This is a genomic window from Nonomuraea composti (genome assembly GCF_012034275.1).
GTDB lineage: Bacteria > Actinomycetota > Actinomycetes > Streptosporangiales > Streptosporangiaceae > Nonomuraea > Nonomuraea composti.
Window position 1 is genome coordinate 1 of sequence record NZ_JAATEP010000056.1, and the last position, 57671, is coordinate 57671.

General features: G+C 70.9%; 49 protein-coding genes and 2 tRNA genes (1 of these 51 running past the window's edge). 20 read left to right on the plus strand and 31 right to left on the minus strand.

Annotated elements, in window-relative coordinates; translation table 11 throughout:
• Positions 1–393: 393 nt before the first annotated feature.
• Both HCN51_RS46860 and HCN51_RS46865 read left to right on the plus strand, forming a co-directional pair.
• Positions 394–792 (plus strand): hypothetical protein, encoded by a 399-nt coding sequence (locus tag HCN51_RS46860; protein ID WP_168018399.1) that lies wholly within the window; start codon positions 394–396, stop codon positions 790–792.
• Between the two features lie 150 nt (positions 793–942).
• Positions 943–1116 carry a hypothetical protein gene (locus tag HCN51_RS46865; RefSeq protein ID WP_240973980.1) on the plus strand — a complete coding sequence of 58 codons (174 nt, stop codon included), beginning with the start codon at positions 943–945 and terminating at the stop codon, positions 1114–1116.
• Positions 1117–1126: 10 nt separating this feature from the next.
• On the opposite strand, the gene HCN51_RS46870 is transcribed toward HCN51_RS46865, so the two are convergent.
• The 9 genes from HCN51_RS46870 to HCN51_RS46910 form a co-directional block, all read right to left on the minus strand.
• The gene (locus HCN51_RS46870; RefSeq protein ID WP_168018401.1) at positions 1127–1795 is read right to left on the minus strand and encodes a response regulator; all 669 of its coding nucleotides are present in this window, start codon (positions 1793–1795) and stop codon (positions 1127–1129) included.
• On the minus strand, positions 1792–4377 hold the full coding sequence (locus HCN51_RS46875; protein WP_168018402.1) for a sensor histidine kinase: 2586 nt from the start codon (positions 4375–4377) through the stop codon (positions 1792–1794). The genes HCN51_RS46870 and HCN51_RS46875 overlap by 4 nt, the downstream gene beginning before the upstream one ends.
• A gap of 9 nt (positions 4378–4386) precedes the next feature.
• Positions 4387–4854 (minus strand): group II truncated hemoglobin, encoded by a 468-nt coding sequence (locus HCN51_RS46880; protein ID WP_168018403.1) that lies wholly within the window; start codon positions 4852–4854, stop codon positions 4387–4389.
• A 97-nt stretch (positions 4855–4951) separates the two neighbouring features.
• Positions 4952–5028 (minus strand) — tRNA-Met (locus HCN51_RS46885).
• A gap of 110 nt (positions 5029–5138) precedes the next feature.
• Positions 5139–5215: transfer RNA gene (locus HCN51_RS46890), tRNA-Met, on the minus strand.
• Between the two features lie 56 nt (positions 5216–5271).
• On the minus strand, positions 5272–8217 hold the full coding sequence (locus HCN51_RS46895) for a UPF0182 family membrane protein (RefSeq protein ID WP_168018404.1): 2946 nt from the start codon (positions 8215–8217) through the stop codon (positions 5272–5274).
• A 128-nt stretch (positions 8218–8345) separates the two neighbouring features.
• On the minus strand, positions 8346–9392 hold the full coding sequence (locus HCN51_RS46900) for a YlbL family protein (protein WP_168018405.1): 1047 nt from the start codon (positions 9390–9392) through the stop codon (positions 8346–8348).
• 10 nt (positions 9393–9402) lie between these two features.
• On the minus strand, positions 9403–9828 hold the full coding sequence (locus tag HCN51_RS46905; RefSeq protein ID WP_080045308.1) for a molybdenum cofactor biosynthesis protein MoaE: 426 nt from the start codon (positions 9826–9828) through the stop codon (positions 9403–9405).
• 18 nt (positions 9829–9846) lie between these two features.
• A complete protein-coding gene (locus HCN51_RS46910) occupies positions 9847–10920 on the minus strand; it encodes an NAD-dependent epimerase/dehydratase family protein (protein ID WP_168018447.1) in 1074 nt (357 codons plus the stop codon).
• A 133-nt stretch (positions 10921–11053) separates the two neighbouring features.
• Between HCN51_RS46910 and HCN51_RS46915 the strand changes: the two genes are divergently transcribed.
• The 3 genes from HCN51_RS46915 to HCN51_RS46925 are packed head-to-tail and all read left to right on the plus strand — an operon-like array spanning position 11054 to position 13837.
• Positions 11054–12259 (plus strand): zinc-dependent metalloprotease, encoded by a 1206-nt coding sequence (locus HCN51_RS46915; protein WP_080045307.1) that lies wholly within the window; start codon positions 11054–11056, stop codon positions 12257–12259.
• A complete protein-coding gene (locus tag HCN51_RS46920) occupies positions 12256–12819 on the plus strand; it encodes an NUDIX hydrolase (RefSeq protein WP_428981578.1) in 564 nt (187 codons plus the stop codon). Before HCN51_RS46915 ends, HCN51_RS46920 begins: the two co-directional genes overlap by 4 nt.
• Positions 12820–12850: 31 nt before the next feature.
• Positions 12851–13837: an endonuclease/exonuclease/phosphatase family protein gene (locus tag HCN51_RS46925; protein WP_168018407.1), complete on the plus strand. Its 987-nt coding sequence runs from the start codon at positions 12851–12853 to the stop codon at positions 13835–13837.
• A gap of 49 nt (positions 13838–13886) precedes the next feature.
• Here the strand turns inward: HCN51_RS46925 and HCN51_RS46930 are convergent, their stop codons facing one another.
• The 3 genes from HCN51_RS46930 to HCN51_RS62710 form a co-directional block, all read right to left on the minus strand.
• Positions 13887–14471 carry a glycosyltransferase family protein gene (locus HCN51_RS46930; RefSeq protein ID WP_168018408.1) on the minus strand — a complete coding sequence of 195 codons (585 nt, stop codon included), beginning with the start codon at positions 14469–14471 and terminating at the stop codon, positions 13887–13889.
• Entirely contained in the window at positions 14468–14983 is a 516-nt protein-coding gene (locus HCN51_RS46935) for a M48 metallopeptidase family protein (protein ID WP_222107624.1), read from the minus strand. Before HCN51_RS46935 ends, HCN51_RS46930 begins: the two co-directional genes overlap by 4 nt.
• Before the next feature lie 67 nt (positions 14984–15050).
• Positions 15051–16730 (minus strand): enoyl-CoA hydratase/isomerase family protein, encoded by a 1680-nt coding sequence (locus HCN51_RS62710; RefSeq protein WP_346434042.1) that lies wholly within the window; start codon positions 16728–16730, stop codon positions 15051–15053.
• Here HCN51_RS62710 and HCN51_RS60575 point away from each other — a divergent pair.
• Together HCN51_RS60575 and HCN51_RS46955 are read left to right on the plus strand one after the other, a co-directional pair.
• On the plus strand, positions 16623–18254 hold the full coding sequence (locus tag HCN51_RS60575; protein WP_240973984.1) for a ThiF family adenylyltransferase: 1632 nt from the start codon (positions 16623–16625) through the stop codon (positions 18252–18254). The genes HCN51_RS62710 and HCN51_RS60575 overlap by 108 nt on opposite strands.
• Positions 18255–18332: 78 nt before the next feature.
• Positions 18333–19667, plus strand: coding sequence for an AarF/UbiB family protein (locus tag HCN51_RS46955; protein ID WP_168018410.1), 1335 nt, complete (start codon positions 18333–18335; stop codon positions 19665–19667).
• A gap of 466 nt (positions 19668–20133) precedes the next feature.
• Here HCN51_RS46955 and HCN51_RS46960 read toward each other — a convergent pair whose 3' ends face one another.
• A complete protein-coding gene (locus HCN51_RS46960) occupies positions 20134–20763 on the minus strand; it encodes a WHG domain-containing protein (RefSeq protein WP_206068697.1) in 630 nt (209 codons plus the stop codon).
• Between the two features lie 495 nt (positions 20764–21258).
• On the opposite strand from HCN51_RS46960, the gene HCN51_RS46965 reads away from it, so the two are divergent.
• Positions 21259–21852: a hypothetical protein gene (locus HCN51_RS46965; protein WP_168018411.1), complete on the plus strand. Its 594-nt coding sequence runs from the start codon at positions 21259–21261 to the stop codon at positions 21850–21852.
• A gap of 698 nt (positions 21853–22550) precedes the next feature.
• Here the strand turns inward: HCN51_RS46965 and HCN51_RS46970 are convergent.
• The 4 genes from HCN51_RS46970 to HCN51_RS46985 all read right to left on the minus strand — a co-directional run bounded on the left by HCN51_RS46970 (position 22551) and on the right by HCN51_RS46985 (position 26356).
• Positions 22551–22820: a WhiB family transcriptional regulator gene (locus tag HCN51_RS46970; RefSeq protein WP_080045300.1), complete on the minus strand. Its 270-nt coding sequence runs from the start codon at positions 22818–22820 to the stop codon at positions 22551–22553.
• A gap of 130 nt (positions 22821–22950) precedes the next feature.
• The gene (locus tag HCN51_RS46975) at positions 22951–23217 is read right to left on the minus strand and encodes a hypothetical protein (protein WP_168018412.1); all 267 of its coding nucleotides are present in this window, start codon (positions 23215–23217) and stop codon (positions 22951–22953) included.
• A 114-nt stretch (positions 23218–23331) separates the two neighbouring features.
• Positions 23332–24201 (minus strand): acyl-CoA thioesterase II, encoded by an 870-nt coding sequence (gene tesB / locus HCN51_RS46980; protein WP_346434043.1) that lies wholly within the window; start codon positions 24199–24201, stop codon positions 23332–23334.
• Between the two features lie 106 nt (positions 24202–24307).
• Positions 24308–26356 (minus strand): UvrD-helicase domain-containing protein, encoded by a 2049-nt coding sequence (locus HCN51_RS46985; RefSeq protein ID WP_168018414.1) that lies wholly within the window; start codon positions 26354–26356, stop codon positions 24308–24310.
• Between the two features lie 153 nt (positions 26357–26509).
• On the opposite strand from HCN51_RS46985, the gene HCN51_RS46990 reads away from it, so the two are divergent.
• Positions 26510–27412 (plus strand): alpha/beta hydrolase, encoded by a 903-nt coding sequence (locus HCN51_RS46990; RefSeq protein WP_346434044.1) that lies wholly within the window; start codon positions 26510–26512, stop codon positions 27410–27412.
• 73 nt (positions 27413–27485) lie between these two features.
• Positions 27486–27734 (plus strand): glutaredoxin family protein, encoded by a 249-nt coding sequence (locus HCN51_RS46995; RefSeq protein ID WP_168018415.1) that lies wholly within the window; start codon positions 27486–27488, stop codon positions 27732–27734.
• A gap of 6 nt (positions 27735–27740) precedes the next feature.
• On the opposite strand, the gene nudC is transcribed toward HCN51_RS46995, so the two are convergent.
• Positions 27741–28712 carry an NAD(+) diphosphatase gene (nudC, locus tag HCN51_RS47000; RefSeq protein WP_346434045.1) on the minus strand — a complete coding sequence of 324 codons (972 nt, stop codon included), beginning with the start codon at positions 28710–28712 and terminating at the stop codon, positions 27741–27743.
• A 149-nt stretch (positions 28713–28861) separates the two neighbouring features.
• On the opposite strand from nudC, the gene HCN51_RS47005 reads away from it, so the two are divergent.
• The 4 genes from HCN51_RS47005 to HCN51_RS47020 all read left to right on the plus strand — a co-directional run bounded on the left by HCN51_RS47005 (position 28862) and on the right by HCN51_RS47020 (position 34223).
• A complete protein-coding gene (locus tag HCN51_RS47005; protein WP_168018416.1) occupies positions 28862–30001 on the plus strand; it encodes an ATP-grasp domain-containing protein in 1140 nt (379 codons plus the stop codon).
• The gene (locus HCN51_RS47010; RefSeq protein WP_168018417.1) at positions 29998–31473 is read left to right on the plus strand and encodes an IucA/IucC family protein; all 1476 of its coding nucleotides are present in this window, start codon (positions 29998–30000) and stop codon (positions 31471–31473) included. The genes HCN51_RS47005 and HCN51_RS47010 overlap by 4 nt, the downstream gene beginning before the upstream one ends.
• Before the next feature lie 2 nt (positions 31474–31475).
• Complete coding sequence (locus HCN51_RS47015) at positions 31476–33002, plus strand: IucA/IucC family protein (protein WP_168018418.1); 1527 nt, start codon at positions 31476–31478, stop codon at positions 33000–33002.
• Positions 33003–33155: 153 nt separating this feature from the next.
• Complete coding sequence (locus tag HCN51_RS47020; RefSeq protein WP_168018419.1) at positions 33156–34223, plus strand: type III PLP-dependent enzyme domain-containing protein; 1068 nt, start codon at positions 33156–33158, stop codon at positions 34221–34223.
• Here HCN51_RS47020 and HCN51_RS47025 read toward each other — a convergent pair.
• Complete coding sequence (locus tag HCN51_RS47025; RefSeq protein ID WP_168018420.1) at positions 34183–37464, minus strand: UvrD-helicase domain-containing protein; 3282 nt, start codon at positions 37462–37464, stop codon at positions 34183–34185. The genes HCN51_RS47020 and HCN51_RS47025 overlap by 41 nt on opposite strands.
• On the minus strand, positions 37458–40718 hold the full coding sequence (locus HCN51_RS47030; RefSeq protein WP_346434046.1) for an ATP-dependent helicase: 3261 nt from the start codon (positions 40716–40718) through the stop codon (positions 37458–37460). Before HCN51_RS47030 ends, HCN51_RS47025 begins: the two co-directional genes overlap by 7 nt.
• A gap of 249 nt (positions 40719–40967) precedes the next feature.
• Here HCN51_RS47030 and HCN51_RS47035 point away from each other — a divergent pair, with 249 nt between their 5' ends.
• A complete protein-coding gene (locus tag HCN51_RS47035; RefSeq protein ID WP_168018422.1) occupies positions 40968–41630 on the plus strand; it encodes a class I SAM-dependent methyltransferase in 663 nt (220 codons plus the stop codon).
• 78 nt (positions 41631–41708) lie between these two features.
• Positions 41709–42335 (plus strand): NUDIX domain-containing protein, encoded by a 627-nt coding sequence (locus HCN51_RS47040; RefSeq protein WP_168018423.1) that lies wholly within the window; start codon positions 41709–41711, stop codon positions 42333–42335.
• Between the two features lie 13 nt (positions 42336–42348).
• On the opposite strand, the gene HCN51_RS47045 is transcribed toward HCN51_RS47040, so the two are convergent.
• The 9 genes from HCN51_RS47045 to HCN51_RS47085 form a co-directional block, all read right to left on the minus strand.
• Positions 42349–45096, minus strand: coding sequence for a CDP-glycerol glycerophosphotransferase family protein (locus HCN51_RS47045; protein ID WP_168018424.1), 2748 nt, complete (start codon positions 45094–45096; stop codon positions 42349–42351).
• Positions 45097–45341: 245 nt separating this feature from the next.
• Positions 45342–45656 (minus strand): MGMT family protein, encoded by a 315-nt coding sequence (locus HCN51_RS47050; protein WP_168018425.1) that lies wholly within the window; start codon positions 45654–45656, stop codon positions 45342–45344.
• Entirely contained in the window at positions 45644–46003 is a 360-nt protein-coding gene (locus HCN51_RS47055) for a hypothetical protein (RefSeq protein ID WP_080045284.1), read from the minus strand. The genes HCN51_RS47050 and HCN51_RS47055 overlap by 13 nt, the downstream gene beginning before the upstream one ends.
• A 38-nt stretch (positions 46004–46041) precedes the next feature.
• Positions 46042–47196 (minus strand): S8 family serine peptidase, encoded by a 1155-nt coding sequence (locus tag HCN51_RS47060; protein ID WP_168018426.1) that lies wholly within the window; start codon positions 47194–47196, stop codon positions 46042–46044.
• Positions 47190–48092, minus strand: coding sequence for a hypothetical protein (locus HCN51_RS47065; protein WP_206068699.1), 903 nt, complete (start codon positions 48090–48092; stop codon positions 47190–47192). The genes HCN51_RS47060 and HCN51_RS47065 overlap by 7 nt, the downstream gene beginning before the upstream one ends.
• Before the next feature lie 56 nt (positions 48093–48148).
• Positions 48149–49366: a S8 family serine peptidase gene (locus HCN51_RS47070; protein WP_168018427.1), complete on the minus strand. Its 1218-nt coding sequence runs from the start codon at positions 49364–49366 to the stop codon at positions 48149–48151.
• On the minus strand, positions 49360–50079 hold the full coding sequence (locus HCN51_RS47075; protein ID WP_346434047.1) for a hypothetical protein: 720 nt from the start codon (positions 50077–50079) through the stop codon (positions 49360–49362). Before HCN51_RS47075 ends, HCN51_RS47070 begins: the two co-directional genes overlap by 7 nt.
• Positions 50080–50117: 38 nt before the next feature.
• A complete protein-coding gene (moeZ, locus tag HCN51_RS47080; RefSeq protein ID WP_168018428.1) occupies positions 50118–51299 on the minus strand; it encodes an adenylyltransferase/sulfurtransferase MoeZ in 1182 nt (393 codons plus the stop codon).
• 44 nt (positions 51300–51343) lie between these two features.
• The gene (locus tag HCN51_RS47085) at positions 51344–52243 is read right to left on the minus strand and encodes an alpha/beta fold hydrolase (RefSeq protein ID WP_080045278.1); all 900 of its coding nucleotides are present in this window, start codon (positions 52241–52243) and stop codon (positions 51344–51346) included.
• Positions 52244–52401: 158 nt separating this feature from the next.
• Here HCN51_RS47085 and HCN51_RS47090 point away from each other — a divergent pair, with 158 nt between their 5' ends.
• The 3 genes from HCN51_RS47090 (at position 52402) to HCN51_RS47100 (ending at position 54300) form a co-directional block, all read left to right on the plus strand.
• Entirely contained in the window at positions 52402–52731 is a 330-nt protein-coding gene (locus HCN51_RS47090; RefSeq protein ID WP_168018429.1) for an SH3 domain-containing protein, read from the plus strand.
• Positions 52732–53261: 530 nt separating this feature from the next.
• Entirely contained in the window at positions 53262–53609 is a 348-nt protein-coding gene (locus tag HCN51_RS47095) for a hypothetical protein (RefSeq protein WP_168018430.1), read from the plus strand.
• A 388-nt stretch (positions 53610–53997) separates the two neighbouring features.
• A complete protein-coding gene (locus tag HCN51_RS47100) occupies positions 53998–54300 on the plus strand; it encodes a hypothetical protein (RefSeq protein ID WP_080045276.1) in 303 nt (100 codons plus the stop codon).
• A gap of 799 nt (positions 54301–55099) precedes the next feature.
• Here HCN51_RS47100 and HCN51_RS47105 read toward each other — a convergent pair.
• Both HCN51_RS47105 and ku read right to left on the minus strand, forming a co-directional pair.
• Positions 55100–55414, minus strand: a complete 315-nt coding sequence (locus HCN51_RS47105; protein ID WP_168018431.1) for a hypothetical protein — start codon at positions 55412–55414, stop codon at positions 55100–55102.
• A 443-nt stretch (positions 55415–55857) separates the two neighbouring features.
• Entirely contained in the window at positions 55858–56775 is a 918-nt protein-coding gene (gene ku, locus HCN51_RS47110) for a non-homologous end joining protein Ku (RefSeq protein ID WP_168018432.1), read from the minus strand.
• A 61-nt stretch (positions 56776–56836) separates the two neighbouring features.
• Here ku and ligD point away from each other — a divergent pair, with 61 nt between their 5' ends.
• On the plus strand, positions 56837–57671 hold the 5' portion of the coding sequence (ligD, locus tag HCN51_RS47115) for a non-homologous end-joining DNA ligase (protein WP_240973981.1). The gene runs 68 nt beyond the window's last position; only the first 835 of its 903 coding nucleotides appear in the window; its start codon is at positions 56837–56839; its stop codon lies beyond the right edge, outside the window.

Below are 57671 nucleotides of genomic sequence, written 5' to 3' on the forward strand. Positions count from 1 at the left end.
TCAGCCGTTCAAGTCTCTGTCAAATTGACCGGACTCGCTCGACCTGCGGGAATTAATCCCTGCCCCCTTTCGGAGACAACCCCTCTAACTTACCAGCCCGTCCGAAGTGGTCCGAACCATCGCCGGACGACCCTGAAGGTAGTGGGATTCGCCGGGCTTCTCCGGGTCTCTGTGAGCCCCTGGATCGCCCTGCGGGAAGAAACTCTAGCAGCCTGGCGCACCCACTCAGGCCCACTCAGGTAATCAGGAGGTTCTTCCCTCCCCACCTGACCCTCAAACCTCGCCTGCGCCTCCACGGATCGACAGCCAGAGGCAAGCCGTCGGCAAGTCATCCGCAATCGTCCCTCGATACGAAGTACGTACGAGCAGTCTGCGCTCACGGAGGTGGCCGACATGACACGGTCGGAGTTCGACGACATTCGCGCGTTCCTCGCCGACGAGGCGACGCACGCTGAAGACCTGCTTCGAGTCGCCAGGACTCTGATCGACGACCTGGAACACGCTCGCACGCGTGAGGCCGTCCTGCGTACCCACTACCTGCGCCTGCTGACGGCGGCGCGCGCCACGGTCGCGGCCGAGATGGCGGACCTGCCTGACCCCCTGGCGTTCCTCAGGCAGGAGCTGGCCGAGCGCGGGCAGCTGCCCGAGGACGGCGAGGCCGTGCAGCGGATCCTGTCCGATGCGCGCACGGCGGCCGCGTTGCTGGCCTGCTTGGAAGCGACGCCGAAGCCGCGTCCACGGGAGATGCGCCTGCGGCGCTGCGTCGGCACCGCCCGCCGGCTCCCCCGCTGAGCCGCCCTCCGGCGCCTCATCGATCGGCCCGCACGGCCCGACGCCGCGAACAAGCGGGACAAAGTTTCCGCACGCTGACGTCGCGACAACTTCGGGCATACCCACCCTTGGCGGGCCGCCTGCAAGACTCCGCATATGTGGCAGCGGGGGATGAACTGGACGGCAATCGTCGTGGTCGGGATATTCGGCGTGATGTGGGTCGGCATAGTGATTTATGCCGACCAGGGCTCACCGCTCTGGATGCGCATCGTCCAGGTCATCTTCGGCCTGTTCCTGCTCGCCTGGTCGGTACGCAAAGCGGTCACCCTGCTCGGCAAGGCATGAACCGCCGCCCCTAAGGCTGGAACCGGTACCCCATCCCCGGCTCGGTCAGCAAATGCACCGGTTGTGCCGGATCCCGTTCGAGCTTGCGCCGTAGCTGGGCCATGTACTGGCGCAGGTAGTGCGTCTCCTTCAGGTAGGCATCGCCCCAGACCTCGGTCAGAAGCTGGCGCTGGCTGATCAGCTTGCCGGGGTTGCGCAGCAGGATCTCCAGGAAGTGCCACTCGGTGGGCGTCAGGCGTACCCCGCCGGAGATCGTCTTGCTGCCGAGGTCGACGACGTGCTCGCCCACCTGCACCGTCGCGCTCTCCTCGCCGTGCTGCCCCGTGCGGCGGGTCACCGCGCGCACGCGCGCGAGCAGCTCGTCGATGCTGAACGGCTTGGTCACGTAGTCGTCGGCGCCGGCGTCGAGCGCGTCCACCTTGTCGGTGCTGTCGGCCCGGCCGGACAGCACGATGATCGGGATCGAGGTCCAGCCGCGCAGCCCCTGGATGACCTCCACCCCGTCGAGGTCGGGCAGCCCCAGGTCGAGGATGACGAGGTCGGGGTGCCAGTCGGCGGCCTGGCGCAGCGCCGTGCCGCCGTCGGGGGCGACCGCGACCTCGTACTGGCGCGCCGCGAGGTTGACCCGCAGGGCGCGCAGGATCTGGGGCTCGTCGTCCACCACGAGCACGCGGGTCACGTGGCCCGCCGCAGCGAGACGGTCATGGTGAGTCCTCCTCCGGGCGTGTCCTCAGGGACGAGCGTGCCGCCCATCGCCTCGGTCAGCCCGCGCGAGAGCGCCAGGCCGAGCCCGACCCCCGTGTGGTTGTCGCGATCCCCGAGCCGCTGGAACGGCAGGAACACCCTTTCATGTGCTTCGGGCGGAATGCCGGGGCCCCTGTCGATGACGCGGATCTCGACGCGGTCGCCGTGCCAGCTCGCCCTGACGCGAACGGGACGGCCGGCCGGGCTGTGGCGGACGGCGTTGGCGACGAGGTTGACGAGCACCCGCTCCAGGAGCGCGGGGTCGGCCATGACCTCGGGCGTGCCGGGCGGGATCTCGGTCACGAGGCGGCCGGGCGGCGGGCCGAGGTCGTCCACGGCGTGCGGGAGGACGTCCTCGATCGCCACGGGTTCGAGCGTGACGCCGAGGACGCCGGCCTGGAGGCGGCTCATGTCGAGCAGGTTCGACACCAGCCGGCTCAGCTTGATCAGCGATTCGTCGGCGGTGGCGAGCAGCTCGGCGCGGTCCTCGTCCGACCAGGTGACGTCGGTGCTGCGCAGGCTCTCCACCGCCGCTCTGGCGGAGGCGAGCGGGGTGCGCAGGTCGTGGCCCACGGCGGCGAGCAGCGCCGTCCGCATGCGGTCGGCCTCGGCCAGCGGCCCGGCGCGGTCGGCGGCCTCCCGCAGCCGCTGTTGCCGCAGCGCGACCGCCGCCTCCGCCGCGAACGCCTCCAGCACCCGCCGGTCGCTCGCCTCCAGCGGGCGCCCGCGCGCGGCGAGCACCAGCCGGTCGTCGATCACCACGTCGTGGTCGGCCGTGCCGGGGCTCGTGGCGGGCATTCCCCCCGAAGTCGCCACGACCCGCCAATCGCCGGACGATCCCGCTTCGCCCGGGTCCCGTTCAAGCTCCGGGCCCCGTTCAAGCTCCGGGCCTCCTTCTGGTTCCGGGCCCCGTTCGGGCTCCGAGCCCCGTTCGCGCTCCGTGCCTCGTTCGAGCAGGGTCACCGCGGACAGCCCGAACGTCTCGCGCATGCGCGCCAGCAGCGACGGCAGCGCCGACTCGCCGCGCAGCACGTGGCCCGCCAGCGTGGACAGCACCTCGGCGTCGGCCCGCGACCGCGCCGCCTCCCTGCTGCGCCGGGCCGCCAGGTCGACGACCGTGCTCACCATGGCCGCCACCAGCACGAAGATGGCCAGCGCGAGCACGTTCTCCGGCTCGGCGATCGTCAGGGTGTGCAGCGGCGGCGTGAAGAACCAGTTGAGCAGCCCGAAGCCGAGCACCGCCGCCGTCAGCGCCGGCCACATGCCGCCCGTCAGCGCGACCGCCACGACGAGCAGCAGGAAGAGCAGGATCTCGCTGGGCAGCGTCAGGCCCGCCGGCCGGACGGCGGCCGTGAGCAGCGGCATCCCGAGCAGCGCCAGCGCCCAGCCGGACAGCCGGCGCCGGCGCGTCAGCGCGGCTCCCGACCGCGCCCGGTCGCGGCCCTTCGCGATCGCCTCGTGCGGCACGATGTGCACGTCGATCGCGCCCGCGAGCGCGGCCGTGGTCACCCCCACGCCTCGCGTCAGGGGCCGGCGTCTGCGGGAGGCGCCGAGCACGAGCTGGGTGGCGTTCGCGCCGCGGGCGAACTCGAGCAGCGCCCGCGGCACGTCGTGCCCGACCACCTGGTGGTACGTCCCGCCCAGGCCCTCGACGAGGGCGCGCTGGCGTACCAGATGGGCCGGGTCTCCCTTGGTGGTCAGGCCGTCGGCGCTGGTGATGTGCACGGCGAGCAGGTCGGCGCCCTTGCCTCGGGCCGCGATGCGCGCGGCCCGCCGGACGAGCGTGTCGCCCTCGGGACCGCCCGTGAGCGCGACGACCACGCGCTCGCGCGCCTCCCACGTGCCGGCGATGGCGTGGTCGCTGCGGTAGCGGCCGAGCTGTTCGTCCACCTTGTCCGCCACCCAGAGCAGGGCGAGCTCCCGCAGAGCGGTCAGGTTGCCGACGCGGAAGTAGTTGGCGAGCGCGGCGTCGACGCGTTCGGGCAGGTAGACGTTGCCGTGCGCCAGCCGGCGGCGCAGCGCCTCGGGCGCCATGTCGACCAGCTCGATCTGGTCGGCCCGGCGCACCACCTCGTCGGGCACGGTCTCGCGCTGCGGCACCCCCGTGATCCGTTCGACGACGTCGTTCAGCGATTCGAGGTGCTGGATGTTGACGGTGGAGACGACGTCGATGCCGGCGTCGAGGATCTCCTCGACGTCCTGCCAGCGCTTGGCGTTGCGGGAGCCGGGGACGTTCGTGTGGGCGAGCTCGTCGATGAGGGCGAGCGCGGGTGCGCGCGCGATGACGGCGTCGGGGTCGAGCTCGGTGAACGTCGTGCCGCGGTACGTCATGCCGCGCCGCGGCACGATCTCCAGCCCGTCGAGGAGGGCGGCGGTGCGGGCGCGGCCGTGGGTCTCGACGAAGCCTACGACCACGTCCTTGCCGCGCTCGCGGGCGCGGCGCGCCTCGCTCAGCATGGCGTACGTCTTGCCCACCCCGGGCGCCGCACCGAGGTAGACGCGCAGCCGCCCTCTCATTCCTCCAGGTTACGGCTGGTACGGCGGCGCGACCCCCCACCCCCAGCGCGGCACCGGGGCCTCCTGCGGCGGCGTGGCTCCCGGCTGCGAGTTGTGCACGGCCAGCCTGGTGCCCCATTCGATGTAGCTGACGAACGCGGCCCGGAACTCGGGGTCGTCGGGCAGCCCCGCCTCATCGGCGGCGTCCATGAGCAGGCTCACCCACCGGCGGCGCTGCGGCTCGGTGATCGCCTTGCCGAGGTGGTGGCGGAGCATGTTGGGGTAGCCGCCGCGTTCGGTCGTGTAGCGGTCGGGGCCGCCGAAGACCTCGCTCAGCCACATCGCGACGTGCCGGGGGTGATCCGGGTCCATGTGCGCGAACAGCGGCCCGATCAGGTCGTCCTTGACGACGCTGCGGTAGAACACCTCGGTCAGCCGCTGGAAAGCCTCGGTGCCGCCCGCCCACTCGTACAGCGTCGGCACTGCCTGATCCGTCATGTAATCATGTAATCAGCCGCCACCAGGGGCCGACAAGCCCGATGACATACGAAAAAGTCCCCGGCCGCCGGATGAACCGGCGACCGGGGACTTTCCTTGGTAGCGGGGACAGGATTTGAACCTGCGACCTCTGGGTTATGAGCCCAGCGAGCTACCGAACTGCTCCACCCCGCGTCGGTGTGTCAGTACTTACTATACAGGCTGTCGAGCAGTGCGCGAACCAGTCATCCACCCACCACAAGCGAAAGCCCGGGTCTCCATTTCCGGATTCCCGGGCCTCTACCTGGTAGCGGGGGCAGGATTTGAACCTGCGACCTCTGGGTTATGAGCCCAGCGAGCTACCGAACTGCTCCACCCCGCGTCGCTTGTGCCTTTGTAGGCTACCGGTCGGCGCGGGGCGAGCGCAAATCGAAGGCGTCAAGAGGTCGTGCTCGTAGGCGATGGCGACGCCGACGGTGACGCCGACGATGACGCTGAGGGCGATGCCGACGGCGAAGCGCTGGGCGAGGCGGACGGTGACGGCGTCGCAGCCGGCTGCTGCGCGTTCGCCCCCTCCAGCGCCTGCAGCGCCTCCTCCAGCCGCTTCTGGGCGTCGCCGTAGGCGTCCCAGTCGGGCGGACTGGCCTGCAGCGCCTTCTGCGCGTCCGCGTAGGCCTTCTTGGCGTTGGAGATCGCCGTGTTGAGGGCCGAGTTGGACGTGTTCGGCTGGGCCTGTTGCTGATCGCTCGGTTGTTGCTGCTGTTGCTCGCCGCCGAAGACCTCGGCGAGCGCCTCCTCCAGCGTGCGGGCCACACCGATCTTGCTGCCGAACGACACCAGGACCCGCTGCAGGATCGGGTACGGCTCCTGCCCGCCGCCCGCGGTCACCTGGATGTAGACCGGCTCGATGTAGACCAGGCCGCCCGCGTACGGGAGCGTGAGCAGGTTTCCGTAACGGACCGACGAGGCGCCCACGCCCAGCAGGTTCAGCTCACCGGCGAAGCGGCTCTGGAACGCGTTCTGGGCCTGACCGGGGCCGGGGATGGGAGTGGCGGACGGCGGCATCCGCAGGATGCGCATCCGGCCGTACTCGGGCCCGGCCGTCGAGTTGACCGCCATGAACGCCGCCAGGTTCGGGCCCTGCCGGGGCACGAACGTCGTGGTCAGCGAGAACGCCGGCGTGTTGGTGCCCGGCATCGTGGTGGTCAGGTAGTAGGGCGGCTGCTTGATGTTCTTGTCGCCCTGGGTCGGGTCGCCGGGGACGTTCCAGACGTCCTGGCCGCCGTAGAAGGCGCCCGGGTCGGTGATGTGGTAGCGCGACAGCGTGAAGCGCTGCACCTTGAACAGGTCTTCCGGGTAGCGCACGTGCTGGCGCAGGTCGGCGCTCATCTCGGAGGCCGGGCTGATGACGCCCGGGAAGGCGCTGCTCCAGGTCTTGAGCAGCGGGTCGTTGGCGTCCCACGCGTACAGCTTGACCGTGCCGTCGTAGGCGTCGACCGTGGCCTTGACGCTGTTGCGGATGTAGTTGATCTTGTCACTCGGCTGCTGCGCGATGACGCGGCGGTCGGTGGAGGTGTCGCGCGTCATGTCGCCGAGACTCTGGCTCTGCGCGTACGGGTAGTCGTTCGACGTCGTGTACCCGTCGACGATCCACTGGATCCGGCCGTCGACGATGGCCGGGTAGGGGTTGCCGTCGAGCGTGAGGAACGGCGCGACCTTCTCGACCCGGTCACGCGGGTTGCGCACGTACAGGATCTTGGAGGCGTCGTTGATGTCGCCCGACAGGACGATGTTCGCCTCGCTGTACTTGGCCGCGTACAGGAGCCGGTTGAAGAACGAGCCGACGGGCACGCCGCCCTTGCCGGTGTAGGTGGTGTTCTTCTGGCCCGTGCCGCCGGTCTCCGGGTAGTCGAGCTCCTGCGGGTTGTTGGGGTCGCCGCCCGCGATCACGTACTCGGAGGCCGACTCGTTCTCGCCGAAGTAGATGCGCGATTCCTTCAGCTTGGTGCTGTCGACCAGCGGGCCGGTGACCGGCATGTCCTTGGCGTCGTAGGCGGGCAGGCCGCTGGAGTCGACCTGGTTGCCCGGCGCGGCGACGAAGCCGTAGCCGTGGGTGTACTTCAGGACGCGGTTGATCCAGTTGTTCTGCTCGGTGGGCGGCCCGGTCAGCTCGCGCACGCCGACGATGTGGTCGACGGGCTTGCCGGAGCTGTCGGGGTAGCGGTCGACGTCGAGCGGGTCGGCGAAGCTGTAGAAGCCCCTGATGCGCTGCGTCTGCTCGTAGGTCGAGCCGAGCAGCGCCGGGTCGAGCAGGCGCACGCCGGAGACGGAGGTGTCGCCGTTGGCCTGCACCTTGGCCGGGTCGGCCTGCGCGTTGTAGGTCTCGACCTCGACCTTGTCGATGTTGTACGCCTCGCGCGTGGCCTGGATGTTGCGCTGGATGTAGGCCGACTCCTTGCCCTGCTGGTTGGGCTTGACCTGGAACTGCTCGACGAGCGCCGGGTAGACGCCGCCGATCAGGATGGCCGAGAGCACGAGCAGGCCGAAGGAGACGCCGGGCAGCATGCCGCCGGGGCGGAACACGCCGGCGAAGAACAGCGCGGCGCAGATCAGCGCGATGATCGCGAGGATGGTCTTGGCCGGCAGGACGGCGTTGACGTCGGTGTAGGAGGCGCCGTGCACGTAGCCGCGGTCGGAGAAGACCAGGCCGAACCGGTCGACCCAGTAGGCGATGGCCTTGAGCAGCACGAAGATGCCCAGCAGGACCGACAGGTGGATGCGGGCCGCCTTGGAGGCGTGCACGCCGGGCGACTGCAGCCGGAAGCCGCCGTACAGGTAGTGGGTGATCGCCGCCAGGACGATCGAGATGATCACGGCGGTGAACAGGAAGTTCAGCACCATCCGGATGAACGGATAGTCGAACATGAAGAACGAGATGTCCATCCCGAACAACTTGTCCGTCTTGCCGAACGAGGCGCCGTTGCTGAACTCGAGCCACGTCTTCCACTGGCCCGCGAAGGAGGAGCCGGAGAAGATGGCGAGCAGCCCCATGCCGACAATGAAGATCAGCTTGCGGTGGGGGTCGAGCGCCATGCGATAGCGGTCGGCTCCGCTGCCACCACCGAAGATCGCCGGCCCGAACATGGGCCGCGTCTTGAACGCCAGCAACATGTTGCCGCCGGCGATGCCGACCATCAGCAGCGCTCCGACCACGAACAGCACGATCTGGGTCAGCACCATGCCGCTGAAGACCGCGGTGAAGCCGGTCGAGTCGTACCACAGATAATCGGTATAAATGCCGGAAAATAGGAAGAACAGCGCCACGATCGCCACGAGAGCGATCGCCACAGGCAGAAGCAGTCGCGGTCGGCGGGGCAAGCGCATCGCCCTACCGGCTCCTGGGGTCCGGAAGCTCAAGGCCAACCCCTCGTCGTAATGAAAAACGGTCCGTGTCTGGCAACCTACACCGCTGTGCCAGCCGTACGGCTAACGCACGACGATCGCCAGAAGTTTCATCCGGCCTCGCACGAGGGCACTTCGCCCTTGCCCGTGCGCAGCGCGTCGAGCGCGAGCACCGCCTGGTGCAGCGTGTCGGCCCTGACCAGCCGCAGGCCGTCGGGGACGGCGTTGAGCGCCTCCGCGCAGTTGCCCGGCGGGGTCAGGAAGACGGTGGCGCCGGAGTCTTTGGCACCGATCATCTTCTGCGCGATGCCGCCGATCGCGCCCACCTCGCCCGTCGGCTGGATGGTGCCGGTGCCGGCGATCTTCTTGCCGCCGGTCAGCTCGCCCGGCGTCAGCTTGTCGAGTATGCCGAGGGAGAACATCAGCCCCGCGCTGGGCCCGCCGACGTCGCCGACGTTGATGTCGACGTCGAACGGGAACTTGAACTTGGGGCCCATGGTCAGGCCGACGATCGTCTGCCCCTTGGGGCCGGCCACGGTCTGCAGGGTGACGTCGAGCTTCTTGCCGCCGCGCACGATGCCGAGCACGACGCTCTCGCCCGGCTTGTGCGCCTTGACCGCCTGCTGGACGGCGTCGGAATCCTTCGTCGGCTTGCCGTCGACGGCGGTGATCTCGTCGTCCTTCTGCACTTTGCCGTCGGCGGGCTTGCCCTTCTCCGTGGACAGCACCCCCACGCCCACCGAGTAGGGGATCTTCAGCTCGGTCAGCGCGGCGGCGGTCGCGGAGTCCTGGGAGTTCGACATCTCGACGACGTTCTCCTCCTCGACCTCCTCCGCGTCGCGGCCGGGAGCGAAGATCGTCTCCTGCGGCACCACCGCCACCGTCGGGTCGAGCCAGCCGCGCAGCGCGGTCAGCAGGTCGATCTGGGCGGCCGGGCCGCCCTGGTAGGCCACCGTCACCAGATTCAGCGCGCCGCTGGTCGGGTAGGTCTGCCTGCCCTTGATGGAGATCACGGGCTTCTTGTCGACCTCGCCGATCGTGTTCTCCGTGGGGCCCGGGCTCAGCACGACGTACGGGACCGGGCGGAACGCGCCGATCACCCCGAGCGCGAGCACGAGGAAACCCGCGATCAGCAGGGTCAGGGCGCGTCGTGACATGTCGATGAGCTTATTCGCCGGCGCCGACCCACTCGGTCTCGCCGTCGGCGAACACCTGGTGCTTCCAGATGGGGACCTGCGCCTTGAGATCGTCGATCAGGCGGCGGGCCGCCTCGAACGCCTCACCCCTGTGCGGCGCGGCCACGGCGACGACCACGGCGATGTCGCCCAGCTCCAGCTCGCCCACCCGGTGCACGGCGGCGACCGCCGTGACGGGGAAGTCGGCGGCCACCTTCTCGGCGACCCGGCGCAGCTCGGCCTCCGCCGAGGGGTGGGCCGAGTAGGAGAGCCTGGTCACCGGCTTCCCATGGTCTTGCTCACGGACGGTGCCCACGAAGAACGCGGTGCCGCCCGCGGCGTGATCGGCCACGGCTGCCAGCACCTCGTCGACCGAGAGCGAGGTGTCGCGAATGCCGAGCAAGCGGATGACGTCCACGGGAAAGACTCTAACCGTTCATCCGCGCCGCTTCTTACGTACCTGACGGACGATCGCGGCGGTGCCGATCACGGCCACCGTGGCGCCGGCGGCGGTGAGCGTGGCCTCCTTGACGGGCAGGCGCCTGCCGACCACCGTCGTACGGTTCGCCCGCAGCTCCAGGAGCTGCTCGAAGGCGGCCTCGTTCGTCCACGACGGCTTCCAGCCGGCCTCGCGCAGCGCCGCGCAGTCGACCACCCACGGGTAGACGACATAGTGCAGATCGGTCGCGGGGGCCGGGGTGATGCCGAGGCGGTGCAGGCGCTGCGCCGTGCCGAACGTCAGGCCCGCCGGGAGCTCCAGGCTCCGGATGCCGGACAGCTCCTCGACCTGCTCCTGCTCCAGCCAGCCGTCGCAGCCGACCGCCACCACGCCGCTGACCAGGCCGCGCGCCGCCAGCTCCAGCGCCGAGACCAGGTCGTCGATGTGGCAGAACTGCCAGTGCGGGCTGCAGCCCTTGACGGTGAGCAGCCTCGGCGACTCGAAGTGGCGGGTGATCACCGTGTCGACGCCGGGGCCGACGACGGCCGCCGGGCGCAGCACGGTCACCTCCAGGCCGGGGTGGCTGCGCAGCGAGCGGCGTACCAGGGACTCGATCTCCAGGAAGTCGCCCACGACGCCCGTGTCGGGCTCGGCCGCCACCGGGGCGTCCTCCGGCAGCGGCACCTCGTTGTCGGGCGCGGCGCCGTACACCATCGCGCTCGTGACCAGCACCACCCGCCGCACGCGCGCGGCGGCGCAGGCCGTCAGCACCGTCTGGGCGGCGCGCAGGTTGTACGCCCGCCGCTCGGCCGGGTCGGAGTCGACGGCGTAGTCACCGGCCAGATGGACCAGGACGTCGATGTCGGAGATCCGGTTCGCCAAGAGCGGATCTCGTACGTCGATCACTCTCCACGTGGCTTCCTGGACGTCGCCGCGTTCTTCGTCGATGGCCACCACTCTGCGGAAATCCGCGGAGGTCACGAGTTTCGCGAGCACTTCCCGGCCCAGGCCGGAGGCCGCACCCGTGACGGCGACGACGGGTTGACGCGGGCGTTTCGAGGTAGGCACCAGGTCCTCACTTTGCACTGATCCGCCGTCGGACGACTAACGTGGCGGATGTGGATTCCTCCTCCATCCTGCATGAGGTAGACCGGTGACTGACCTGCCAGGTCGCGAAAACGACCCTAACGAGAACCCGTTCGCCATGTTCGGCAACCCCGAGCAGATGGCCCAGGCCATGCGCCAGTTCGCCGACATGTTGTCGGCGCCGCAGGGCTCCGGCCCCGTCAACTGGGACATGGCGAAGAACATCGCCAGGCACGCCGTGGTCGCCGAGGGCGACCCCAGTGTCATGGAAGGCGAGCGCCGCCAGATCGTCGACGCGCTCAGCCTGGCCGACCTGTGGCTCAACGAGGCGACGACGCTGCCCAGCGGCGTGTCGGCCCCGCAGGCCTGGAGCCGCTCGGAGTGGATCGAGAACACGATCCCGATTTGGCGAAAGCTTTGCGAGCCGATCGCGGAGCGCATGGTCGACACCATGGGCGGCGCGCTCGGCGGCTCGGGGCTGCCCCCCGAGGCCCAGCAGATGGCCGGGCCGCTGATGGGCATGCTGAAGCAGATGGGCGGCATGATGGTCGGCCAGCAGATCGGGCAGGCGCTCGGCTCGCTGGCCCGCGAGGTCATCGGCACGACCGACATCGGGCTGCCCCTGTCCGACACGGCCGCGCTGCTGCCCGGCGGCATCGCCCACTTCAGCGACGGCCTGGAGATCCCGGCCGACGAGATCAGGCTCTATCTCGCGCTGCGCGAGGCCGCGCACCACCGGCTGTTCCAGCACGTGCCGTGGCTGCGCTCGCACCTGCTGGGCGCCGTCGAAGAGTACGCCAAGGGCATCACGGTCGACACGTCCGCGCTCGAAGAGCAGATCCGCGGGCTCGACATCAACAACCCCCAGGCCATCCAAGAGGCGCTGAGCGGGGGAAACCTGCTCAAGCCCGAGGAGACCGAGCGGCAGAAGGCCGCGCTGGCGCGGCTGGAGACGATGCTCGCCCTGGTCGAGGGGTGGGTCGCCACCGTGGTCGACCAGGCCGCGCAGGGCAAGCTGCCCTCCGCCGTCGCGCTGGGCGAGACCGTACGCCGGCGGCGGGCCACCGGCGGGCCGGCCGAGCTCACGTTCGGCACCCTGGTCGGGCTGGAGCTGCGGCCCAGGCGGCTGCGCGAGGCCGCCGCCCTGTGGCAGGCGCTGCAGAACGAGCGCGGGCTCGACGGGCGCGACGCGCTGTGGGGCCACCCCGACCTGATGCCGACGGCCGACGACCTCGACGACCCCGACGCGTTCCTCCGCGGCGACGCGACCTGGGACATCTCCCAGCTCGACGAAGGCCCCGACGACAAGGGCGACGAAGGTTGAGCCTGCTGCACGACGACGCGGTGGAGGTGCTGTCCTCCTGGACGGCGCCGACTCCTGAGGAAGAGGCGCTGCGCGTCGAGTTCCTGGAGCACCTGCGCACGCACGACGACGCCATGCTGCGCGAATGCGTGCCCGGGCATCTGACGGCGACCACGGCGGTGCTGTCGCACGACGGCTCCAAGGTGCTGCTCACGCTGCACCCCAAGGCCAAGATGTGGCTGCCGATGGGGGGTCATTGCGAGATCTCCGACACGTCACTCGCGGCGGCCGCGCTGCGCGAGGCGTGGGAGGAGTCGGGGATCTCCGGCCTGGAGCTGCTGCCGGGGCCGCTCGCCGTGGACAAGCACGTCGTGTGGTGCCATCCGCCCCGCAGCTGGCACCTCGATGTCGAGTACGCCGCCGTGGCGCCGGCCGGGGCCGAGGCCGTGATGAGCGAGGAGTCGCTCGACCTGCGCTGGTTCCCCGTCGACGAGATCCCCGAGCTGTCCGACGAGGCGACACGGAGATTGGCCGCACGCGGACAAGCGGCGCTCGGCTCGGGCTCGCGCATGCTTGGCTAGAGTCTTTTGTGTCGTTCCAAAAGGGGGCTGCGTGGAGACTTCTGCCGTCGGCGGCACGATCGTGACACCCGTACGCAAACGCAGGAAGTTCCCCGCAACGGCGCTGACCTGGGCCGCGGTGACCCCGTTCGCCGCCTGGGCGGTGGTCAGGGTCGCCGGGCTGGAGCGCGGGTCGCTGCCCACGCAGCTCATGACGGCCACCCCGTACGCTGCGGCGGGCTCGCTCATCCCCCTGCTGATCGCCGCGGTCGGGCGCAAGCGGGCCGCGACCGCCGTCGCGCTGCTGTCGGCCACGGCGCTCGGCTTCAGCGTGCTGCCCAGGGCGCTGGGCACCGCCGAGGCCACCGCGGGCCGGCCGTTCAAGGTCATGACGATCAACATGCTGTTCGGCAGGGCCGACATCGCGACGATCATGAAGCTGGTGCGGGAGTTCCAGCCTGACGTGCTGAGCACCCAGGAGCTGACGCCGGGCGCGGTCGCCGACCTCGACGCGGCCGGGCTCAAGGAGATCATGCCGTACCGGGTGCTCCAGGACGAATGGAGCGCCGGCGGCAGCGGGCTCTACTCCAAGCATCCCGCGCAGGCGCTCTGGGACGTCATGCCGCCCGTCGGGCACCAGATGCCCGCGGCCACGATCTCGCTGCCCGGCGGCAAGGCGATCGAGTTCATCGACGCGCACCCGTTCCCGCCGCTGGGGCCGCAGGTCGGCGACTGGAACGCGGCACTCGCGGCCTTCCCCTCTGCCTCGGCCGACCGGATCAGGATCATCGCCGGCGACTTCAATGCCTCGCTCGACCACGCCGCCATGCGGGGGCTGCTGTCACGGGGCTACAAGGACGCGGCCGACCAGGTGGGGGCCGGGCTGATCCCCACCTGGCCGGCGAACAAGCGGGTGCCGCCGCTCATCACGATCGACCACGTGCTGGTGGATCAGCGGGTGGGGGTGCGGGAGGTCAGCGTGCGCGACGTGCCCGGCACCGACCATCGGGCCGTGCTGGCCGAGCTCACCGTGCCGTGACCTGGGCCCTCGTGCCTTGGCTCATGGACCAGGGCTCTCGCGTCTTCGCTCACCGTGCGGTGACCAGGGCCCTCGTGTTGTCCCAGCCTTCGAGGCCGGGATCGAGGCGCTCGACGTCCTGGGGTGTGCGCAGGCGGTGCCAGCCCGGCGTGGTGGCGACCCGGCGGGGGCCGGGCGCCTGGGCGCGCAGGTGCTTGACGACGTCGTACGCGTCGAGGTCGGGGGCCGCCCAGGCCGGGGCGGGCAGGGCGCAGGCCATGGCCACGGCGCCGCCGCCCTCCGCCGGGCAGACCGTGATCTCGGCCCGGCCCAGCTCCCTGAACAGCTTGCCGATGAGCAGCGGCGGCAGGTCGGGCGCGTCAGCGCTGACGACCGCGGCCTGATCGCCCTCCAGACGTGCGAGAACGTCCTTCAGCGGCTCGCCCTCGCCGATCGTGATCACCTCGGTGCCCGGCCAGACGATCTCGTCGAGGCCGGGGACGCTGGTGACCAGCACGGGGGTGACGAGCTCCAGGCCCGCGACGATCTCGTACGTGTCTTCGGCCATCGCCTCCAGGAACTCGTCGGGGTCGACGCCAGGGGGCGCGGCCTGCGCCATGTGCTGTCGTACCAGGACGGCGGCGATGCGCGTCAACACTCCTCCGGTGCCGTGTGGGCCGCGGCGGAGAACCCCTCCAGGAACCCGCGGGCCCGCTCCGCCTTCGGATACTGTTCTACCAGCGCCCAGAACTTGGCTCCGTGGCTGGGCACCAGCAGGTGCACGAGCTCATGGATGATCACATAGTTGATGACCCACTCGGGCAGGCCCTTGAGCCTGGTGGAGATGCGGATGGTACCGGTCTCCGGTGTGCACGAGCCCCAGCGGTGCTGCTGGTTGTCGACCCAGCGCACGCTCACGGGCTGCGGCTCGCCGTCCAGATACTTCGCCGACAGCTCTTTCGCCCGTTCGAGCAGCGCCTCGTCGGTCGGCCTTCGCCGACGCTCCTTGGCGGCCAGCCGATCCAGCATCCGGCTCACCCATTCATCCGCGTCTTCGCCGCTCAGCCAGGCGGGCAGGAGCACGATGGTCTTGTCGCCGTCGCGGTATGCGGACACCGTACGCCGGCGACGAGAACTGCGACGAACCTCGACTGTCTCGGGGGGCACATATGCACGGTAGCCGAGACTGACGAAATTCCACAGAGGGTGGACGTTGTTTCTGCTGGTCAGATGATTAAGAGCCGGTGAATTTGGGCATGCGCCTTTCCCGATGTGCGGCCAGGCCCTCCATCATGTCGGCGGAGGCCATGGTCACGGGCTGGGCCAAGGATTCCCACCTCAGAGCGGCTTCCAGCTCTTGATGGTCTTGGTTGAGGGCGACTTTGGTGAGCCTTGTGGCAATGGGAGCGTTCTGAGCGATCTTCGCCGCGATGCCCGCCACTTCCGACATTAGGTCATTTTTCGGGAAACTCTGATTTACCAGCCCTTTATCCGCCGCTTCCGCCCCCGACACCGTGCGGCCCGTCAGCAACATCTCCCGCGCCAGCGCGGGCGCCCTCCTCGGCAGGAGGTACGTGGCCGCCATCCCCGGATGCAGCCCCAGGGAGGTGAACGGGGCCAGCAGCTTGGCGTCGTCGGCGGCGTACACGAGGTCGCAGGCCAGCGCCACGCACAGTCCCGCACCCACCGCCGGGCCGTTCACGGCGGCGACCGTCGGGATCTCGAGCTCCGTGATCATCAGCCAGGTGCGGTAGAAGGCCAGCATCCGCTCCCGCAGCCGCGGCACGGGCTCCGCGCCCCGCTCCCCGATCCACGACAGGTCGCCACCGGAGGAGAAGGCCGTCCCCGCACCCGTCACCACCAGGCAGCGGGCGTCGCGGTCCGAGGCCAGGTCTGTCATCGTCGCGCGCCATTCGGCCGTCATGGTGTCGGTCATGGCGTTGCGGAGGTCGGGGCGGTTGAGGGTGATCAGTACTACTCCGTCGTCTTTGCGATCAACTGAGAGCTCGTTCATGCGGGGAAGCGTATAGCGGCGCTGTCTCGCTGGGTCGCCCAGGCGAGGCGCCCAACCGCCTCGCCCAACCGCGTCGTCCAGTCGGGACACCAAGCCGGGATGCTCAGCCGACTGCACCCGCGCCGAGTATGCGGCCGGATCGCCCATCGCGTCGCCCAGCGAGATCGCCCAGCCGCATCGTGCAGTCAGTATGCCCAGCCGCGTCGCCCCCGTTGCCATCCAGGCGCCCAGCCCGTTACCTGGCCGGGTTGCGTGGCCCGGTTGCGTGGCCCGGTTGTGTGGCCCGGTTGTGTGGCCGGGCTGCGCGCCGACTTTCGTGGCGAGGGCCGTAACCACCGGGCGGGAGTTTCCACAAGACGGAGAGACGTTGGCGGAAGTTATCCACAGCCGCCACCGAACCCTCTCGGGATCTTGCTCCGGCATGGAAACCTTCCCGCCATGAGGCCACGTGTGAAGCCCACCCTGCGACGCATCCTCCGCGACGAGCGCACCTTGCAGCTCGGCGCACACCCCCTTCGTGCGGTCACGCTGAGCGGCCTGACCCCACCCGTCCGCGAGTGGGTCGAGGGCCTCGACGGCACCCGCGATCTGGAGACGGTCCTGCGCGAGGCGGCCCTGGCGGGCCTCGACGAGTTTCGCGCCCGTTCCCTCCTCGAACAGCTCGCCGCCCAGGGCGCGCTGCACGACGCCTCCACCGGCCCCGGTTGCCTGCGCGAGCTGCCCCTGGAGGAAAGAGACCGCCTCAAACCCGACCTCAACGCCCTCGACCTCGGCTCCACCGCTCCCGACGGCATGATCACCCTCTTCGAGCGCCGTCGCAGGTCCCGCGTACGGGTCTACGGTGCCGGCCGCGTCGGAGCCCAGGTCGTCGCCCTGCTGGCCGCCGCCGGCGTGGGCCACATCCGCGTCCTGGACCCAGAGGAAACCCGCCCGCAGGACCTCACACCCGGAGGGCTCACGTGGGCCGAGGTAGGCATGCCACGCGAGGTGGGGGCTGTAGCGGTGGCCAGGAGACTCACCTCAGCCGGCCGCACCCCGGTGGAGCCCGACGAGCCCACGGCCGCCGAGATCAAGGCGGCCTTCGACGCCGCAGGCCTCCAACCCGACCCCATCGATCCCCGCGACGCACCAGGCGCCCCCAGATCCTCCCGATACCGCATGGGCGGTCCACCCCCCACCAGAGCCACCGGCACGGCGACGACCAGGGGCGCCGGCACGGGAGCGACCAGGAGCATCAGCACAGGCACGGTCAGGAGCACCGGCACGGGAGCAACTGGAGGCGCTGGCACAGGCACGACCAAGAGCACCGGCACAGGAGCGGCCAGGAGCACCGGGGCTCGCCTTCCCGCGCCCGCGCGCGACAACGGCGGCAGCCCCTCTTCCCGCGCTCGGCCCGCCGTCTCACCGCCGGTGCCGCCGAACTCCCGCACCAATCCCGCATCGAGCACGCGCACCGGTTCCCCGCCGGAGGGCCCGCACGCCGGTCCTCCATCCAGCACGCGCGCGGGCACTCCGCCGAACACGCACGCAGGCACCACCTCGAACGCGCACGCAGGCGCATCACCGGACACGCGTGCAAGGGCCCTGCCGGCCTCCCCACCACCCTCCCGGCCAGGTCCGGGCGCGGTCCCTTCCCGTGACGCCACCGGCAGCGGTGCCTTCTCGCGGGCCCCGTCGCGGGAAGCCGTCCCCCTCTCCACCCCGCGCGCTGCCGACCCAACTCGACAGAGGAATCACGCTGCCGACCCATCCCGGCAGAGAAACCACGCCGCCGAGCCGTCCCCGCAGAGAGGCCGCGCTGCCGAACCACCTCGGGAGAGGGACCGCTCCACGGAACCGCCCCCGGAGAAGACCGAGGAAGGAAGGAGGACAAGGAAGCGAGAGACCGGCAAGGCGGAGGATCAGTGCCGGCCGACGGTCAAGGCGGTGGCCGGCGGGACGCCCCTCGGGGACAAGTCGGACCTGCCGGACCTCGTCATCCTGGCCCCGGTCACCCCGCTCGACATGTTGCTGGTCGACGACCTCACCTTCCTGCGCATCCCCCACCTCCTCGTGTCCGCCTTCGAGGGCCACGGCACCGTGGGCCCGCTGGTCCTGCCCGGCGACACGGCGTGCCTGCACTGCATCGACCTGACGCGGCGGGATCACGATCCCCGCTGGCCCATCGTCAGGGCCCGTCTGGGTGGGTATCCACCAGGGGAGATCGCCTGTGACGTGGCTCTGTCGGCGGCCGTCGCGGCCCAGGTGGTCGGTCATGCGCTTGCTTTTCTCGACGGCAAGGAGCCCCCTGTGACCAACGGCACAATGGACGTAACCCCTGATTGGCGCTGGAAGAGACGGTCGTGGAAGGCCCACCCCCAATGTCGTTGTATGCGAAACAATCCATATTCGCTAAGAATGGTCATGGCACCTGACCGCGACTGACGTGCTCAGAACGACCACGAAGGTCAGAGCGACCACGAAGGGGGGAAGCGGTATCTCGCCGAGGTTCCGCGCATCAGTGTGAGCGATCTTCCGCGCCGTGCTGTCACGCGTTCGGCCAAGCTGGCCACCCTTCCACTCGGTTTCGCCGGTCGCGCCGCCCTCGGCCTGGGCAAACGCATCGGGGGCAAGTCGGCGGAGATGGTGGCGCAGGAGGTTCAGCAGCGCACCGCCGAGCAGGTCTTCAAGGTGCTGGGCGAGCTCAAGGGCGGCGCCATGAAGCTGGGGCAGGCGCTGTCCATCTTCGAGGCGGCGCTGCCGCAGGAGATCGCCGGCCCCTATCGCGCCACGCTGACCAAGCTCCAAGAAGCCGCGCCGCCGCTGCCCGTGTCGACCGTCCACAAGGTCCTCACCGAGCAGTTCGGCGACGACTGGCGGGAGCACTTCCTGTCATTCGACGACCAGCCGACGGCGGCGGCCTCCATCGGTCAGGTGCACAAGGCGGTGTGGCACGACGGCCGGGAGGTGGCCGTCAAGATCCAGTACCCGGGGGCCGGCAAGGCGCTGCTCGGCGACTTCTCTCAGCTCGCCCGGCTGGGCAAGCTGTTCGGCGTCCTGCTGCCCGGGCTCGACATGAAGGCCCTGCTGAGCGAGCTGCGCGAGCGCATCGCGGAAGAGCTCGACTACCTGCGCGAGGCGGAGGCCCAGCACGCCTTCGCCCTCGAGTTCGACGAGGACCCCGACTTCCACGTCCCCGACGTGGTCGCGGCCAACGAGATGGTGCTGGTCACCGAGTGGATGGAAGGCACCCCGCTGTCGCGCATCATCTCCGACGGCACCAAGGAGGAGCGCGATCACGCGGGCCTGCTCTTCGTCCGCTTCCTGTTCTGCTCCCCCGCCCGCGTCGGGATGTTGCACGCCGACCCGCATCCGGGCAACTTCCGCATGCTCCCCAACGGCAAGCTCGGCGTTCTCGACTTCGGCGCCGTCAACCGCCTGCCCGACGGCTACCCCAAGGCGTTCGGCCAGCTCACCCGCATCTTCAACCAGGGTGACATGGAAACCGTCATGGCGGGCCTGCGCCAGGAGGGGTTCATCCGCCAGGACATCGACATCGACCCCGACGCACTGCGCGCCTTCCTCGCCCCGTACGTGGAGCCGACGGCGGTGGAGGAGTTCACGTTCAGCCGCGAGTGGCTCCAGGCCCAGGCGGCCCGCGTCGCCGACCTCCGCCCCACCAACGTGGTCCGCCAGCTCAACCTCCCGCCGTCGTACGTCCTCATCCACCGCGTGCACGCGGCCGGCGTCGGCGTGCTCTGCCAGCTCGGCACCACCGCCCGCTTCCGAGACGAGGTGATCCGCTGGGTCCCCGGCTTCGCCGACGACCCCGACGACCAACCACTACCGATCGGCTAGCCCTATCACCGCCCCCGCGCCCCGCCCTTTCTTGATTCGCGGACGCACTCACCACGCTCCGGCATGCCCCCGTGCACGCCCTGCCACCAGAGGACGCCCGCAGCAAGGGACGGACGCACACGCACCCGCCGGGCAGCCACAGCCCACCGGCTGCGGTGTCGACAGACCGAAACGGCTCCAAGAGGACGAAGCGAGGAACGGCGAAGGGGTAGCGCGGCCGAGGTATGCCGCGTCGGAGATGGCGCGCATCTGAGACATGGCGTGCGAGAGGCGGCGAGTACGAGACACTGTCCGCGCGCTAAGAGGGGTACGAGACGCAGGCGTACGGGGGAGTGCGTACGCCTGCGTCTATGTGCAGGCGCAGCAAGGCATGAGGGCGATGCTTACGCGTCGTCAAGGCTCGGGCAGTGCCTCGGCGCGCAAGGCGTGGGCGACGCGTGGAGTGCGGGGCCCGACAGGGGCTTGATCAGGTGAGGCCCGCGAGGAGGGACTGGACACCTTCGGTGAGGATGCGTTCGCCTTCCTCGCGCGAGTTCAGGAACCAGCCTGGTAGTGGGGTGCGGAGCGAGCAGGTGAGCTCGATGCTCACCAGGCCGTGGATCGTGGTCCAGATGAGGTACGCCGAGCGCTGCGGGTTCGAGGAACGGATGAGGCCGGCCTGTGCGGCTGCGGCCGTGGCTTCGGTGAGCAAACCGAAGCAGTGGCGGAGGGCCTCGTGGCGTTGCTCCGGTGACGGGTCGAAGTCGGGGAGCGGGCGCTCGAACATCAGCGCGTACAGGGCCGGGTCGGTCAGGGCGAACCGCCTGTAGCCGTACGCCACCGCCATGATCCTGGCCCTCGGATCCGTGTGGCCGTTCAGGGAGCTGGTCATCGCCTCGTGGAGGAGGTGGAAGCCGTGCTCGTAGATCGCTTCCAGCAGACCGGCGCGGCTGCCGAAGCAGGTGTAGATGCCCATGGTGGAGGTGGCGGCGGCGTCTGCCACGCGACGCAGGGTGAGGTAGGGGGCGCCTTGTTCGCGTAGGACGCGCATGGCGGCGTCCAAGAGGTCCTGGCGCAGTGCGCCGAGTTCTTTCGAGGTGCTTACGGCTCTCGGCACCCCCTCACTTTATCTGGCGATAACGCACATCATAACAAGCGTTATCACGGGCTTGGCGGGGTGAGGGGACCAAGGGCAGATGAGGTGAGGCGGAGTAGAGGGCAAGACGAAGCACAGGAAGAAGGGCTGCGGGCGACGGCGAGGGAAGGCGGCCGGTGAGCGAAGCAAGGGCACGGCAGGGCGAAGCGGGCGGAGGGGGCGGAGGGGAGAGGGCGGCGCAAGACGGACGACGCAAGACGGCCCGGTGAGGGAGGCGGGTGAGGGAGGCGGGTGAGGGAGGCGGGTGAGGCGAAGGGAGGGCGTGGGATCGGCGAAGTGAGCCGGGCGAAGCGCGGGAGCGAAGCGCTGGGACGGGCGATGAGGCGTGAAGAAGCCGGGCGTTGACGGGGGCGGGCGTTGATGGGGGCAGGGCGAACGGAAGGTAAGGCGAACGGGGCAAGGCAGGTGGCGGGGTGCGATGGGTGCGTCGCCGATCAATCAGGAAGGGGATCGTTCATGGGTGTTCAGCGAGCCGCTGCTGTGGCGGGGTTCGGGTGTGCCGTGTTACTCGTCGTCAATGCGGGGCGGCGGGGTGGGTTAGTTCCTGAGACGGCGTTCACGCATGCCATCGCGCCGTTCGCGGCGCTCGCCGGGCTGCTGGCGATCACCGGGATCTACCTGCTCATTCGTGAGCGGGCCGGGGTGCTGGGGCTGGTGGGGTACGTGCTCAACTCGGCCGGGCTGGCCGGGGCGTTCGCGGTCGAGTACACGCTGCACTTCGTCTTTCCCTACCTCGGGAGCGGGACCGTGCGCGGGCTGCTGGCGGGCGGGACCGGGCGGGCGTTCCTGGTGACGTCGGTCGTGCTGCTGGTGGGGGTGCTGACCTTCGCGGTGGCGGCGGGCAGGAGTGGGGTCATGCCGGTCGTGGGCGTGGTGCTCTACGCGGTGGGCATGGTGCCGGGGTCGCTCAGGAATCTGGTGCCGGAGCCGGTCTATCTGGGTGGGCTGGTGGCGGCGGGGGTCGGGGTCGCCTGGATGGCGGTGCGGCTCTGGACGGCGGCCAACGCGGAGGCAGAGGAGGCGCCGGCGATGGCGGTTGGGCAAGGGTGATGGCGGTTGGGCGAAAATGATGGCGGTTGCGCGAGGGTGAGTGAAGGCCTGGTGCCCGCCGAGTGGGTGGGGGCTGTCTGTCTCCACCGAGCGAAGGTGGGGATCGAGGGAGTCCTGTCCCCACCGAGTGGATGTGAAGGCGGGGACGAGGTGCTGTCCCTACTCGGTGGAGGTGAGGATCGGGCCGTGTCCCAGAAGGGGGCCGAAGGAGCGAGGGTGAGGTAGGGGCTGGCACGACGGCTGAGCCGAGGAGCCAAGTCAGGGCGAGGGCCGTCCCGGCTGTGCGAAGGCGAGGGGCGAGGGCCGTTCTCACAAAGTGAAGTGCCGTCGCCACTGCGCGAGCGTGGCGGAGGGAAAGGCGGCAAGGGGAAGAGCCGGGCGCAAGATGCGCCCGGCTCTTCTATGTGACGGATCTGACGGGGAGATCCTGCGCCGGCGGCAGGACCTCCCCGATCAGATCTGGCGGCTCAGGGCCTGGCGGAGGCGGTCGTTCGCCCGCTTGACCTCCCGTCGCGCCCGCTGCACGCGGGTGACGCGCAGGATGAGACGCGCTTCCTCCGCCTCTCGGTGGAGGGTTTGTATTCGGTCGTTGACCAGGTCATGAATAAGATCCGGCACTGCGAAGCTCCTGCTCGGTCGAGTGGTCATCGTTTTGGTTCGCTTTCTGGTTCGTTGGTGCGTAGCGGTCGTGGTGGTGGTCAGGCGGCGACCGGGTGCTTGCGGGGACGGCCGCGCGGACGCTTGCGGGGAACGATCGTTCCCCTGAGGATCAGCTCGCCGCCCCAGACGCCCCACGGCTCCTCACGCTCGAGCGCGCGGGCCAGGCAGGCCTTCTGGATCGGGCAGCCGCCGCAGAGTGCCTTGGCGAACTCGACGTCCTCCGGCGACTCGGCGAACCACAGGTCAGGGTCGGTACGACAGGGGATCTTGGCTTCGTCGATCAGGTCCATGATCGTCTTCGCCCCCATCTGCTTTCTCCTTCGATCGATCTTTTGATCTGTTGGTCGGGCACCTCGTAGGTGGTCGGGGATCGCGGACAAACAAGAAGGCCGCGGATCCTGTGTGCGGATCCGCGGCCTGGGGGCTGCTATGTGCCGGTCAGGTTATGACCGGAGCATCCCTCCAGGGTTGCGGACCGCACAGTCCACCCTTGGTGAGCTGGTTGGCCGGCAGTTCGATACGTGCCATGTAGACAGGAGCGCCTGGAACGGCGGCCACGGTGACATGGGCGCGCGCGGAGAAGGCGGCGGCCTGGCTACGGGCAGACTTCTCCTGCCGCAGCTTGGCGGGCCCATCGGCGAGCCTCACCGAGTCACGGCATGCGAAGGCGAGCCACTGCGTGGCCGACATCTGAATGCTGATCACCGGGACTCACCTCCACTCTCTGGATCGTCGGAACAAAGCCGTCCGACTCGCTTGACCATGACCCTAAACCGGGAGGCCGGGAAGGGGCAACATATTTTCTACCTGCGATTTCGCCTATTTCGTGAGGCGAATCATGGCTTCCTGGACGACTGAGACCACGAGGTCACCCGACGCGGTGTACATCTCACCCCGCGCGAGCCCCCGCGCCCCCGCCGACCACGGTGACTCCTGAGCATAGAGCACCCAGTCGTCGGCCCTGAAGGGGCGGTGGAACCACATGGCGTGGTCGAGGGAGGCGCCCATGACGTTGGAGGCGCCCCAGGCCATGCCGTGGGCCAGCAGGATGGTGTCGACCAGCGTGAAGTCGGAGGCGTAGGCGGCCAGCACCACGTGCAGGAGCGGGTCGTCGGGCAGCTCGGCGTGGTAGCGGAACCACACGTTCGTCTGGGCGCTGCGCAGCTCGGGGTTCTGGAACGCCTCCCAGGTGAGCGGCGAGGCGTAGCGCGCGTCCACGGGCCGGGGGCGGGTGAACCACTCGCGCAGCTCCGGCTGGTCGCCGACGAGCTCGTACATGCGGTCCTGGAACGTCGGCAGCGTCTCGGGGTCGGGCACCGACGGCATCACCGACGCCTGGTGCGAGACGCCCTCTTCGAAGACGTGGAACGAGGCGGACATCGTGAAGATCGCCTTGCCGTGCTGCACCGCCACGACCCGCCGCGTGGTGAACGAGCGGCCGTCGCGCAGGCGCTCGACGTTGTAGACGATCGGGATGGACGGGTCGCCGGGGCGGATGAAGTAGGCGTGCAGCGAGTGCACGTTCCGGTCTTTGGGGACCGTGCGGCCGGCCGCCACCAGGGCCTGCGCCGCCACCTGGCCGCCGAAGACGCGCTGGATGCGCTCTTCCGGGCTCCTGCCGCGGAAGATGTCGAGCTCGATCTGCTCCAGGTCGAGCAGGTCAAGGAGCTCCTTCAGCGCCGAGTTCACGTGTCCATCCCCTCCGTGGTCGCCAGTCCCCCAGACAGGTCTCTGGGACAAGTTTGACGTGTCGCCCATTTCACCCCATGTGGGGGCCTGGTAGTGCGCCCAGGCGTTATGACCCTCGGCACAACTCCAGGACGGCCTCGCCGTACCGGTCGAGCTTGACCCGGCCGACCCCCGCGATCGACAGCAGCTCCTGCTCGGTGACCGGCGCGCGCTCGGCGATGGCCTGCAGCGTCACGTCGGTGAAGATGACGTACGGCGGCACCTTCGTCTCCTTGGCCGTGGCCGTGCGCCACGCCTTGAGGCGTTCGAGCAGCGCCTCGTCGTAGTCGGCCGGGCAGGTGGAGCAGCGGCCCAGCTTCTGCTCGGTGGCGTTGACCAGCGTCTTGGCGCACACACGGCAGCTCACCGGCGTGGCCACCTGGCGGCGCTCGCGCGAGGCGGACGGCGCCATGCGCGGCGGGGCCGAGGCGCGGCCGGTGAGGCCGTCGAGGAAGCGGGACGGGCGGCGGCTCTTGCGGCCCCCCGGCGCGCGGGCCAGCGCCCACGAGATCGACAGGTGCTCCCTGGCCCGGGTGACGCCGACGTAGAGGAGCCGGCGCTCCTCCTCGATCTGGTCGGGCGTCTCGGCGTAGATGATCGGCAGCATGCCGTCGGTGACCCCGACGAGGAACACGGCGTCCCACTCCAGGCCCTTGGCGGCGTGCAGCGAGGCCAGGGTGACGCCCTCGACGGGCGGGGCGTGCTGCTCGGAGGCGCGCCGCTCCAGCTCGGTGACGAACGCGGGCAGGTCGGCGCCCTCGGCCGCCATGTCCTCGGCCAAATCCGCCAGGGCCTTGAGCGACTCCCACTTCTCCCGCGCCTTGCCGCCGCCGGGCGGCGCCGGGGTCAGGCCGATGCCGCTCAGGATGTGGTGGACCTCGGAGGCGAGGGGCTCGCCGGCGGCGGAGCGGGCCGCGCCGCGCAGCAGCACGACCGCCTGGCGGACCTCCGGCCGCTCGAAGAACCGCTCGGCGCCGCGCAGCACGTACGGGATCTCCGCCTTGGTCAGGGCCTCTTCGTACGCCTCCGACTGGGAGTTGACCCGGAACAGCACGGCGATCTCACGTGCCGGGACCCCCTTGTCGAGCAGCTTCCTGATGCCCCGGGCGACGCCGGCGGCCTCGGCGGGCTCGTCGTCGTACTCGCTGAAGGCCGGCTTGGGGCCGTCGGGCCGCTGGGCGACCAGCTCCAGCCGGTGCGGCGAGCGGCCCTTGGCGATCACGAGGTTGGCCAGGTTCACCACCTGGGGGGTGGAGCGGTAGTCGCGCACCAGCTTGATGACGGCCGCGTCGGGATGCTCGACCCCGAACCCGGTCAGGTAGCGGGGGCTGGCGCCGGTGAAGGAGTAGATGGTCTGGTTGGGGTCGCCGACCACGCAGATGTCGTCGCGGCCGCCGAGCCAGGTGTCGAGCAGCAGCTTCTGCAGCGGGTTGACGTCCTGGTACTCGTCGACGACGAAGTAGCGGTACTGCTGGCGGATCTGCGCCGCCACCTCCTGGTGCTCGGTCATGACGGCCGCGGTGAGCTCGAGGATGGTCTCGAAGTCGACCAGGTGGCGCTCGCGCCTGATCCGCTCGTACGCCTCGTAGACGCGGCTGACCTGCTCGGCCGGGATGGGCGGGGTGCGGTGGTACTTCGTGGCGGCGGCCACGTAGTCTTCCGGGCCGATCTGGGTGACCTTGGCCCATTCGACCTCGGAGGCGAGGTCGCGCAGCTCGGAGCGTTCGGGGGTGAGGCGCAGGCTGCGGCACGCCTCGCCGAGGACGGGCAGCTTCGACTCGATGACCGACGGGGCCGCGCCGCCGATCACGCGCGGCCAGAAGAAGGTGAGCTGGCGCAGCGCCGCGGCGTGGAACGTGCGGGCCTGCACGCCGGGCGCGCCGAGCGCGCGCAGCCGCTGGCGCAGCTCCCCCGCCGCGCGCGTGGTGAACGTCACAGCGAGGACGCTCTGCGCGTCGACCACCCCGCTGCGCACCGCGTACGCGATGCGGTGGGTGATGGCCCTGGTCTTGCCGGTGCCCGCGCCGGCCAGCACGCACACCGGCCCGCGCACGGCCTCGGCGACAGCACGCTGCTCGGGGTCGAGCCCGGTCAGTACGTCGTCCGCGTCGTTCACCTGTGTATCCTCCCAGCCGCTGGCGGAGAACCACTTTATTCTGGCAACATGCGGGCCGACGTATGCTCGCAAAGCCTGCGTCTTCAAGATGCAAAGAACTGGTCTTTTCCCCCACAATGGGGCCCGACCATGTGCATGGGGGAAAGGAAGGCCGTGCGAACAGCGGTTTCCGTGAGCGCTCTCGCGCTCGCTGCCGTCGCGCTCACACCTGTCGCCGCGAGCGCGTCCATGGAGCCGACACCCGCCCCCACCGTGGACACCCCTGTGGACGCCGAGGGGATCGGCGGGTTGTCCGTGGAGACCGTCCAGTACGGCCCGCACAAGCGCCAGAGCATGGACGTGTGGTGGACTCCCGACGGTCAGCAGCGGCCGGGGATCTTCCTCATCCACGGTGGCTGGTGGTCCAGCGGCGACAAGAAGTACATGAAGGAGATCACCCGCGGTTACGCGGAGCTGGGCTACACCGTCTTCAACCTCAACTACCGCCTGTCGGGCGAGGCGGCCTGGCCGGCGCAGCGCACCGACGCGCTGACCGCCATCGCCACGGCGCGCAAGCACGCCGACCGGTACGCGTTCGACCCGAACAACTACGTGCTGGTGGGCTTCTCCGCCGGCGGGCACATCGCGGCGGCCGTGGGCACCTACGGTGACGGCATCGGCGGGCTGAAGGGCGTGGTGGGGCTGTCGCCGATCATCTCGCCGCTGCGCGCGTACGCCGACGGGGAGAAGACGACCGACGCCAACAAGCGCCGGCTGCGCTCGGCCGCGATCAAGCTGGCCGGCGGTTGCCCGCCGAAGGGCAAGTGCTCGCGCGTGTGGGCGAGCATGGAGGTGGCCTGGCACGCCAGCCGCAAGGACGCCCCGATGCTGACGATCCACTCCGAGAACGAGTTCGTGCCGCCGGTGCAGAGCGAGCTGCTCAAGCAGATGCTCGGGCAGGTGGGGGTGCAGGTGTCGGTGTTCACGCAGCCGGGCACCAACCACAGCTCGCCGCTCTACCGGGAGCCGGGCGTGGCCGAGCGGGTGCAGGCGTGGATCGCCTCCCGGATCGGGTAGGGCGGGATTAGACGGGCGATGCGGGTTGTTGCACGGATCGCCCGATTTCCTGACCTTGGAGGGATGTCCGAAGATGGCGCTCACGGTCTACAGCACCACGTGGTGCGGCCCCTGTAAGCGGCTCAAGGCCCAGCTCACGCGCGAGGGCATCAGCTTCGACGAGATCGACATCGAGCGCGACCCGTCGGCCGCCGAGTTCGTGATGAGCGTCAACAACGGCAACCAGGTCGTGCCGACCGTGGTGATCGAGACGCCGAAGGGGCGCGTCGTGCGGACGAACCCCTCCGCCCTCGAGGTCAAGGCCCTGCTCGAAGCCGCCTGATCAGGTTTACCAGTCGCCGGTCAGCTCGCCGCCGTACCAGGTCTCGATGAGGCGGCGAGCGATCGAGACGGGAGGCGGCAGGCGCAGCTCGCCCGACTCCAGGGCCCGCGTCAGCTCCTCCCGGGAGAACCAGTGCGCCTCGGCGATCTCCTCGGCGTCGGGCGTGAGCGTGGTGGTGACGGCTTCGGCGAAGAAGCCCAGCATGAGGCTGCGCGGGAACGGCCAGGGCTGGCTGCCGAGGTAACGCGGGTTGGTGACGGCGATGCCGACCTCCTCGGCCACCTCGCGCACGACGGCCGCCTCCAGCGACTCCCCCGGCTCCACGAACCCCGCCAGGATCGACAGCCGCCCCTCCGGCCACTGCGGCCCGCGGGCCAGCAGGCACCGGTCGGCCTCGTCGCGTACGAGCATGATGACGGCCGGGTCGACGCGCGGGAAGTGCTGGCTGGAGTCGTGCGGGCAGACGCGGATGTGGCCGCCGGCCTGCACGACCGTGCGCGTGCCGCAGCGCGGGCAGAACTCGTGGGTGGCGTGCCACGCCTCCAGCGCCACGGCGTAGACCAGCAGGCCCGCGTCGCGGTCGCCGAGCAGGCCGCCCACCTGGCGCAGCCCGGCGGCGACCGGCTCGCCCTCGGGCGTGTCGCGCAGCGACATCGGGATCGTCACGCGGCCGTTGACCTCGCTCCTCGGCAGGCCGGGCAGCGGCGCGGCCACCGCGAAGTAGGCGACGCCGTCTTCGACGCCGAGCAGGTAGCGCTCCCCCGCGGGCGCGTCGGCGGGCGAGAACAGCACCGCGTGCACCTCGTCACCCGACCGCCGCACGAGCGTGTGACCGTCGTCGATCACCAGCACCTTCGTCGCGGGGTCGGCCCAGGCCCGCTCCAGCCACCGCTCGTCCGCGCGCAGCGCCGACGATCGGTCGATGGTGCCCCGCGCAAGCAGTAGCGGGCCGATGAGTTGCTCTTCCGCGGTCTCCACTGGTGCCGCCCCCTCCCGAGTCCCATGTCATCCTATGACCTCGCAGTTAGCCGCCGATTACGGTATCCGGGCTCCGGGGTGATCTCCATGGGGCTAGGATTCGACGGGTTAGGTTAGCCTTACCTGATCCTGCCGGGGGTGCGTTCGCGTTGCGGCTCTACCTGACCGCGCTCAAACCGACCGATTCCGTGACGGACGGCTTCCTGCCGGCGGCGCGGGCGCTCGGGTGCGAGGTGACGATCCTCACCGACCGGCCGGACGAGCATCCGTCGGCGGTGCGGTGCGACGTACGGGATCCGCGCGCGCTCATCGACACCGTCGAGCACCTCGGCAGGCCGGACGCGATCTTCTCCAACTCCGACCACCTCCAGACCGAGACCGCGCTGACCGCCGCCTACTTCGGGCTGCCGGGCAAGGACTGGCGGGCCTGCGCGGCGGCCAAGAACAAGTTCCTGATGCGGCGCCGGCTCCAGGAGGCGGGCATCGAACACGTCTTCTCCGTACGGCTCGGGCCGCACGACCCCGTGCCCGCCGACGTGCCGTACCCCGTGGTGCTGAAGCCGCGCGAGGGGGTGGCCAGCGAGGACGTCCTGCTCGTCGAGAGCGGCCTGGAGCGGGCCGTGGCCGAGGTCAGGCGGCGGCGGCCGGGCGAGGCGCTGGTCGTGGAGGAGTACCTCGAAGGGCCGCTGCGCACGCTGGAGACGCTGGGGGACGCCGGCGGGCCGCGGGTGCTCGGCGGGTTCAGGACGACGCTGGGGGCGTTGCCGTACTTCGTCGAGGAGCGGCTCGACTGGGCGCCCACCGATGAATCCCATGAGCACGTGCTGGCGGCGTTGCGGGCGCTGGGGGTGGGGTTCGGGGCGTGCCACACCGAGTACGTCGTCACCGCCGCCGGGCCCCGCATCGTCGAGGTGAACTACCGGGTGATCGGGGACCATTGCGACTTCCTGCTGGGGGACGTGCTCGGGGTGCCGCTCTTCGAGTGGATCCTGGAGGTGCATCTCGGAGCACCAGTACCCGCCGTCCCGGAGATATCCCGATTCGGGGCCGCGGTCAGCCTGGTCGCCGACCGGGCCGGGGTCATCAAGGACGCGCCGGGGCCCGAGTCGGTCGAGCTCGGTGACGTACGGCTGTGGCACCGGCCCCTGCGGGCCGTGGGCGAGGTCGTCACCCTCACCCATACCAATCGCGACTACCTCGGCGTGCTGCGGGCCGTCGGGCCGTCACCGCAGCAGGTGGACGCCGCGATCGAGGAGTACCGGGCCGCGCGGCCGTGGGTGGTCGGATGAGCGGCCCTTCCCGGGAGGCGTACCTGGCCGCCCGGGTGCTGAACGCCCTGCTGCGCGAGGACTACGGCGGGCTGGCCGGCCGCGTCACCCGGACCAAGGACGGGGTGGGCCTGCCGCTCGCCGACGGGCGGTGGGTGCGGCTCTCCCCCGGGGCGCTGTTCCAGGACTTCGTGGTGGCCGCCGACGAGCGGCTGGGGCTGGAGCAGGTGCTGGAGACGCTGGTGGAGGTCGCGCCGCCGGAGGACACCGAAGGGGTGGCGGCGTTCTTCGAGGAGTGCGTGGCGGCGCTGACGGCGCTGGAGCTGTACGACGAGCGGGCACCCGAGGCGAAGCCGTCCTACGAGGCGCTGGCCGCCTCCGTGGACCATCCCGTCTACCCGACCTCGCGCGCCCGGGCAGGGCTGTCGGAGGCCGAGCTGCTGGCCTACGCGCCGGAGTTCGGCGGCTCGTTCGAGCTGCGCTGGGCAGTGGTGCCGGGCTCCTCGGCCCGGCTGCCCGCCGACGTGACACCGGACTGGGCGCGCGCACACGCGGCGGCCGGCGAGGCGGTGTTCCCCGTGCATCCGCTGGCCGTCGACGAGGTACGCAAGATCGACGGGGTGCGGGTGCTGGAGCGGGCGGGCGTGCGGGTGCGGCCCACGCTGTCCATGCGGACCGTCGAGCTCGGCCCGCGCCTGCACCTCAAGCTGCCCCTGCCGATCAGCACCCTGGGCGCCAGGAACCGGCGCTCGATCAAGCCGGGCACGCTGGAGGACGGCGCCCGGGCCGAGCTGCTGCTGCGCGAGCTGGCCGACCCGGACGTGGTGCTCGCCGACGAGCAGACGTACGCGCACGCCGGGCACGAATACCTCGCCTGGATGGTGCGGCGGCTGCCCGAAGGCCGGATCGTGCCGGTCGCCGCGCTGACCGCCCCGGGCGTACTGGACGAGCTGGGCGACGTCCTGCCCGCCTACCTGCGGCTGCTGCTGCGCTGGAACGTGCGGCTCTTCGTCCGCTACGGCGTCGCCCTCGAAGCGCACCAGCAGAACCTGGCCCTGCTCTTCCAGGGCGACCGGCTCAAGCTGCTGGTCAAGGACAACGACGGGCTGCTCGCCTCCCCGTCGAGGCTGCGGGCGGCCGGGGTCGCGGTGCCGGAGTTCGCCGACGGGCGCATGCTGAACGACGACCCGCACGCCCTGGCCGACGTCTTCGTGACCATCACGCTGCACCTGGCGTCCGCCGCCGTGGCGTTCGGGGTGCTGCCGCACGACCGGGCGGCGGCGCTGCTGCGCGACACGCTGGCCGACGCGCTCGGCGAGTACGGCGACGACCCCATGGCCAGGCTCCTGCGCGCCAGGACGCTCGACGCGGCCAGGCTGACCGGCAAATCCATGATCACCGCTGGCACGCTCGTCTCCAAGGAACGTTCCGGAGCGCGCGACGTCAACAAGTTCTACGGCACCAGCGGGCCGAACTACCTGAGGAGAGCCTGAACATGCACGGACCGGCCATCGACGCGCCTTCCGGCCCGGCCGAGCAGGCGACGCTGGCGGCCCTGCTGCGCTGCTGCGTGCGGGAGGTGGCCGGGCCGCGCGGGCTGGTGTGGCCGGCGCCGCCGTACCTGCTGCTGCGGGTGGCGGGCGCGCTGCTGCGGGCCCGCACGCACGGCGGGGCGGCGCTGCGCTTCGACGGCCCGCCCGAGCGGCTGGAGGCGGGCGAATGGCGGCCCCTGACCACTGATGAGCTGGTCCGTCTCGTGGAGGGCGAGCTGCAAGGGCGCAACGCCGAGTTCGCCGGGCAGGTGGCGGCCAGCAGGGACGCGGTGGCGGCCATCCTGCGGGCCAGGGCGCAGGCCGTGCCGCCCGCCGATCCGTGGCTGGCCTCGGAGCAGGCGCTCGTGTACGGGCATCCGTTCCATCCCAGCCCCAAGGCGCGGGGCGGCGAGGGCTGGCTGGCGTACGCGCCCGAGGTGCACGCCCGCTTCCCCGTCCGGCTGCTCGGCGTGCCCGAGGACGCGCTGGCCGAGGGCGGCGACGCGTCGGTGCTGGACGCCATGGGGCGCGGGCCCGACGGCTACCGGGTGCTGCCGGCGCATCCGTGGCAGCTCGGCCTGCTCGGCCCGGTGCCCGGGCTGATCGATCTCGGGCCGGGGCCGATGGTGGTGCCGACCTCGTCCGTACGGACCGTGTACGTCCCGGAGGTGGACGCCTGCCTGAAGTTCTCCCTCGACGTGCGGATCACCAACTGCGTGCGCAAGAACGCCTGGTACGAGCTGGCCGGCGCGGTGGAGCTGACGGAACGGCTCGCGCCGATCTTCGACGAGGTCACGGCGAACCACCCCGCGACCCGCTGGCTGCCGGAGCCGGGATACCGGTCGACGGCGGCCGGGGGCAGGCCGCACGAAGGGCTGGGCGTGATCGTCCGGCGGAGCCCGTGGGCCGCCTGCTCCCCCGGCGTCACGCCGATCCTGGCCGGCGCCCTGGCCCTGGACGTCAAGGCGCCCGACCCGCTCGCCTGGTGGCGCTCGTACGTGACGGTGGTCGCGCTGCCGGTCCTGGAGCTGTACTTCGCGCACGGCGTGGTGCTGGAGCCCCACCTGCAGAACGTGCTGGTCGGGCTGGACGGCGACGGCATGCCCGTGCAGGCCGTCTTCCGCGACCTGGAGGGCACCAAGCTCGTCGCGGGCCGCCACGACCTCGTCGGGCTGCATCCCGAGGTGGCCCGCGCGCTCACCTACGACGCCGAGCGCGGCTGGGCCCGCGTGGCCTACTGCCTGCTCGTCAACCACCTCACCGAGATCGCCGCGACGCTCGCGGGCACCGACGACCACCTGCTGCGCGAGCTGTGGCGGGCGGCCAGGAGCCTGTTCGAGCGGCAGGCCGGCACACTGGGCCGGCCGCTGCCGCTGTCGGACCTGCTGGCCGGCGCGCCGCTGCCCGCCAAGGCGAACCTGGGCGTGCGCTGGGCCAGGGCGGCCGACCGCGCCGCCGGTTACGTCCCGATCGCGAACCCGCTCGCATGACCCGCCTCACCCGCCGGAACCCGCTCGCATGACCCGCCTCACCCGCCGGAACCCGCTCGCATGACCCGCCTCACCCGCCGGAACCCGCTCGCATGATTCGCCTCACCCGCCGGAAGGCGGGCGCATGATCCTCGTCGCTTGGAAGGTGGCCGCATGATTCCCGATCGCGTCCTGACGGCCGCCACGGCGCTCCCCCGGGTCCCCGCCTACCTCTATGACCTGCCGTCGCTGGACGAGCACGTCGCGGCCGTACGGCGCGCCCTGGGGCCGGTCGAGCTGTACTACGCGGTCAAGGCCAACCCCGACGCCGAGGTGCTGCGGGTGCTGGCCGGGCACGTGGACGGGTTCGAGGTGTCGTCGGTGGGCGAGCACGCGCACGTCACCGGCCTGTTCCCGGGCGCGCGGGTGGCGCTGGGCGGGCCCGGCAAGACCGACGCCGAACTGCGCCTGCCGCACCACCGCATGCACGTCGAGTCGCCGAACGAGCTGCGCCGCCTGCTCGCCACGGGCCTGGAGGCGGACGTGCTGCTCAGGCTCAACCCGGACCTGCCGGTCGAGGGCGCGGCGCTGACGATGAGCGGGCCGTTCGGGATGGACGAGGACGACCTCGCCCGCTGCCTGCCGCTGTTCGGCGACCGCGTACGGCTGCGCGGCCTGCACACGCACCTGGCCAGCGGCCTCGACGCGGGGCGGCTGCTGGGGCTGGCGCGGCGGCTGCTGGAGCACCCGTACGAGGAGGTCAACCTCGGGGGCGGGATGGCGGTGTCGTACGCGTCGCCGCAGGCGCGCTTCGACTGGCAGGCGTACGGCGCGGGGCTGGCCGGGCTCGGCCGGGGCAGGCGGCTGCGCGTCGAGCCGGGCCGGGCGCTGACCGTCTACTGCGGCTACTACGTGACGAGGGTGGTGGACGTGAAGCGGGTGCGCGGCCAGGCGTACGCGATCGTGCTGGGCGGCACCCACCACCTGCGGACGCCCGCGACGAAGGGCCACGACCAGCCGTTCGCCGTGCTGCCGTCAGGCAGGCCGGACGTCCGCGACGAGCCGGTCACGCTCGTCGGCCAGCTCTGCACCCCGAAAGACGTCCTGGCCAGAGACATCGTGACGTCGGTGGGCGTCGGGGACACCGTGATCTTCGCGATGGCCGGCGCCTACGCCTGGAACATCTCCCACCACGACTTCCTCATGCACCCGAAGCCGGCCTTTCATCATCTACGAGCCTGACGCCCTCGATCAGCGCCACGAGGCCGTCGGCGTCGAGCAGGTCCACCGGGCGCACGGTGCGGTTGGCGCGCACGTAGTGGAAGGCCGCGCCGACCTGCTCCAGCGGCACCTCCGCCAGGTGCGACCAGGCCAGCCGGTACGCGGCGAGCTGCACGGAGGCGGCCTTGGCGGCCTTCTTGCCCCGCGGCGGCTGCCCGGTCTTCCAGTCGACGACCTCGTAGCCGCCGCCGTCCCGCTCGAACACGGCGTCCATGCGCCCGCGCACCAGCCGGTCGGCGATCATGGTCTCGAACGGGACCTCCAGGTCGACCGGCCGCCGGTCGGCCCACTCGCTCTGCTCGAAGCGCTCCTGCAGCTCCGCCAGCCGCACGTCGGCCTCTTCGAGCTCCTCGTCGTACAGCTCCAGGTCGTCGATGAGCCGCTGCTGGTCCCAGCGCGTCTCCAGCCACTTGTGGAAGGAGGTGCCGCGGCGGGCCAGCGGCGCGGGCTTGACCGGGACGGGCCGGCGGATCCTGCGGGCCAGCTCGCGCGGGTCGGCGGCCAGCGTGACCAGCGCGGACACGGTCAGCTTCGTCGGCAGCTCGACCGTGGTGGCGGGCCTGCGCCGGTGCAGCTCCCGCTCGCGCAGCAGCAGGTCGGTGTCGCGCTGCCAGGCCCGCAGCCGCTCCTCCTCGTACGCCTTGATCGGCTCGTCCTCGTACGGCCCCAGCGTGCCCGCCAGCGCGTCCTCGACGAGCCGGGCGCCGTCGAGCACGGACTCGTAGCGCAGCCCCTCGGGCTCGACCGGCCAGGTGGCCTCGGCGGGCTCGGCCAGCAGCGGGTTGGTGGCGCCCTCTTCGAGGTCGTCGGCCCACACGGAGACGCGGTCGGCGGTGTCGCGGATCTCCAGCAGGAAGTCGGACGGCTCCAGCGGCTTGGTCGCGCTGCCCCACCGGTAGCCGGAGGCGATCAGGTGGTAGTGGGCGCGGGTCACGGCCACGTAGGCGAGCCTGCGCTCCTCCATGAGGTCGCGCTCGCGGCAGTGCTCGTCGAACGCGGCCAGCTCCTCCTTGCTCAGCCCGCCCAGCCGGGGCAGGTCGGCCGCGTCGCCGCGCAGCGCGTAGGGGAGCTTGCGCGGGTTGTCCGTCCAGCGGCTGTTCATCACCGGCGTGGCGGGGAAGATGCTGCCGGTCGCGATCGTCCCCTTCGAGCTGACGAGCTGCGACAGGCCCGGCACGACCACGACGGGCCACTCCAGGCCCTTGGAGGCGTGCACGGTCATCAGCTTGACGCTGTTGCTCTCGCCGACCCGGCCGGCCTCCAGACCGAACTCCTCGCTCTCGGCCGCCTGGAGGTAGGCCAGGAACGCCCCCAGCGTCGGGTCCTCGGCGTCGCCGGCGAACCGGGAGGCCGCGTCGAGGAACGCGTCGAGGTCGGCCCGCGCGGCGAACGCGCCGACCGTGCCGCTGCGCGCCGCCACCTCGATGTCGAGGCCGAGCCTGCGCTCGACCTCGCTGATCAGGTCGGGCAGCGGCTGCGCGGTGTGCGCGCGCAGGTGGCGCAGCTCGTGCGCGAGCGCCACCAGCCTCGTGCGAGCCAGCGGCGAGAACGACTCCAGCCACTCCTCCCTGTCGGGCAGCTCGTCGAGGGCGTCGACCAGGCTGCCGCGCTCCTCGGCCAGGTCGGCCACCACCTGGTCGAGCGGGTCTTCCTCGCGGTGGCTCTCGCTCAGCTCCCTGGCGAGGGTACGGGCGTGCTCGCCCAGCACCCGCAGGTCGGCCGGGCCGATCCGCCAGCGGGGCCCGGCCAGCAGCCTGGCCAGCGCGTCGCCGGCCGTGGCGTCGTACAGCACGCGCAGGGTGGCCACGATGTCGCTCACCTCGGGCACGGTCAGCAGGCCGCCCAGGCCCACCACCTCGACCGGGATGTCCCGCTCCTCCAGCGCCCTGCGGATCGCGGGGAACTGCGAGCGCTTGCGGGCCAGGATGGCGATGTCCTGGGGTTGCAGGGCGAGCGTCTTTTTGCGCTCCTTCTCGCCCCACGGCAGGCCGTCGGGGGCCGTCTCCTGGCCGAGCAGCTTGGCGATGCCGTCGGCGATCCACTTCGCCTCGTCGGCGGCGGTCTCGTGGAAGGCGCAGGTGACGCGGCCGCGATCGACCCGGTTCGGGCCGGGGACCAGCACGGGCACCTCGCGGGCCTCCATGCGCAGCGGCAGCTGGACGCGGGCGGCGACGTCGAGCACCCGGTCGCCGTTGCGGAAGCTGACGCTGAGCTGGCGGACCGGGGCCGGGTCGCCGGCGGCCGTGCGGAAGTCTTGAGGGAAGCGGCGCAGGTTGCCCGCCGACGCGCCGCGCCAGCCGTAGATCGACTGGCACGGGTCGCCCACGGCGGTGACCGGATGGCCGCCGCCGTAGAGCGAGCGCAGCAGGACGAGCTGGGCGTGGCTGGTGTCCTGGTACTCGTCGAGCAGGACCACGGAGTAGCGGCCCCGCTCGATCTCGCCGACCTCCTTGTGGTTGGCGGCGATGCGGGCGGCCAGCGACATCTGGTCGCCGTAGTCGATGACCTCGCGGGCGCGCTTGAGCCGTTCGTAGCGCTCCACGAGGGGAAGAAGCTGCTCCCTGGCCGCCTGCACGCTCAGCGGCTTGCGCTGCGCCAGCGTGGTGCGGCCGGGCAGCACGGCGTGCCGCTCCCGCAGCCACTCCCCCACCCGCCGCACGTCGGCGGGCGAGCGCAGGTGCTCCGACAGCTCGCCGGCCAGCTCCAGCAGCGCCGCCGTGACCGAGGGCGGGCCCAGCTCGATCTTGTCCATCGGCCCGTCGTACATCGCTACCACCCGCGAGGCGAGCTGCCACGACACGGCGGGCGTGACCAGCCGCATCGTGGGCTCCAGGCCCTCGCGCAGCGCGTGGTCGGTGACCAGGCGGGCGGCGTAGGCGTGGTAGGTGGACACGGTCGGCTCGTTGTCGAGCGCGCCCGGCTCGACCAGCCCCGCCTCGGCCAGGCCGTTGAGCCGCTCCCTGACCCTCGTGGCCAGCTCGGCGGCGGCCTTGCGGGTGAACGTCAGGCCCAGCACGTTCTCCGGCTTGACCAGGCCGTTGGCCACCAGCCAGACCACGCGGCCCGCCATGGTCTCGCTCTTGCCCGAGCCGGCGCCCGCCATGACCACCATCGGCTCCAGCGGGGCCTCGATGACCGCCGCCTGCTCGGGGGTGGGCGGGAGGATGCCGAGCTTGCCGGCGAGTTCGGCGGGGGTCAGCACACCTGGCCCCCGTTGTCGTTGACCGGGCAGCTCGCCCTGGCCGCGCACGTGCGGCAGCCGTCGTTCACCTTGGCCTGGAAGAACGGGCCCGACATGCCGATCGCCACGGTGTCGACCAGGTCCTTCGCCCAGCCCGGGTTCTTGTCGTCGGCCAGCGCGCCCTGCGTCTGCTCCAGCGCGTCGTTCTTGCCCGCCGCCTTGCCGAGCTGCACCAGCGCCGCGCCGCCCGGCTCCGTCATGCCGTGCCGGGCGAACGCGCCGAGCAGCGCGGCGAGCTGGTAGACGCCGAGCTGCGGATGGCGCTCCAGATCGCCCGCCTTCGGCTTCGAGCCGCCCGTCTTGAGGTCGATGATCACCGCGCGGTTGTCGGAGTCGCGCTCGACCCGGTCGACGCGGCCCTTGATCTGGACGCCCTCCGACACCATTGCCGTGAACGCCTCCTCCAAAGCCACCAGCTCGCGCGGGTTCTCCTTGTGCCAGCGCAGGAACTTGCCGATCATCTGCTCGGCCACCTGGCGCTGCTTGCGGTTGTACCAGACGCCGCCGAAGTCGAGGTCGTGCCAGATCTGGTCGAGGCGCTCGCCCAGCAGGTCTTCGCTGGGCAGGTCGGTGGCCGCCAGCACGGCCAGCGCGTGGATGATGTTGCCCAATCCCTGCGCGGTGCTCGTGCCCGCCGCGCCCACCGCCGTCTCCAGCAGCCAGCGCAGGCCGCACTTGGTGAAGCTCTCCACCGCCGACGGCGAGATGCTCACCACGCCGTCGGGCCAGCTCAGCGGGCGGTCGTCGGAGATCGGGGTGAGCGCGTACCAGTCGTTGGGGTGGGCGCCCTGCACCCCGGCGGCGGCCAGCCGGGCGAGCTGCCGGGCCGCCTCGTGCCGGACCCGGCGCGGCTTCGTCGGGTCGGTCACCGCGCTGCGCAGGTCGGCCACCAGGGCCGACAGGTTGAGCCAGCGGGCACGGTCGTCGACCGTGGCCGACTCGACCGCGCCCGGCATCAGCTCCGACAGGAACCTCGACGGCCGCTCGTCGGTGTCCTCGCCGCCCACGGCCGTCACCACCAGCCTGCGCATGGCCCTGGTCGCGGCCACGTAGAACAGCCGGCGCTCCTCCGCCAGCATCTTCGACACCAGCGACGTCTTGTTCGGCTCGCCGCCCTCCACCGTCTCGATGAGGTCTTCGATGCCCAGCAGCGACCCGCGCAGCCGCAGGTCCGGCCAGACGCCCTCCTGGACGCCCGCCACCACCACGACGTCCCATTCGAGGCCCTTGGAGCGGTGGGCGGTCAGCACGCGCACGGCGTCGCCGTCGGGGGCGCGGTCGGCCAGCGTGTCGCCGGGGATCTCCTGCGCCGCCAGGTCGTCGATGAACACCTCAGGGCCCGCCATCGGCATCCGGTCCACGAACCTGGCCGCGTGGTCGAACAGCGCCACCACGGCGTCGAGGTCGCGGTCGGCCTGCGCGCCCCTGGGGCCGCCCGCCAGGCTCAGCTCGCTCCAGCGGGGGGCCAGGCCGCTCTGGTCCCAGATCGTCCACAGCAGGTCTTCGGCGGTGCCGCCCTGGTGGACGGCCTCGCGGGCGGCGGCCAGGAGCTTGGCCACCCGTTCGGCGGGGAGCGCGACGTGGGGCTCGACGCGGATCAGCTCGCGCACGTCCTTGATGGCGGCGACCAGCAGCTCGCCGGACGAGCGCGCCTTGAACGGCAGCCCGTCGACCTCTTCGGCAGTGTCATCAGCGGGGTCATCAGCGGGGTCATCAGCGGGGTCATCAGCAGGCTCGGTGATCTCACTGGTGGCTGCACTGGCGGCCACCCCCATCGCCTCGTTCTCGGCGATCTTGAGTGCGCGGCGCAGGCGGCGCACCCCGATCATGTCGGTGCCCCCGAGCGGGCCGGTCAGCAGCTCCTCGGCGGTGCCCTCGTCGAGCTGGGACGGATCCAGCGCCACCCGCAGCATCGTGAGCAGCGGGCGCACGCCCGGCTCCTGTGCGATCGGCACCTCGTCACCGGCGATCATGGTGGGCACGCCCGCGTTGGTCAGCGCCCGCCGCAGCAGCGGCACCTGCCGCCTGGCCGAGCGGACCAGCACGGCCATCCGGCTCCACGGCACCCCGTCGATCAGGTGCGCGCGGCGCAGCGTGTCGGCCACGATCGCGGCCTCCTGGCTGGTGCTGTCGGCCAGCAGCACGCGGACCTCACCAGGGTCGGCGTCAGGGGCCGGGACGAGATCGCGGTGGCCGTGCCGATGGTCGGGCCGATGGTCGGGCCAGTCGTCAGGGTCTTGCCCAGGTTCCTGCGTGGGCGCGGGGGCGACGGGCAGCCTGGCCGCCACCCGCCGGGACGCCTCCAGCAGGTCGGCCCCGCTCCTGCGGCACACGCGCAGCGCCAGCACCGGCGCCTCGCGGCCGTCGAGCGTCTTGAACCGCTCGGGGAACTTCATGATGCCCTGCACGTCGGCGCCACGGAAGCCGTAGATCGACTGGTCGGGGTCGCCCACCGCGACCAGGTCGCGGCCGTCGCCGGCGAGCTGGGACAGCAGCAGCTCCTGCGCCGGATCGGTGTCCTGGTACTCGTCGACGAACACCACGTCGTGCGCGGCCCGCTCGCGCTCGCGCACCTCAGGACTGGCCAGCAGCGCGGTGGCGGCGCCGACCAGCTCGGCGTAGTCGTAGGTCTCCTCGGGGGCGAGGTCGAAGCGGTCCTGGTAGCGCTCGGAGAACCGGCCGGCCGCCACCCAGTCGGGGCGCCCGTGCACCCGGCCGAGCGCGATCAGCCGCTCGGCGTCGAGCCCGCGCTCGTTCGCCCGGGACAGGAAGTCGCGCAGCTCCTCGGCGAACCCGCGCGTCTTGAGCGGCTCGCGCAGCGACTGGGGCCAGTCGGGGGCGCCGTTCTCCAGCTCGCCGTGCAGCAGCCGCCGGATCTCCAGCAGTTGCTCGGGGCCGGTGAGCAGGCGGGGCGGCGCCTTGCCGGCCAGCACGCTCTCGCGGCGCAGCAGCGCGTAGGCGTAGGAGTGGAAGGTCATGGCCAGCGGCGTGCGCGTGGTGCGGCGCAGCCGGCCGGTGACGCGGCGCCGCAGCTCCTCGGCGGCCTTGCGGCTGTAGGTGAGGATGAGCACGCGCTCGGGATCGACGCCGCGCCGCTCGATGCGCTCGACCACGCTCTCGACGATCGTGGTCGTCTTGCCGGTGCCCGGGCCTGCGAGAACGAGGAGCGGGCCGCCGCGATGCTCCACGACGGCACGCTGATGCTCATCGAGCACAGGAGGCACATCGCGCCCCCCGCTACCTCTCCGCACCAACCGCCAGGTCTGAGCACTCACAGCACTAGATTCCACCAGACCACAGGGGTAGATCGTGCCGACTTGCCCGGTCTCCCTCAGAGATCCGCCTACCGTATCGAGGCAAAAGTCAGATTTTCTCGCGACACGCCGGACGCTTTGTCCGCCAGAAGCTTCACCGATATTGCGATATATCTTGACTTTCCAGAGACGCGACATATCGTGTTGCCCATGACGAAGACCGGCAAAGGCTACAAGGGCATCGGCATGGAAGGCCCGATCGCCCGCTGGTACGACACCAACAACGGCAAGGCGCCCGACCGGTACGACGAGCAGGTCGCCACGGTACGGCGGCACGCCCCCAAGGGCTCCAGGATCCTGGAGGTGGCCCCCGGGCCCGGTTACCTGTCGATCGCGCTGGCCAGGACCGGCGACTACACGGTCACGGGGCTCGACATCAGCGAGACGTTCGTCGCCATCGCCCAGGGCAAGGCGCTGGAGGCCGGCGTGCCGGTGGACTTCCGGCACGGGAACGCCTCGGACATGCCGTTCGCCGACGGCGCCTTCGACTTCCTCATCTGCTGCGCCGCGTTCAAGAACTTCGCCGACCCGGCGGGGGCGCTGCGCGAGATGCGGCGGGTGCTGCGGGACGGCGGGTCGGGGCTCATCGTCGACCTGCGCAGGGACGTCTCCAAGGAGGCCGTCGAGCAGGACGTGGCGCGCATGGGGATGGGGGTGCTCTCCAGGGCGTTCACCACGTTCGCGCTGCGCCGGTTCCTGCCCCGGCGGGCCTACACGAAGGCCGGGTTCGAGGCGCTGGTCTCGAAGGCGGGATTCGGCTCGTACGAGGTGAGGCAGACGCCGATGGCGCTGGAGGTGGAGTTGCGGAAGTGAGTTCGGCGATTCGGGAGCATACGGAGCGTGCGGGATTGTAACGTTGGGTCAACATTCCCTCGCGCGGGGGTCGATCACATGCGCTGGCTGGTCCACTCCGAGAAGTCCGTCTACCTCGACCCGTGGCTCGACGTGCGGATCGCGGACGTGGAGCTGCCCGACGGCCGCCATATCGACCACCGCCTCATCCGGACGGCGCCGGGGGCGGGGGCGGTGGTCACCGACGCCGATGACCGGGTGCTGCTGATCTGGCGGCACCGGTTCATCACCGACAGCTGGGGGTGGGAGATCCCGCTCGGGCAGGTGGACGACGGCGAGCCGCCCATCGCCGCGGCGGCCAGGGAGGTCGAGGAGGAGACCGGCTGGCGGCCGGGCCCGCTGCGGCCGCTGCTGGCCGTGCAGCCCGGCAACGGGTTCTCCGACGGGCTCAACCACGTCTACCGGGCCGACTCCGCCGTCCATGTGGGGCCGCCGGCGCACCCCTGGGAGGCGGAGCGGGTCGAGTGGGTGCCGCTCGCCACCGTCCGCAAGCTCGTCGCGACCGGCGACATCGTCTGCGGCACCAGCATCTCGGCGTTGCTGCACACGCTCGTCGAGAGCCTGCCGGAGGCCGTCCCGCCACAGGGCCCTGAGCTGAGCTTCCTGTACGACTACGACCCCGGCAGGGTCTATCCGCTGCCCGGCAACCTGCCCGACCTGCTCTGAGCCGCCGGAGCGCTCAGGAGAAGAGCCGGTCGACGACGCGGGCGGTCGCCTTGCCGTCGTCGCGGGGCGCGAACGTGGCACGGAAGGCGTCGTAGCGGTCGGCGTGCGCCGCCGCCACCTCGTCGATCGACCGCAGCGCCTCCACCACCTCGGCCGACGTCGACAGCAGCGGCCCCGGCGCCTGCTCGGGCAGGTCGATGTAGAGGCCGCGCTTCGACGAGTATTTGGCCAGGTCGTAGCCGTACAGGACGATCGGCTTGCCGGTGCAGGCGAAGTCGAACATGACCGAGGAGTAGTCGGTCACCAGGACGTCGGCCACCAGCAGGAGATCGGCGATGTCGGGATAGGTGGTGACGTCGCGGGCGATGTCGGGGACGGCGGGCATGGCCTGCATCGGGTGAGCGCGGACCAGGATCTCGTGGTCGGCGCCCAGCGCCTCGCGGGCCTTGGCGAGGTCGAGCTTCACCATGGCGTTCTTGCGGTCGTAGTCGCGCCACGTGGGCGCGTACAGGACGACGCGCTTGCCCTCGGCCAGCCCCAGACGCTCGCGCACCGCGGCCGCACGGGCCTCGCGGTCGGGAGAGTTGAGGACGTCGTTGCGGGGCAGGCCGCTCTCCAGGATCTCGCCCTTGTAGCCGAACGCCTTGCGCAGCACCGGCGTGGCCCACGGCGACTGCGACAGCAGCAGGTCCCAGCCGCGCACCTCGGCCGCCTGGCGGTGCCAGATGGGCGGCCTCGGGTCGCGCCGCATATGGGGCTGGTCGTTGCCGATGAGCTTGGCGGGAGTGCCGTGCCAGGTCTGCAGCACCACCTGGTCTTCGCGGGCGCGGAACCAGGCGGGCAGGAACGCGTTGGTGACGATGTGGCGCGAGCGGGCCAGGGCCTCGTGGTGCTCGCGGCTGCCCGCGCGCACGACGGTGGCGCCGCCGGGCGGCACGAACGCGCCGTCCTTGACGATCCAGATGTGCTCGCGGTCGTCGCCCCTGCGCAGCCGCTCCTCGTAGATGGCGCGCACGCTGTCGGAGTAGTGGCGGCCGTCGTTGACGACGTAGACGGTGGACTCGCGCAGCGGCTCGGTGCGCTGCGCCGGGTAGAAGACGCGGCGCAGGACGTGGGTGCCGGCCACGCCGCGCTCCTCTGCGGGCCTGGCCTCCTCCACGGTGATCACCGGCACGTCGAAGCGGGTGGAGACCATGCGGAAGACGTGGCCGCCGAGCGTGCGCGGCTCCTCGTCGAGGCCGGGCAGGGCCGCGTGGTCCATGCGCAGCGGGACGATCTCGCCGGACGGGTGCCGCAGCGACATGTTCCAGGTGCCGGAGGCCAGCGGCACGGGCTCGCCGAAGCGGTCCATCGACGCGGGCTCCACGCGTACGGAGAACTCCGCGCCGGAGCGCTCCATCGGCAGCGGGTAGGACAGCCCGGAGCGGTGGCGCAGCGTCAGCGTGCGGGGGCCGGGCGCGTCGGGGTAGTGGCCGCGCAGGACCAGCGCCGGGCCCTCCCAGACCGCCGAGGTGATCACGGGGCGGATGCGGTGGGCGGAGACGACGACGCGGTCGCGGCGGTCGCCGAGCACGGTGATCTCGCGGTCGCCCACGGGGGTGCGGGTCTCGACGAGGTCGGCCAGCATGACGGAGGCCGCCGGGTCGCCCTTGGGCTCGACCCAGAGCCGCCGGCCGTCCTTCTCCTGGAGCAGGGCGGGCACCGCCAGCGTGACCACGACCTGGGTGCCGTCGCCGGACGGCGTGAAGTCGGCGGCGATGCGGTGGCCGCCCAGCCGGGCGTGACCCTTGGTGACCTGCCGGCCGGGCAGGAAGATCTTCAGCTCCAGCTGGTCGCCGTCGAGCCGCACGCCGGTCAGCTCGGCCCTGTTGGGCTGGAGCACGACCTGGAGCGCCCGGTCAGACGTCCAGACGGGCCGCACCCACCAGCCGGGCTTGAGCTTCAGCCCGGCGGGCCGCTCGGGCCGGCCGATGGAGGAGCCGCGCAGCAGGCCCGTGGCCCGCGCGCCCCGGCTCCAGAACACGATCTCGGCCCGCCACGTGGTGGCGTCGGGCACGCCGGGGCGGTGGCGCATGCGGCGGCGCACGCCGTGCACCAGACCCCGGACGGCGCCGCGCCAGCGCAGCGGCCACGGGCTCAGCTCGGCGGTGAAGCCGGACCAGTCGTAGTTGCAGCCGGGCTCGCGCGCGCCGTGCGTGGCCTCGGGGGCCAGGACGCGGCGGGTGCGCATGCGGATCGGCGGCAGCCAGCGCGGGCCGCGCAGCACCACGGTCGCCCGGTTGAACCTGCGGCTGCGCACCGACAGGCCCGCCAGGTAGGCGAAGCCGCTGACGCGCAGCTTGCCGTCGGCCCACACGATGTCGTCGATGTGGGTCACCGGCACCAGGTCGGAGCGGCGCAGGCGGTAGAGGTCGGGGGGCAGCTCGTCGCGGAAGGGCAGGTCGGCGTACCAGCTCAGGCCCTTGCGGATGCGCTTGGACGGCTCGGCCGCCGCCGTGACCACCTTGGTGAGGGTGTCGCCCTCGACGAGCTCGTCGTCGGGACGGTGCTCGATCAGGTAACAGATGACGCGGCGCGCGACCGGCAGGTCGCGTTTGACGCGCGCGTCGACGCCCTTGAGGTAAGGGCGCACGAGGTCGAGCATTTCCCTGCGTCGCGGGGCGCCGCGCTTGACCGCGAGGTCGATGCGGGCCCCGAGGGGACCGCTCAGCACCTCGGTGTCGAACGCCGCGTCGCGACCGCCGGGGCCGACCGCTCGCATGACCGCTTCGAGAGGCTCGCCACGATCACAGAGATCCTGGACAGCCTTCAGGCGGTCGGCGAGCGAATCGCCGCCCTGGCGCTGGGCTGTGACGCCGGTGGCCATAGGGGAGGCACCGCCTTTCGGGCCGCCATCAGTGTTCTGCCCATGGTAATGGGAGTCACATGTCACAGAATCGCCCGTTCGACGAAACCGCAGGTCAGAGGGGTTACTGAAAATCCGCTGAATTGCCGGGCGGCGACCGGCTACGGGGCGTCGCCCGAGCGCCCGTCCCAGCGGGCCAGCCGCATGTCCACCCGCTCGCCCCGCAGCGGAGTGCCTTCCTCGCGCCAGTGGGACAGGCATCGTCGCAGGTGGTCGGGGGCGGCGGCGGTGCCGTCGGCGTGGACGACGCGCCACCACGGCACGCCGCCTCCCCACGTGCTCATGACCTTGCCGACCTGGCGGGGGCCGCCCTCGCCGAGGTACTCGGCGATGTCGCCGTACGCCATCACCTTGCCGGGCGGGATGCGCTCCACCAGGTCGAGCACCTGCTCGGCGAACGGGGTCAGGGGCTCCATGCCGCCGGACCCGCGTCGATGATCTCCTCGAACTTGCCGATCGCGACCACGCCACCGGCCGCCGAGACCTCGATGACGCCGTCGTTCAGCAGGTACTCCTCGCCGTCCTCGCCCACCAGCCGACCGCCTAGCGCGGTGGACAGGCGCAGGAGCTGGGCCACCTGCCAGTCGGAGCCCGGCTCGCCGACGAGCTGGCCCTGCCACCGGGCCACGGCGTGCGTGCCGCCCCCGTGACCGGTCACGATCTCCTCGGATCCGCGCAGCTCGAAACCGGCCGGCGCGATGGCCTTCGCTAGCTCCGCGAAGGCGAGTGGCGACTCACGCACCACCCGCAGCTCGTATCCCATGGAGCGGGACCATAGCGGATCTTCCACCCCAACGAGAATCACTCCTCCTTGCGCTGGTTGAGCACGATGATCGCGCCGCAGAAGGCGACCAGCGCCACCAGCACCCCGCCCCCGTACAGCCACAGGCGCAGCGGGTCGGGCCCCGGCCGGGTCGGCACGGGAGAGTCCTCGCCTCGCCCGAAGTGCTCCATGCCGGGCGCCACGCTCTGCTTGGCGCCGGTCAGCCGGTCGGCGGCGTTCAGCGCGGCGGCGGCGTCCACGACCCCGAAGCCGGTCTGGTCGTCGTACCCGGCGGCGGGCCGGCCTCGGGCGCTGGACGCCAGCGCCTGCGCCACCTGCTCGGGCCGCAGGTCCGGGTAGCGCGACTTGATCAGCGCGGCCACGCCCGCCACCAGCGCCGCGGCGGAGCTGGTGCCCTCCGACAGCTCGTAGCCGCCGTCCCGCTTGAGCACCGGAACCTCGACGCCGGGCGCCGCGACCAGCACCGACAGGTTGTCGCTGCTGAACGTGGCCCGCCTGCCCTGCTTGTCGGTCGCCGCCACGCCGATCACGCCCGGGTACCCCGCGGGGAAGCTCCAGTAGGAGGTGCCCTTCTCCTTGGCGTACGGGGTCTGGCCGTCGTTGCCCACGGCGGCCACGAGCACGACGCCCTTGCTCAGCGCGTACGAGACGGCCTCGCGCTCCGAGCGCAGCGGCCCGTACGAGCCGATCGACATGCTGACCACCTGGGCGCCGTGGTTGGCGGCGTAACGCAGCGCGCGGGCCAGCGGGCTCTCCGGCGCGACCCCCTCCTCCTGCACCGGCGGCACGGCGAAGCCAGGCTCGTCGTCGATCACCATGGGCAGTGACAGGATGCGCGCGTCCGGCGCGACGCCGATGAGGCCGCCGTCCGCGCCGGAGGCGGCGATCAGGCCCGCCATGGCGGTGCCGTGCCGGCCGGGCGGCAGCGCGCGCTCGATCGTGCCCGAGGTCATGTCGGGCCCGTTGGTGACGCGGCCCTTGAGCTCCTTGACGCCGGTGTCCACGGCGCTGTCGACGACGGCGACGGTGACGCCCTTGCCCTTGGTGACCGTCCAGGCCTGCTCGACGTTGAGCGCGTCGAGGACCCATTGCTGCTGGTCCCTGACGGGAGCGGCGGCCGTGCCCGAGAAGGCGAGCACGGCGGCCGTGAGCACGCGTACGGCGGTCAGCACACGTTCCCCTGGGTACAGGGCGGCACCTTGGGCGGGTCCGCCAGGAAGTAGGCGATCTGGTTGCCGATGGACTTGGCGGCCGGCCACAGCTCGCTGTGCAGGATCTCCTCGGGCGGGATCGCGGCCCTGGTGCGCCCGTCGGCGTAGCCGCCTGTCGAGAACACGAGGTACGGCCCCGCGCCCACCCAGCCGGTGCGCTGGCGCTGGTCGGGCCCGAAGCGCTCGCTGACCGTGCCGGGGAAGGCCACCGGCAGCACGCCGACGCGATCGTCCTGGGTGAGCTCCTCGCCGGCCGAGATGCGCGACGCCTCGTCCTTCAGCACGGCCACGCCGACGGTGAAGACGAAGGAGGCCGTCTGGTCCATGTACGTGGCCCGCAGCATCGTGACGCAGCCGTGGTTCTGGAGCACCCCGGCCACGGAGGCGTCCGCGGCCTTGGCGCAGTCGGTCTCGGGGGCGATGCCGACGCGTCTGGCGTACTGCTGGGCACGGTCGAGCCCGAGGTACTTCACCTCTTCGGGGAAGACGCCCGTGGCCGGCCACGCCTGCCAGCGGCGGGCGATCTCCTCCTGCTTGTACTGGTTCTGCTCGTCGGGCGTCAGCGGGCGCGAGCGGGTCTCGGAGAACAGGCCGACGGTGCCGAGCAGCACCACGACGGCCGAGACGGCGATGATGACGCCGAGCAGCGCCACGAACATGCGCCGGTAGCGCATGCCCTGCCGCAGCGCGAGCAGCTCCGCGCGTTCCTTGGCCGCCGTGCGCCTGCGGGAGTCCGCCGCGGGCCACGAGCGCACGCGCGAGCGGCGGCCGGTGGCGGCGCCGAGCGGGTTCCTCCGCTCCTGCGGTGCTTCTCCCCCGGCGCGCGGTAGCCCTGAGGTCGACCTACGTGCCTTCACCACCGCCTCGTTCCCGCATTCGCTTCGTGTCTATTTCGTCCCCCTAAGGGGGCGGATCATGCCTCTTGTGAGATGTGGGCCCGCCGTACGCGTCTGACCAGGACGAATATGACAGTCAAGGCGAGCAGTGAACCGGCGGCGGCTCCGCCGGCGATCGCCGCGTACACCGTGACCCGCCGCTCGTCCCTCTGGACGACCTTGACGGGGCCGGCGCGCCCGGCCGCGACCGGGCGGGCAGGGTCCTGCGCCTGGGCGCCGGCGGCGGTCTCGGTGTGGCCGGCCAGCCTGGACGCCTCGGTCAGGGCCCTGGCGGCGTTGACGACGCCGAAGCCGGTGGCGGTGTCGTAGCCGCCGGGGGGCCGGTCGGTGGCGCCGGCGGCCAGGGCGCGCGCCACGAGCGGCGGCGACATGTCCGGATACTTCGCCTTGATGAGGGCGGCGACCCCGGACACCAGCGCGGTCGCCTGCGAGGTGCCCCTGCCGACCCAGTACTCGTCGCCGGGGCCCGCCCCCATGATGTCCACGCCGGGCGCGGCCACCAGCACCGAGGAGTTCCAGTTGGAGAACGAGGCCCGCCGCAGCCGCCGGTCGGTCGCCCCCACCGAGACCACTCCGGGGAAGGCGGCGGGATAGGAGTAGGGCGCGAACTCGCCGTCGATCCGCCGGTCGCCGTCGTTGCCCGCGGCGGCGACGAGCACGACGCCCTTGGAGATGGCGTAGCGGATGGCCGCCCGCTCCTCCCTGGTCGCCAGCTCCTTGGAGATCGACATGTTGATCACGTCCGCCCCCTCGTCCACCGCGTAGCGGATGCCCCGGGCCACCACGTTCTCGAAGCGCTCGGCCGAGTTGAACGCGCGGAAACCCGGCTCCTCGTCCTCGAGGATGACCCTTACAGACAGTACGTCCGCGCCGGGCGCGACGCCGATGATCCCGCGCTTTCGTCCCGGCCCGTGCCCGTGCCCGGCGATCAACGAGGCCATGTACGTGCCGTGCAACCTGCTCGGAGGCGTGCCCGGCGGGTTCGCGCCCGCGGTGAAATCCCTTCCCTCGCGGACCGAGCCGGCCAGGTCGCGGTGGCGGGGATCGACGCCGGAGTCGAGCACGGCCACGGTCACCCCGGCGCCCGTGCTGGTGCGCCATGCCTCGGGCAGCGCGAGCGTCCTGATCACGGCCTTCTGCCCGCCGCGGACGTCGTCGGCCCGCGCGGCGGGCGCCACGAACAGCAGCGCCCCGATCAGCGCGACCGCCGCCCCCCGCCGGCCTGCCCTCAGCACTGCCACTCCTGGGAGCCGCAGTCGGGCATCCTGGGCGTGCTCAGCTCGGTCAGCACCCGCTCGGCCAGCTCGGTGGCGAAGGCGAAGATGGCCGGGCGCGGCTCGCCCGCCGCGTCGGCGGGCCGCCCGTCCACCTGCCCGGCGGTGGTCAGCACGAGGTACGGGCCCGCCTGCCGGACCGACCCCGCCTGCCGCACGGCGGCGGTGAACCGGTCGGCCAGCGTGCCGCGGAAGGCCAGCGGGCGCAGCCCGGGAGAGGGCTTGCCGGTGTCGGCGAAGGCGGACTTGGCGCGCACGGCGTTCAGCTCGTCGCGCAACGCGACCACGCCGACGGTGACGAGCACGCCGCGCAGCGCGTCGATGTAGGTGGCCCGCAGCACGCCCCGGCAGCCCGCCTTGCGCAGGGCCTTGATCGCGGGGGGGTCGACGGAGTCGCCGCAGGAGGTGCGCGGCGAGATGCCGATCCTGCTGGCACGTTCCCGCCCGCCCTGCTCGGCGGAGTACGGCAGTGTGGCGGGGAAGATACGGCCGGTGGGCCAGGTACGCCAGCGGTCGGCGACCTCGCGCTCGGCCGCGGCCCGCAGTTCGGCCGCCGTGGGGCCGCGGGTCAGCTCCGTGCCCGCCGCGCTGCCGGCCACCCCGGCGGCCACCGCGCAGATCAGCGTCAGCGCGGAGGCCACCACGAGTGTCGGCCACGGACGGGCGGAATTCACGGCATCGACCTTAACCGGGACGTCCCGGCCAAAACCCCTTAATAGCTGGGCAGGCTCGGGTCGACGGTCTTGACCCAGCTCAGCACGCCGCCGCCGACGTGCACGGCGTCGGAGAAGCCCGCGCTCTTGACGACCGCGAGCGCCTCGGCGGAGCGGGCACCGGACTTGCAGTGCAGGACGATCTTCTTGTCCTGGGGCAGCTTCTCCAGGGCCGAGCCGTTGAGGAACTCGCCCTTCGGGATCAGCGTGGCGCCGGGGATCGAGACGATCTCGTACTCATTGGGCTCGCGGACGTCGACGACGAAGATGTTCTCGCCGCGGTCCATCATGCCCTTGAGCTCGAGCGCGGTGATCGTGGAGCCGCTGGCGGCCTCGGCGGCCTCGTCGGAGATCGCGCCGCAGAACGCCTCGTAGTCGTCGAGCAGCTCGGTGACCGTCGGGTTCTTGCCGCACAGCACGCACTCAGGGTCCTTGCGGACCTTGACGTCGCGGTACTTCATCTCCAGGGCGTCGTAGATCATCAGCCGGCCGACCAGCGGGTCGCCGATGCCGGTGAGCAGCTTGATGGCCTCGTTCACCTGGATCGAGCCGATCGACGCGCACAGCACGCCGAGCACGCCGCCCTCGGCGCACGACGGCACCATGCCGGGAGGCGGGGGCTCCGGGTAGAGGCAGCGGTAGCAAGGCCCGTGCTCGGCCCAGAAGACGCTCGCCTGGCCGTCGAAGCGGTAGATCGAGCCCCAGACGTACGGCTTGCCGAGCAGCACCGCCGCGTCGTTCACCATGTAACGCGTGGCGAAGTTGTCGGTGCCGTCAACGATCAGGTCGTAGCCGGAGAAGATCTCCATGACGTTCTCGGTGGTCAGCGCCGTGTTGTGGATCACGACCTCGACCAGCGGGTTGATCTCACGCACCGACGCCGCGGCGCTCTCGGCCTTCAGCCGGCCCACGTCGGACTGACCGTGGATGATCTGACGCTGCAGGTTGGACTCATCGACCACGTCGAAGTCGATGATGCCGAGGGTGCCGACGCCCGCCGCCGCGAGGTACATCAGCGCGGGCGAGCCCAGGCCCCCGGCGCCCACACACAGCACCTTGGCGTTCTTCAGCCGCTTCTGCCCCGCCATGCCCACGTCGGGAATGATCAGGTGGCGTGAGTAGCGGCGCACTTCGTCGACGGTCAGCTCATCGGCCGGCTCGACCAGCGGTGGCAACGACACTTTTCTACGCTCCCGTTTCAGGGGGTCTCATCTCACAGTGAAACCTAGCTGGGCAGTGGGGCATTCCCCAATCGAGTCTCACCGATCAGACGGCGTGCTTCGGCCGCCACGACCTGCGGCATCTCCATCATCGCCACGTGCCCCGCGGTCGGCAGCAGCACGAGCCTGACCTGCCGGAACGTACGGTACGCCTTCCTGGCCATGGCCGGGCGCACCAGCCGGTCGTGGCGCCCGTGAATGATCAGGGTGCGCGCCCGCACCTTCTCCGCCTGGTGCCACAGGGAGTCTTTCCCGCGGCGGAAGTACTCCGCCACGATGCCGCGCGCCGAGCCGATCATGGCCTCCCCCGCGTACGGGAGGCCGTCGCGCCTGCGCTGCTCCTCGATGGCGTCACGCAGGCGTACGGGGTGCACCGCGTCCATGTTGGCCCAGACCACGGCCATGGAGGCGGTGATGCGCTGCTCCGCCGGGAGCAGCGTCAGCCTGGACGCCACCCATTCGCCCAGCACGGGGATGGCCGCGGCGGCCACGCGCAGCGGTCCGTAGCGGGGCAGCAGGTCCGGCAGGGCCGGCGAGATGAGCGTGAGCGAGCGGACCAGCTCCGGACGGGCGGCGGCGACCCTGACGGCGACGGCGCCGCCGAGCGAGTTGCCGAACAGGTGGGCCGGGCCCGTGTGCTCCAGCAGCCCGATGACGGCCCGTGAGTGGCCCTCCACCGAGTAGTCGCCGTCGGCCGGCGCGGGCGAGAAGCCGGCGCCCGGCAGGTCGATGGCGTGGCCGGTGACCTCGTCCTTGAGCTCGTCCATGAGGTCGGTCCAGTTGGTGGCCGATCCGGCCAGCCCGTGCACGAACACCGCCTGCTCGGCGGGGCCCTCGGGGGTGGACCGGACGTGCACCGAGCCGATCATTCGCCCTGGCCAGTGTGGGATCGGCTCCGCGGTCATACGGTCTCCTCCTTGTCGACCATCGAACGTCTCTTCCCCTTCCATCAACGATAACCATCGCCCCCAGGAGGGGTCTGGATTCCGTACAGAGGGGTTATTTACCGAACTTTCCTGGCAGCACGGGACATACGTCTCGAATGTGTACAGGGGGTACCGCCATGCTCACCACGCGTATCGCCGCCTTCCTCGTCGCCGTGTCGCTGGCGGCAGGTGGGCTCGTCGCCACCGCGGCGAGCGCCGAGGCACGGCCCGGCTGCACGTACCGGGTCGTGCGGGTGAAGACGCGGCTCAACATCCGGGTGGAGCCGCACGGGCGGATCGTGGACAAGCTGTACCCGGGCGACCGCACGTGGGGCAGTTGCAAGAAGCACGGAAAGTGGCGGCGGGTCCACGGGACGGAGATCGGGCGTAGAGGCTTCGCCTTCGGGCGGTACCTGAAGAAGAGGCAGGCGGTAGCAGGTCAAGAGCGGGGCAAAAGTCGTTCCTGATCGTTTGTGGCCGTCACTCTGGGAAATCATTCGAGCACGAGTCGTGACAGACTTCGCCGCCACCGCTGACGGCGCGGTCACGACGATGCGGCAGACATCACCGGGGGCGCCTTTTCCGCCCCCATATCGTGATGGCCCGAGCAATTACCGTACGGGAAGTCCGGGCATTTCTTTTCGCCTCATGAATTCCAGGCCGGAAGTGCCGGGCCGCCGCATGCGCATCCGCACCACCATTCCGTCACCACTATCGCCGGCAGCACACGGACACGGCCGGTGAGCCGCTCAATGGCGCGCGCGCTCACCTTCCATATGCGACACAATCGGACATATCCTCTCATTTCATTTGATAAATGTTTAATGCGAGCAATAAGATTGTTAATGCAGAGCAAAATGGAGTCGTATCTGTTTGCCCGTGCACCGCCCCGGAAATGTCTTTCGGTGGATGAGCCTTCAGCAGCCGTCCAAGATCTGTTTCCTGGCAATCCGGAAACGCCGAGAACGGGGCAATCGATCCTTTAGGGGGAAACACAATGCCCAAGCTCAAGAGTGTTATCGCAGGCCTCGCCATCAGCACGGCGCTGACCGGCGGCATGGTGGGCGCGGGCGCGGCGACGTCCGCGGCCAGCGCGACCACCCAGTTCAGCACCGGCACGTCCCTTCGCACGGACGACGGCTGGGGCTGGGGGCGTCGTCACCACCACCACCACCGTCACCACAACCACCGCTGCGGCCGGGGCCACCACCACGGCGGCGGCTGGGGCTGGGGCTGGGGCTGGGGCGGCCGGCGTCACCACCGTGGTCAGGTGTGCATCGTCATCCGCAACAACAACCACAACGACAACGGGCCCAGCCACCACGACAACGGCGACGACAAGTAACCGTGCGTCAATGGCGCAAGGAGTTCTCGGGGCGGCCTGATTAACCGTCGCGGCTGGGCCTGAGGTTCATTTCTCCTCGTCTTCACGGCAACCATGGGTGAGGGCTCCCCCGGCATCGGCCGGGGGGCCCTCGCTACGTCATTTCCCGGCTCGTTCGCGGGCCGGGATTTCGGCGTCCGGGGGTGCCGCGGGCACGGTTCCTTGATTTCGGCGTCCGAGGGGTGTTGCGGGCGTGGTTCCTTGTGTGCTGTTCATGTGCTGCCCTCGTGTTGGACAAAAACGGACAATTCCGGTTTGTCGCCCTTTAGGTCGGAAATATGCACTGTGCGGATGGCTTGCTAGTCGTCATCCGTAACGGGGCAATCGAATCCTTTAGGGGGAAAACGCAATGCCCAAGCTCAAAAGTGTTATCGCAGGTCTCGCCATCAGCACCGCGCTGACCGGCGGCGTGGTGAGCGCGGGGGCCGCCACCACCGCCGCCAGCGCTGACGCCGCCACACAGGTCACCACCGGCACGTCCGTCCTCGCCGGCAACCACTGCGGGTGGGGCTGGCGCCGCTGCGGAGGCTGGGGCTGGGGGTGGAACCGCTGGAAGAGGTGGGGCCACCGTCACCACGGCCACGGCCGGATCAGGATCGTCATCGTCAACAGGAACTACAACAACAACGGTCATCACCGTGATCGGTGGTAGAACCTCTGGCTGACGAGCCCGCCGCTGGGCGATGAGCTCGGGCCGTACCTCACGTGAGTGCCCGCGTTCGCCGGGGAACGACATCCGCCCTCTCACCAAGAACGGACGTCACACCCGGAGGACGCGGGCACTCCGCACGCCCGGGCCCGCACGCCCGGGCCCGCACGCCCGGGCCGTACGGCCCGGAGTGCTCGCCGCTCCCTTCACACCACCGCTCGCCGCTCCCTTCATATGGTCGCGCGCCGCTCCTCACATTGAGCGCCACCCCCTCGCGCCACGCCCCGCTTCTCGCACTCCGAGCACCCCCTCACGGCACGCTCCCACTCCTCGCACTAAGCGCCGCCCATTCGCGCGATGCCCATTCCTCGCACTCGGCGCCACTGCTCGCGTCACGCCGCACTGCTCCCGTCACGCCGCACTGCTTCCGTCACGCCGCATCGCTCGCACCGAGCGCCACTCCGTTGCGCTGAGCATCGCCCTCGGGATGTGCGCCGCTCCCCCACATGCGGACCGCCTTCGCGGCAGACGGGCGAGGCGGCACGCGGCAGGCGGCATGGGCAGCGGGCGAGGCGCGGCCGAGATACAGGGCGCGGCATGCGCCACGGGGATGGCGCGCGCAGGGCGTGTGGGGAGCGGCGTACAACTCCTTGCGCTCGGCCCCGCCGGCCTTTACCTCCGGAGGCCGTTATGTAAAAGGCGCCGGAAACGCAACGGGGGCCCTCCGGGCAAATGCCGGAGAGCCCCCGCCGAAAGCGCCATGAGACGAGGAGAAACCCTACGCCGTCAACGCCCGGTCGTATCAGTCCTTGGTGTCGTCGGTCTTGTCGTCATTCTTGTCCGACCGCGAGTGGTGGTTGCGGTTGTAGTTGTTGTTGTAGACCTTGATCTTCACGTGCATGCGGTGGTGGTGACGCCGGTGGCCCCAGCCCCAGCCTCCGCCGCAGCGGCGCCAGCCCCACCCGCAGTGGTTGCCGGCAAGGACGGAGGCACCGGTGCCGACCTGGGTGGCGGCGTCGGCGGTGGCCATGGTGGTGGCGGCACCCGCGCTCACCACACCACCGGTCAGCGCGGTGCTGATGGCGAGGCCGGCGAGGACACTTTTGAGCTTGGGCATTGCGTTTTCCCCCTAAAGGATCGGTTGCCCCGTTCTCGTGGTTTCCGGATTACCCGGAAGCACATCCACGATGTGTCATTTCCGGCAGATGCACGGGCAAACAGGCACGACTCCTTTTTGCTCTGCATTAAGAATCTTATTGCTCGCCTTAAAGATGTATCCAATGAAAAAACACTAATTATCCGGATATGTCCATTTCCCGAAGGGGCCGCACGCCCCGGCGGCGGTACACCCGTTCCCTGCAGCGGCGAACGTTCGCGGCCGGCGAGGCACCTGGCACGCTCAGGACGCGTATGGCGGCGCGCAGAGCCCGCTGTGCACGCATGTGGACAGAGCCGGCTGTGGACGCACGCGCACAGGGCCCGACATGCATACATGCGCACAACCCGCGGCGCACGCATGGGCCGCCCCTGTGCACGTCCCAGGTGCGGCAGGCGGAGAGTTCAGGCGGACTTGCGGGTCTTCCGCTTGGGGGCGGCCTTCTCCTCGTCCTTGGACTCCTTGGACTCCTTGGAATCCTTGGACTCCTTGGCGTCCTTCGCCGGCTTGCCCGCCGCCTTCTTCGGCCTGGCGGGCTCGCCGCCCCCGCGTTCGCGCTTGGCGGCCTCCACGCTCGCCCGCAGCGCCGCCATGAGGTCGACGGCCGGGCCGGCCTCTTCCTCCTCGCGGGCGGGGATGACCTCCTTGCCCGCCACCTTCGCCTCGATCACCTGCTGCAACGCCTCGCGGTAGGTGTCGTGGTACTCGGCGGGGTCGAAGTCGGACTCCATGGTGGTGATGAGGGATTCGGCCATCTTGAGCTCCTGGGCGCGGACCTCGATGTCCTCCTCCAGGAACGCGAAGTCGGGCGTGCGGATCTCGTCCGGCCAGAGCATCGTCTCCAGGACGAACACCCCGTCCCGGACGCGCAGCGTGGCCAGCGACTCGCGTTGCCGCAGCGCCACCTTGACGACGGCGACCTGCCCGGAGCTCTCCAGCGCGTTGCGCAGCAGCACGTACGGCTTGGCCCCTTGGGCGTCGGGCTCCAGGTAGTACGACTTGGCGAAGTAGATGGGGTCGATCTGCTCGGCCGGCGTGAACTGCAGCACGTCGATCCGGCGGGACGTGCTGAGCGGCAGGTCCTCGAAGTCCTCGTCGGTGAGCACGACCATCTCGCCGGAGGCGAGCTCGTAGCCCTTGGCGATGTCGGCGTAGGGGACCTCCTCGCCGTCCTGCGTGCAGACCCGCTTGTAGCGGATGCGGCCGCCGTCGGCGCGGTGGACCTGGTGGAACGACACGTCCTTCTGCTCGGTGGCCGAGTAGAGCTTGACGGGGATCGTGACCAGCCCGAAGGAGATCGCACCTTTCCAGATGCTGCGCATAGGGCACCCCTCAGCTCTCAACCGGCCCGGCAATGGGCACATACCCCTCATGGGGCAACCAATGCCATACCCGGTCGAACCGATGCTGGCCGTACCTGGGGAACTCCCCTCCGATCGCGAGCAGTACGGCCTCGAGGTCAAGTGGGACGGCATCCGCGCCCTCGTCCATCTGGACGGCGGGATGAGACTGACGGGGAGGCACGGGGCCGACTACACGCGGCGCTATCCGGAGATTTCCGGCTTCGGGCTGAAGAGTGCGGTCCTGGACGGCGAGCTCGTGGCGCTCGACCAGCACGGCCGGCCCAGCTTCCTGCGGCTCCAGCGGCGCATGCACCTGACCGATCCCGAGCCGGCCATGCTGGAGCTGTACCCGATCACGTACGTGCCGTTCGACCTGCTCTATCTCGACGGCACGCCGCTGTTCGACCTGTCGTACCGGGATCGCAGGGCGCTGCTGGACGAGCTGGACATCGGCGCGCCCCCGTACTTCCCGGGCGAGTCCGACCTGCTCTCGGCCACGTACGAGCAGGGGCTCGAAGGCGTGGTGGCCAAGCGGCTCGACTCCCCCTACCGCTCGGGCGTGCGGACCCCCTGGTGGATCAAGGTCAAGAACCTCACCACGCGGGAGGTCGTCATCGGCGGCTGGAAGCCCGGCAAGGGCCGGCGTTCGGGCGGGGTCGGCTCGCTGGTGCTGGGCGCGTTCACGGGCGAGGGGCTGACGTACGTCGGACACGTCGGCACGGGGTTCACCGACACGGTGCTGGACGAGCTGTACGCGTTGCTGCGACCGCTGGAGATCCCGCGCAGCCCGTTCCGCAACCAGGTGCCGTGGCGGAATCGGTGGGTTAGGCCCGATCTCGTCGGGGAGGTGGCCTACACGATGTGGACCGACGAGC

Coding starts and splice junctions, on each gene's coding strand:
- HCN51_RS47015 (WP_168018418.1), top strand. CDS start 31,476: ATGCACGGACCGGCCATCGACGCGCCTTCCGGCCCGGCCGAGCAGGCG.
- HCN51_RS46965 (WP_168018411.1), top strand. CDS start 21,259: ATGGGTGTTCAGCGAGCCGCTGCTGTGGCGGGGTTCGGGTGTGCCGTG.
- ku (WP_168018432.1), bottom strand. CDS start 56,775: ATGCGCAGCATCTGGAAAGGTGCGATCTCCTTCGGGCTGGTCACGATC.
- HCN51_RS47085 (WP_080045278.1), bottom strand. CDS start 52,243: ATGACCGCGGAGCCGATCCCACACTGGCCAGGGCGAATGATCGGCTCG.
- HCN51_RS47050 (WP_168018425.1), bottom strand. CDS start 45,656: ATGGAGCCCCTGACCCCGTTCGCCGAGCAGGTGCTCGACCTGGTGGAG.
- HCN51_RS47090 (WP_168018429.1), top strand. CDS start 52,402: ATGCTCACCACGCGTATCGCCGCCTTCCTCGTCGCCGTGTCGCTGGCG.
- HCN51_RS47100 (WP_080045276.1), top strand. CDS start 53,998: ATGCCCAAGCTCAAAAGTGTTATCGCAGGTCTCGCCATCAGCACCGCG.
- HCN51_RS47020 (WP_168018419.1), top strand. CDS start 33,156: ATGATTCCCGATCGCGTCCTGACGGCCGCCACGGCGCTCCCCCGGGTC.
- HCN51_RS46915 (WP_080045307.1), top strand. CDS start 11,054: ATGTTCGGCAACCCCGAGCAGATGGCCCAGGCCATGCGCCAGTTCGCC.
- HCN51_RS47095 (WP_168018430.1), top strand. CDS start 53,262: ATGCCCAAGCTCAAGAGTGTTATCGCAGGCCTCGCCATCAGCACGGCG.
- HCN51_RS47055 (WP_080045284.1), bottom strand. CDS start 46,003: ATGGGATACGAGCTGCGGGTGGTGCGTGAGTCGCCACTCGCCTTCGCG.
- HCN51_RS46995 (WP_168018415.1), top strand. CDS start 27,486: ATGGCGCTCACGGTCTACAGCACCACGTGGTGCGGCCCCTGTAAGCGG.
- HCN51_RS47105 (WP_168018431.1), bottom strand. CDS start 55,414: ATGCCCAAGCTCAAAAGTGTCCTCGCCGGCCTCGCCATCAGCACCGCG.
- HCN51_RS47045 (WP_168018424.1), bottom strand. CDS start 45,096: ATGCGAGCGGTCGGCCCCGGCGGTCGCGACGCGGCGTTCGACACCGAG.
- HCN51_RS46880 (WP_168018403.1), bottom strand. CDS start 4,854: ATGACGGATCAGGCAGTGCCGACGCTGTACGAGTGGGCGGGCGGCACC.
- HCN51_RS46865 (WP_240973980.1), top strand. CDS start 943: ATGAACTGGACGGCAATCGTCGTGGTCGGGATATTCGGCGTGATGTGG.
- HCN51_RS46895 (WP_168018404.1), bottom strand. CDS start 8,217: ATGCGCTTGCCCCGCCGACCGCGACTGCTTCTGCCTGTGGCGATCGCT.
- HCN51_RS46860 (WP_168018399.1), top strand. CDS start 394: ATGACACGGTCGGAGTTCGACGACATTCGCGCGTTCCTCGCCGACGAG.
- HCN51_RS46875 (WP_168018402.1), bottom strand. CDS start 4,377: ATGAGAGGGCGGCTGCGCGTCTACCTCGGTGCGGCGCCCGGGGTGGGC.
- HCN51_RS47010 (WP_168018417.1), top strand. CDS start 29,998: ATGAGCGGCCCTTCCCGGGAGGCGTACCTGGCCGCCCGGGTGCTGAAC.
- HCN51_RS46970 (WP_080045300.1), bottom strand. CDS start 22,820: ATGGGGGCGAAGACGATCATGGACCTGATCGACGAAGCCAAGATCCCC.
- HCN51_RS47035 (WP_168018422.1), top strand. CDS start 40,968: ATGACGAAGACCGGCAAAGGCTACAAGGGCATCGGCATGGAAGGCCCG.
- HCN51_RS46900 (WP_168018405.1), bottom strand. CDS start 9,392: ATGTCACGACGCGCCCTGACCCTGCTGATCGCGGGTTTCCTCGTGCTC.
- HCN51_RS47040 (WP_168018423.1), top strand. CDS start 41,709: ATGCGCTGGCTGGTCCACTCCGAGAAGTCCGTCTACCTCGACCCGTGG.
- HCN51_RS60575 (WP_240973984.1), top strand. CDS start 16,623: ATGATCACCCTCTTCGAGCGCCGTCGCAGGTCCCGCGTACGGGTCTAC.